Source organism: Micromonospora sp. NPDC005203, assembly GCF_042872705.1.
Taxonomy (GTDB): domain Bacteria; phylum Actinomycetota; class Actinomycetes; order Mycobacteriales; family Micromonosporaceae; genus Micromonospora.
In genome coordinates, this window is record NZ_JBIAKV010000004.1 from 171,620 (window position 1) to 225,752 (window position 54,133).

61 protein-coding genes (2 of these 61 cut by a window edge) are annotated in these 54,133 nt (G+C 72.9%); 30 read left to right on the forward strand and 31 right to left on the reverse strand.

What is annotated here, in order from left to right:
* A protein-coding gene (locus ACFYPM_RS12490) for an ADP-ribosylglycohydrolase family protein (protein ID WP_387194803.1) crosses the window boundary here: on the reverse strand, positions 1–610 show its 5' portion. Its footprint begins 311 nt before the window's first position; the window shows 610 of its 921 coding nt (coding positions 1–610); it begins with the start codon at positions 608–610; its stop codon lies beyond the left edge, outside the window.
* Between the two features lie 73 nt (positions 611–683).
* Here ACFYPM_RS12490 and ACFYPM_RS12495 point away from each other — a divergent pair, with 73 nt between their 5' ends.
* Together ACFYPM_RS12495 and ACFYPM_RS12500 are read left to right on the forward strand one after the other, a co-directional pair.
* Positions 684–1,373: a response regulator transcription factor gene (locus ACFYPM_RS12495; protein ID WP_030489108.1), complete on the forward strand. Its 690-nt coding sequence runs from the start codon at positions 684–686 to the stop codon at positions 1,371–1,373.
* Between the two features lie 29 nt (positions 1,374–1,402).
* On the forward strand, positions 1,403–2,806 hold the full coding sequence (locus ACFYPM_RS12500; RefSeq protein WP_387194806.1) for an ATP-binding protein: 1,404 nt from the start codon (positions 1,403–1,405) through the stop codon (positions 2,804–2,806).
* 223 nt (positions 2,807–3,029) lie between these two features.
* On the opposite strand, the gene ACFYPM_RS12505 is transcribed toward ACFYPM_RS12500, so the two are convergent.
* Complete coding sequence (locus ACFYPM_RS12505; protein WP_387194809.1) at positions 3,030–4,052, reverse strand: adenosine deaminase; 1,023 nt, start codon at positions 4,050–4,052, stop codon at positions 3,030–3,032.
* Positions 4,049–4,843: a trans-aconitate 2-methyltransferase gene (locus tag ACFYPM_RS12510; protein WP_387194812.1), complete on the reverse strand. Its 795-nt coding sequence runs from the start codon at positions 4,841–4,843 to the stop codon at positions 4,049–4,051. The genes ACFYPM_RS12505 and ACFYPM_RS12510 overlap by 4 nt, the downstream gene beginning before the upstream one ends.
* 82 nt (positions 4,844–4,925) lie before the next feature.
* Between ACFYPM_RS12510 and ACFYPM_RS12515 the strand changes: the two genes are divergently transcribed.
* Positions 4,926–5,909 carry an aldo/keto reductase gene (locus ACFYPM_RS12515; RefSeq protein WP_387194815.1) on the forward strand — a complete coding sequence of 328 codons (984 nt, stop codon included), beginning with the start codon at positions 4,926–4,928 and terminating at the stop codon, positions 5,907–5,909.
* 85 nt (positions 5,910–5,994) lie between these two features.
* On the forward strand, positions 5,995–6,189 hold the full coding sequence (locus ACFYPM_RS12520) for a hypothetical protein (protein ID WP_387194818.1): 195 nt from the start codon (positions 5,995–5,997) through the stop codon (positions 6,187–6,189).
* A 125-nt stretch (positions 6,190–6,314) separates the two neighbouring features.
* Here ACFYPM_RS12520 and ACFYPM_RS12525 read toward each other — a convergent pair whose 3' ends face one another.
* From ACFYPM_RS12525 to ACFYPM_RS12555, 7 genes are all read right to left on the reverse strand, one after another.
* A complete protein-coding gene (locus tag ACFYPM_RS12525) occupies positions 6,315–6,518 on the reverse strand; it encodes a cold-shock protein (RefSeq protein ID WP_088962828.1) in 204 nt (67 codons plus the stop codon).
* Positions 6,519–6,805: 287 nt separating this feature from the next.
* A complete protein-coding gene (locus ACFYPM_RS12530) occupies positions 6,806–7,078 on the reverse strand; it encodes a DUF4235 domain-containing protein (protein WP_387194821.1) in 273 nt (90 codons plus the stop codon).
* Positions 7,075–7,449 (reverse strand): DUF3618 domain-containing protein, encoded by a 375-nt coding sequence (locus ACFYPM_RS12535; RefSeq protein WP_357375224.1) that lies wholly within the window; start codon positions 7,447–7,449, stop codon positions 7,075–7,077. Before ACFYPM_RS12535 ends, ACFYPM_RS12530 begins: the two co-directional genes overlap by 4 nt.
* On the reverse strand, positions 7,446–7,880 hold the full coding sequence (locus ACFYPM_RS12540; protein ID WP_387194825.1) for a phage holin family protein: 435 nt from the start codon (positions 7,878–7,880) through the stop codon (positions 7,446–7,448). Before ACFYPM_RS12540 ends, ACFYPM_RS12535 begins: the two co-directional genes overlap by 4 nt.
* A gap of 213 nt (positions 7,881–8,093) precedes the next feature.
* Positions 8,094–9,281 carry a mechanosensitive ion channel family protein gene (locus tag ACFYPM_RS12545; protein ID WP_387194828.1) on the reverse strand — a complete coding sequence of 396 codons (1,188 nt, stop codon included), beginning with the start codon at positions 9,279–9,281 and terminating at the stop codon, positions 8,094–8,096.
* An 81-nt stretch (positions 9,282–9,362) separates the two neighbouring features.
* Positions 9,363–10,184, reverse strand: coding sequence for a DUF1206 domain-containing protein (locus tag ACFYPM_RS12550; RefSeq protein WP_387194831.1), 822 nt, complete (start codon positions 10,182–10,184; stop codon positions 9,363–9,365).
* A gap of 59 nt (positions 10,185–10,243) precedes the next feature.
* The gene (locus ACFYPM_RS12555; protein WP_387194834.1) at positions 10,244–10,609 is read right to left on the reverse strand and encodes a hypothetical protein; all 366 of its coding nucleotides are present in this window, start codon (positions 10,607–10,609) and stop codon (positions 10,244–10,246) included.
* A 96-nt stretch (positions 10,610–10,705) separates the two neighbouring features.
* Between ACFYPM_RS12555 and ACFYPM_RS12560 the strand changes: the two genes are divergently transcribed.
* Both ACFYPM_RS12560 and ACFYPM_RS12565 read left to right on the forward strand, forming a co-directional pair.
* The gene (locus ACFYPM_RS12560; protein WP_387194836.1) at positions 10,706–11,932 is read left to right on the forward strand and encodes a cysteine desulfurase-like protein; all 1,227 of its coding nucleotides are present in this window, start codon (positions 10,706–10,708) and stop codon (positions 11,930–11,932) included.
* The gene (locus ACFYPM_RS12565; protein WP_387194839.1) at positions 11,929–12,216 is read left to right on the forward strand and encodes a GNAT family N-acetyltransferase; all 288 of its coding nucleotides are present in this window, start codon (positions 11,929–11,931) and stop codon (positions 12,214–12,216) included. Before ACFYPM_RS12560 ends, ACFYPM_RS12565 begins: the two co-directional genes overlap by 4 nt.
* A 14-nt stretch (positions 12,217–12,230) precedes the next feature.
* On the opposite strand, the gene ACFYPM_RS12570 is transcribed toward ACFYPM_RS12565, so the two are convergent.
* Positions 12,231–13,721, reverse strand: coding sequence for a glycoside hydrolase family 3 protein (locus ACFYPM_RS12570; protein WP_387194841.1), 1,491 nt, complete (start codon positions 13,719–13,721; stop codon positions 12,231–12,233).
* Positions 13,722–13,938: 217 nt separating this feature from the next.
* Between ACFYPM_RS12570 and ACFYPM_RS12575 the strand changes: the two genes are divergently transcribed.
* The 4 genes from ACFYPM_RS12575 (at position 13,939) to ACFYPM_RS12590 (ending at position 17,411) form a co-directional block, all read left to right on the forward strand.
* Entirely contained in the window at positions 13,939–14,064 is a 126-nt protein-coding gene (locus tag ACFYPM_RS12575; protein WP_255421242.1) for a hypothetical protein, read from the forward strand.
* Positions 14,065–14,163: 99 nt separating this feature from the next.
* Positions 14,164–15,114 carry a TIGR03557 family F420-dependent LLM class oxidoreductase gene (locus ACFYPM_RS12580; RefSeq protein WP_387194844.1) on the forward strand — a complete coding sequence of 317 codons (951 nt, stop codon included), beginning with the start codon at positions 14,164–14,166 and terminating at the stop codon, positions 15,112–15,114.
* A 74-nt stretch (positions 15,115–15,188) separates the two neighbouring features.
* Entirely contained in the window at positions 15,189–16,820 is a 1,632-nt protein-coding gene (locus tag ACFYPM_RS12585) for a RecQ family ATP-dependent DNA helicase (RefSeq protein ID WP_387194847.1), read from the forward strand.
* A gap of 87 nt (positions 16,821–16,907) precedes the next feature.
* Entirely contained in the window at positions 16,908–17,411 is a 504-nt protein-coding gene (locus ACFYPM_RS12590) for a hypothetical protein (RefSeq protein WP_387194850.1), read from the forward strand.
* Here ACFYPM_RS12590 and ACFYPM_RS12595 read toward each other — a convergent pair.
* The gene (locus ACFYPM_RS12595) at positions 17,401–18,993 is read right to left on the reverse strand and encodes an MFS transporter (protein WP_387194853.1); all 1,593 of its coding nucleotides are present in this window, start codon (positions 18,991–18,993) and stop codon (positions 17,401–17,403) included. The two genes, ACFYPM_RS12590 and ACFYPM_RS12595, sit on opposite strands and share 11 nt — an antisense overlap.
* An 83-nt stretch (positions 18,994–19,076) precedes the next feature.
* On the opposite strand from ACFYPM_RS12595, the gene ACFYPM_RS12600 reads away from it, so the two are divergent.
* Positions 19,077–19,838 carry a TetR/AcrR family transcriptional regulator gene (locus ACFYPM_RS12600; protein ID WP_387194856.1) on the forward strand — a complete coding sequence of 254 codons (762 nt, stop codon included), beginning with the start codon at positions 19,077–19,079 and terminating at the stop codon, positions 19,836–19,838.
* 9 nt (positions 19,839–19,847) lie between these two features.
* Positions 19,848–20,882, forward strand: coding sequence for a helix-turn-helix domain-containing protein (locus ACFYPM_RS12605; RefSeq protein WP_387194859.1), 1,035 nt, complete (start codon positions 19,848–19,850; stop codon positions 20,880–20,882).
* Positions 20,883–21,036: 154 nt separating this feature from the next.
* Here ACFYPM_RS12605 and ACFYPM_RS12610 read toward each other — a convergent pair whose 3' ends face one another.
* Genes ACFYPM_RS12610 through ACFYPM_RS12645 form a run of 8 tightly spaced genes read right to left on the reverse strand, consistent with a single transcriptional unit; the run spans position 21,037 to position 29,629 of the window.
* Complete coding sequence (locus ACFYPM_RS12610) at positions 21,037–22,020, reverse strand: DNA topoisomerase IB (protein WP_387194862.1); 984 nt, start codon at positions 22,018–22,020, stop codon at positions 21,037–21,039.
* Complete coding sequence (locus ACFYPM_RS12615; RefSeq protein WP_387194865.1) at positions 22,004–22,957, reverse strand: glycosyltransferase family 9 protein; 954 nt, start codon at positions 22,955–22,957, stop codon at positions 22,004–22,006. The genes ACFYPM_RS12610 and ACFYPM_RS12615 overlap by 17 nt, the downstream gene beginning before the upstream one ends.
* Positions 22,954–23,655 carry an SDR family oxidoreductase gene (locus tag ACFYPM_RS12620; RefSeq protein ID WP_387194868.1) on the reverse strand — a complete coding sequence of 234 codons (702 nt, stop codon included), beginning with the start codon at positions 23,653–23,655 and terminating at the stop codon, positions 22,954–22,956. The genes ACFYPM_RS12615 and ACFYPM_RS12620 overlap by 4 nt, the downstream gene beginning before the upstream one ends.
* Positions 23,652–25,076: a PfkB family carbohydrate kinase gene (locus ACFYPM_RS12625; RefSeq protein ID WP_387194871.1), complete on the reverse strand. Its 1,425-nt coding sequence runs from the start codon at positions 25,074–25,076 to the stop codon at positions 23,652–23,654. Before ACFYPM_RS12625 ends, ACFYPM_RS12620 begins: the two co-directional genes overlap by 4 nt.
* A gap of 17 nt (positions 25,077–25,093) precedes the next feature.
* Positions 25,094–25,765 (reverse strand): SIS domain-containing protein, encoded by a 672-nt coding sequence (locus ACFYPM_RS12630; protein ID WP_387195436.1) that lies wholly within the window; start codon positions 25,763–25,765, stop codon positions 25,094–25,096.
* Complete coding sequence (locus ACFYPM_RS12635) at positions 25,762–26,979, reverse strand: glycosyltransferase (RefSeq protein ID WP_387194874.1); 1,218 nt, start codon at positions 26,977–26,979, stop codon at positions 25,762–25,764. The genes ACFYPM_RS12630 and ACFYPM_RS12635 overlap by 4 nt, the downstream gene beginning before the upstream one ends.
* A complete protein-coding gene (locus tag ACFYPM_RS12640; RefSeq protein WP_387194877.1) occupies positions 26,964–27,938 on the reverse strand; it encodes a glycosyltransferase in 975 nt (324 codons plus the stop codon). The genes ACFYPM_RS12635 and ACFYPM_RS12640 overlap by 16 nt, the downstream gene beginning before the upstream one ends.
* Positions 27,935–29,629 carry an HAD-IIIA family hydrolase gene (locus ACFYPM_RS12645; protein WP_387194879.1) on the reverse strand — a complete coding sequence of 565 codons (1,695 nt, stop codon included), beginning with the start codon at positions 29,627–29,629 and terminating at the stop codon, positions 27,935–27,937. The genes ACFYPM_RS12640 and ACFYPM_RS12645 overlap by 4 nt, the downstream gene beginning before the upstream one ends.
* Positions 29,630–29,791: 162 nt before the next feature.
* Between ACFYPM_RS12645 and ACFYPM_RS12650 the strand changes: the two genes are divergently transcribed.
* The gene (locus tag ACFYPM_RS12650) at positions 29,792–30,229 is read left to right on the forward strand and encodes an SRPBCC family protein (RefSeq protein WP_387194882.1); all 438 of its coding nucleotides are present in this window, start codon (positions 29,792–29,794) and stop codon (positions 30,227–30,229) included.
* Between the two features lie 311 nt (positions 30,230–30,540).
* Positions 30,541–31,308 (forward strand): polyprenol monophosphomannose synthase, encoded by a 768-nt coding sequence (locus ACFYPM_RS12655; RefSeq protein ID WP_387194885.1) that lies wholly within the window; start codon positions 30,541–30,543, stop codon positions 31,306–31,308.
* 75 nt (positions 31,309–31,383) lie between these two features.
* Here the strand turns inward: ACFYPM_RS12655 and ACFYPM_RS12660 are convergent, their stop codons facing one another.
* Entirely contained in the window at positions 31,384–32,991 is a 1,608-nt protein-coding gene (locus ACFYPM_RS12660) for a phytoene desaturase family protein (protein ID WP_387194888.1), read from the reverse strand.
* 72 nt (positions 32,992–33,063) lie between these two features.
* Here ACFYPM_RS12660 and ACFYPM_RS12665 point away from each other — a divergent pair, with 72 nt between their 5' ends.
* Positions 33,064–34,497 (forward strand): aldehyde dehydrogenase family protein, encoded by a 1,434-nt coding sequence (locus ACFYPM_RS12665; RefSeq protein ID WP_387194892.1) that lies wholly within the window; start codon positions 33,064–33,066, stop codon positions 34,495–34,497.
* Between the two features lie 69 nt (positions 34,498–34,566).
* Here ACFYPM_RS12665 and ACFYPM_RS12670 read toward each other — a convergent pair whose 3' ends face one another.
* The gene (locus ACFYPM_RS12670) at positions 34,567–34,968 is read right to left on the reverse strand and encodes a ChaB family protein (protein ID WP_387194895.1); all 402 of its coding nucleotides are present in this window, start codon (positions 34,966–34,968) and stop codon (positions 34,567–34,569) included.
* 175 nt (positions 34,969–35,143) lie between these two features.
* Between ACFYPM_RS12670 and ACFYPM_RS12675 the strand changes: the two genes are divergently transcribed.
* The 4 genes from ACFYPM_RS12675 (at position 35,144) to ACFYPM_RS12690 (ending at position 37,512) form a co-directional block, all read left to right on the forward strand.
* Complete coding sequence (locus ACFYPM_RS12675; RefSeq protein ID WP_387194897.1) at positions 35,144–36,130, forward strand: YihY/virulence factor BrkB family protein; 987 nt, start codon at positions 35,144–35,146, stop codon at positions 36,128–36,130.
* Between the two features lie 90 nt (positions 36,131–36,220).
* Positions 36,221–36,637, forward strand: coding sequence for a DUF2795 domain-containing protein (locus tag ACFYPM_RS12680; RefSeq protein WP_110564927.1), 417 nt, complete (start codon positions 36,221–36,223; stop codon positions 36,635–36,637).
* A 49-nt stretch (positions 36,638–36,686) separates the two neighbouring features.
* A complete protein-coding gene (locus ACFYPM_RS12685) occupies positions 36,687–37,148 on the forward strand; it encodes an SRPBCC family protein (RefSeq protein ID WP_387194900.1) in 462 nt (153 codons plus the stop codon).
* A gap of 103 nt (positions 37,149–37,251) precedes the next feature.
* Positions 37,252–37,512, forward strand: coding sequence for a hypothetical protein (locus ACFYPM_RS12690; protein ID WP_387194903.1), 261 nt, complete (start codon positions 37,252–37,254; stop codon positions 37,510–37,512).
* Here the strand turns inward: ACFYPM_RS12690 and ACFYPM_RS12695 are convergent.
* On the reverse strand, positions 37,470–38,744 hold the full coding sequence (locus ACFYPM_RS12695) for an MFS transporter (protein WP_387194906.1): 1,275 nt from the start codon (positions 38,742–38,744) through the stop codon (positions 37,470–37,472). The two genes, ACFYPM_RS12690 and ACFYPM_RS12695, sit on opposite strands and share 43 nt — an antisense overlap.
* 157 nt (positions 38,745–38,901) lie before the next feature.
* Between ACFYPM_RS12695 and ACFYPM_RS12700 the strand changes: the two genes are divergently transcribed.
* Together ACFYPM_RS12700 and ACFYPM_RS12705 are read left to right on the forward strand one after the other, a co-directional pair.
* Positions 38,902–39,111 (forward strand): hypothetical protein, encoded by a 210-nt coding sequence (locus ACFYPM_RS12700; RefSeq protein WP_387194909.1) that lies wholly within the window; start codon positions 38,902–38,904, stop codon positions 39,109–39,111.
* Positions 39,112–39,304: 193 nt separating this feature from the next.
* A complete protein-coding gene (locus ACFYPM_RS12705; RefSeq protein ID WP_387194912.1) occupies positions 39,305–39,658 on the forward strand; it encodes a DUF6401 family natural product biosynthesis protein in 354 nt (117 codons plus the stop codon).
* Between the two features lie 73 nt (positions 39,659–39,731).
* On the opposite strand, the gene ACFYPM_RS12710 is transcribed toward ACFYPM_RS12705, so the two are convergent.
* Positions 39,732–40,544, reverse strand: a complete 813-nt coding sequence (locus ACFYPM_RS12710) for a hypothetical protein (RefSeq protein ID WP_387194915.1) — start codon at positions 40,542–40,544, stop codon at positions 39,732–39,734.
* A gap of 198 nt (positions 40,545–40,742) precedes the next feature.
* Between ACFYPM_RS12710 and ACFYPM_RS12715 the strand changes: the two genes are divergently transcribed.
* The 3 genes from ACFYPM_RS12715 (at position 40,743) to ACFYPM_RS12725 (ending at position 44,987) form a co-directional block, all read left to right on the forward strand.
* Complete coding sequence (locus tag ACFYPM_RS12715; protein ID WP_387194917.1) at positions 40,743–42,881, forward strand: SpoIIE family protein phosphatase; 2,139 nt, start codon at positions 40,743–40,745, stop codon at positions 42,879–42,881.
* A 25-nt stretch (positions 42,882–42,906) separates the two neighbouring features.
* Entirely contained in the window at positions 42,907–43,584 is a 678-nt protein-coding gene (locus ACFYPM_RS12720; RefSeq protein ID WP_387194920.1) for an HAD family hydrolase, read from the forward strand.
* Positions 43,585–43,691: 107 nt separating this feature from the next.
* Positions 43,692–44,987 (forward strand): cation:proton antiporter, encoded by a 1,296-nt coding sequence (locus ACFYPM_RS12725; RefSeq protein WP_387194923.1) that lies wholly within the window; start codon positions 43,692–43,694, stop codon positions 44,985–44,987.
* Between the two features lie 40 nt (positions 44,988–45,027).
* Here the strand turns inward: ACFYPM_RS12725 and ACFYPM_RS12730 are convergent, their stop codons facing one another.
* Positions 45,028–45,966 (reverse strand): NAD(P)/FAD-dependent oxidoreductase, encoded by a 939-nt coding sequence (locus tag ACFYPM_RS12730; RefSeq protein WP_387195439.1) that lies wholly within the window; start codon positions 45,964–45,966, stop codon positions 45,028–45,030.
* A gap of 103 nt (positions 45,967–46,069) precedes the next feature.
* Between ACFYPM_RS12730 and ACFYPM_RS12735 the strand changes: the two genes are divergently transcribed.
* Positions 46,070–46,288, forward strand: coding sequence for a DUF3072 domain-containing protein (locus ACFYPM_RS12735; protein ID WP_387194926.1), 219 nt, complete (start codon positions 46,070–46,072; stop codon positions 46,286–46,288).
* 19 nt (positions 46,289–46,307) lie between these two features.
* Here ACFYPM_RS12735 and ACFYPM_RS12740 read toward each other — a convergent pair whose 3' ends face one another.
* Positions 46,308–46,808 (reverse strand): metallophosphoesterase family protein, encoded by a 501-nt coding sequence (locus tag ACFYPM_RS12740; RefSeq protein ID WP_387194929.1) that lies wholly within the window; start codon positions 46,806–46,808, stop codon positions 46,308–46,310.
* 95 nt (positions 46,809–46,903) lie between these two features.
* Positions 46,904–48,736 (reverse strand): glycoside hydrolase family 15 protein, encoded by a 1,833-nt coding sequence (locus ACFYPM_RS12745; RefSeq protein ID WP_387194932.1) that lies wholly within the window; start codon positions 48,734–48,736, stop codon positions 46,904–46,906.
* Between the two features lie 122 nt (positions 48,737–48,858).
* On the opposite strand from ACFYPM_RS12745, the gene ACFYPM_RS12750 reads away from it, so the two are divergent.
* Complete coding sequence (locus ACFYPM_RS12750) at positions 48,859–49,443, forward strand: general stress protein (RefSeq protein ID WP_387194935.1); 585 nt, start codon at positions 48,859–48,861, stop codon at positions 49,441–49,443.
* A gap of 51 nt (positions 49,444–49,494) precedes the next feature.
* Here the strand turns inward: ACFYPM_RS12750 and ACFYPM_RS12755 are convergent, their stop codons facing one another.
* Together ACFYPM_RS12755 and ACFYPM_RS12760 are read right to left on the reverse strand one after the other, a co-directional pair.
* Positions 49,495–50,082: a DUF1684 domain-containing protein gene (locus ACFYPM_RS12755; protein WP_387195442.1), complete on the reverse strand. Its 588-nt coding sequence runs from the start codon at positions 50,080–50,082 to the stop codon at positions 49,495–49,497.
* Entirely contained in the window at positions 50,079–50,516 is a 438-nt protein-coding gene (locus tag ACFYPM_RS12760; protein ID WP_387194938.1) for a winged helix-turn-helix transcriptional regulator, read from the reverse strand. The genes ACFYPM_RS12755 and ACFYPM_RS12760 overlap by 4 nt, the downstream gene beginning before the upstream one ends.
* 61 nt (positions 50,517–50,577) lie before the next feature.
* Here ACFYPM_RS12760 and ACFYPM_RS12765 point away from each other — a divergent pair, with 61 nt between their 5' ends.
* Complete coding sequence (locus ACFYPM_RS12765; protein WP_387194941.1) at positions 50,578–51,585, forward strand: hypothetical protein; 1,008 nt, start codon at positions 50,578–50,580, stop codon at positions 51,583–51,585.
* A gap of 87 nt (positions 51,586–51,672) precedes the next feature.
* Here the strand turns inward: ACFYPM_RS12765 and ACFYPM_RS12770 are convergent, their stop codons facing one another.
* Complete coding sequence (locus tag ACFYPM_RS12770) at positions 51,673–52,245, reverse strand: TetR/AcrR family transcriptional regulator (protein WP_387194944.1); 573 nt, start codon at positions 52,243–52,245, stop codon at positions 51,673–51,675.
* A 60-nt stretch (positions 52,246–52,305) separates the two neighbouring features.
* On the opposite strand from ACFYPM_RS12770, the gene ACFYPM_RS12775 reads away from it, so the two are divergent.
* On the forward strand, positions 52,306–52,794 hold the full coding sequence (locus tag ACFYPM_RS12775; protein WP_387194947.1) for an FBP domain-containing protein: 489 nt from the start codon (positions 52,306–52,308) through the stop codon (positions 52,792–52,794).
* 40 nt (positions 52,795–52,834) lie between these two features.
* Here ACFYPM_RS12775 and ACFYPM_RS12780 read toward each other — a convergent pair whose 3' ends face one another.
* Positions 52,835–53,368: a GNAT family N-acetyltransferase gene (locus ACFYPM_RS12780; RefSeq protein ID WP_387194950.1), complete on the reverse strand. Its 534-nt coding sequence runs from the start codon at positions 53,366–53,368 to the stop codon at positions 52,835–52,837.
* Between the two features lie 157 nt (positions 53,369–53,525).
* Here ACFYPM_RS12780 and ACFYPM_RS12785 point away from each other — a divergent pair, with 157 nt between their 5' ends.
* Positions 53,526–54,008, forward strand: coding sequence for a MarR family winged helix-turn-helix transcriptional regulator (locus tag ACFYPM_RS12785; protein WP_387194953.1), 483 nt, complete (start codon positions 53,526–53,528; stop codon positions 54,006–54,008).
* Between the two features lie 10 nt (positions 54,009–54,018).
* Positions 54,019–54,133: the beginning of a pirin family protein gene (locus ACFYPM_RS12790; protein ID WP_387194956.1), read on the forward strand. It continues 872 nt past the right edge of the window; only the first 115 of its 987 coding nucleotides appear in the window; the start codon lies at positions 54,019–54,021; its stop codon lies beyond the right edge, outside the window.

The window sequence follows — 54,133 nt, forward strand, 5'->3', positions numbered from 1 at the left end:
CGGTGCCCGGGTCCAGCGCGGCGGCGATCCCGGCGAGCAGGCGGTCCGGTGCCGGCCGGTGCCCGTCGAGGCGGCTCCGGGCGGCCAGCGCGGCGGCCACGGCCACCGCGACGGCGCCGGCGATGCCTTCGTGGTGCGCGTGGGTCACCTCGGCCGAGGCGCGGGCCTGCGCCGCGGCACGGGCGGTGGAGTCGGCGAAGTACGCGCCCAGCGGACCGACGCGCATCGCCGCGCCATTGCCGCAGGAGCCCTGGCCGTCGAAGGCGGACGCGGCGGCCAGCGGCCAGGGGGTGCCGGTGCGGATCAGCTCCAGGATCGCCATCGCGCCAGCCCCGTAGCCTCGACGTGGAGCACACCGCTCGGCGAAGGAAAGGGCCAGTCGGTCGCGGTCGACGCCACCGGAGTGGTTCAGCTCGGCGAGGACCGAGCAGGCCATCTCGGTGTCGTCGGTCCATTCCCAGGGGGCCGGCGGCAGCGCGTCCGCGGTGATGTCCGAGGGCGCCGCCCCCGGCGCGAAGTACTGCGCGCCGAGCGCGTCGCCGGTCGAGAGACCGGCGAGGCTGTCCCGGGCGAGCGCCAGACGGGCATCGACGAACAGGGTGAACGACATCGTCGTACCAGCTTGCCCGCTCGCCAGGCACGCCGCAATGCGATCAACTTGCCAGGCCAAGTACGGTCTTGTCGTGGCCTCCGTGCTCCTGGTCGAAGACGATCACGTCGTCCGTGGCGCGATGCTGCGGTCCCTCACCGACCGGGGGCATGCCGTGCACGCCGTGGGTACGGCGTTGGACGCCCTGCGTCGGGTCGCCGCGGAGACACCCGACCTGGTGGTGCTCGACCTCGGCCTGCCCGACCTGGACGGCTCGGACGCGCTGCGGATGCTGCGCGGCATCACCGACGTCCCGATCATCATCGCCACCGCCCGCGACGACGAGCAGTCGGTGGTCAAGCTGCTGCGCGCCGGCGCCGACGACTACATGGTCAAGCCGTTCACCGGGGCGCACCTGGACGCGCGGATCACCACCGTGCTGCGCCGGGCCGGCCGGGCCAGCCGCACGGTCCAGCCCGCGGTGCACAGCGTCGGCGGGCTGCGGGTGGACGTGGGCGAGCGCAGCGCCCAGCTCGACGGGGAGCCGCTGGCGCTGACCCGCAAGGAATTCGACCTGTTGGCGTATCTCGCCGCACGACCTGGGCGGGTAGTGTCCCGCCGGGAACTCTTGGAGGAGGTATGGCGGCAGCCATCGGTCGGCGAGGACCAGACCATCGACGTTCACCTGTACTGGCTTCGCCGAAAGATGGGCGAGTCCGCGGCGAAGCCGCGCTACCTGCGCACCGTGCGGGGGGTGGGGTTCCGGCTGGTAGCACCGGACTGAGGACGGCGCTGGCCCTGCTCACGGCCGGCATGTGCAGTCTCGTCGCGCTCGCGTTCCTGATCCCCCTCGGGCTCAGCCTGCGGGAGCAGAGCCGGGACGAGGCCATCGCAGACGCGGCCCGGCGCAGCGCGCTGGTGACCGGCGCGCTGGCGGTGAGCACCGACCCGGCGGTCGTCGAGCGTGCCGTGGTGGCGAGCGCCGAGGGTGCGCCGACCCGGCCCGTGGTGCACGGTCTGGGACTGGACGAGTCCGCCAGTCGGGCCAGCGGCGGCGACCTGGACCGGGCCCGCACCGAACGGCGGTCCTTGGTCGTCGACGTCGACGGGGGGGTGGTCCGGCTCGACCCGGTCGTCCTCGGTGACCGGGCGGCCGTGGTCGAGGTGTTCCTCCCGGAGTCGACGCTGGGCGAGGGTGCCGGCGGCACCTGGCTGTTGCTGTTCGCGGTCGGCGCGGCGATGGCCGGCGCGGCGGTGCTGGTGGTCGACCGGGTCGCCGCCCGCGCGGTGGACGCGACCCGAGGTCTGGTCAAGGCCGCGCTCTCCATCGGCGACGGCGACGTGGGCGTACGCGTCGAGCCGACCGGTCCGCGCGAGCTGGCCGAGGCCGGGTACGCCTTCAACCGGATGGCTGACCGGCTGGACGCGGCCCGCACCGACGAGCGGGAGCTGGTGGCCGACCTGTCGCATCGGCTGCGTACCCCGTTGACCGTGCTGCGGTTGGACGCGGAGGCGTTGGAGTCCGATGACACCAGCGTGGGGTCGTTCAGCCCGGCGGAGCTGGACCGGTTACGCGGCATCCGGCGGATCCGGCAGGCGATCGTCACCCTGGAGGGTGAGATCGACGTGCTGATCAAGACGACCCGCAAGTCGGTGGCGCACGAGGCCGGCCCGGCGATGTGTGACGTCAGCGAGGTGGTCCGGGACCGGATGGTGTTCTGGGCGGCGCTGGCCGGCGACCAGAACCGGCCACACCGGGTGAACGGCGCGCAGCTGCGCATCCCCGCGCCGGTGCCACGGGCCGAGTTTGCCGCCGCGCTGGACGCGGTGATCGGCAACGTCTTCCGGTACACCCCGCAGGGCACGGCGTTCGAGGTGGCCGTGTCCCGGCGCGACGGTTATGTGGCGATCCGGATCGACGACGCCGGCCCCGGCATCGCCAACCCGGACCGGGCGCTGCGGCGGGGCACCAGCGACCAGGGCTCGACCGGGCTCGGCCTGGACATCGCCAAGCGGGTGGCGTTGCAGGCCAACGGGTCGGTGAGCATCGACCGGGCCCGGCTGGGCGGGGCCAGCGTGGTGATGCTCCTCGCCGATCCGGAGGCGACGCCGCGGCAGGTCAGCCGCTTCGGTCTGGTCGGACGGATGGCCCGCGACGCCCGGGACACCAAGGGTGCGGGACGGCGCTGGACGCGTCAGCGTCCCACCGACGACTGAGGTGGGTTGTGGGCCGTCGCAAGTCTTCCTTAGATCGCGGTTAACGACCGGGCTGGACCGGCCGCGAGCTGACAGGATCAGAACACGAACCCACCAGTTTCACCGGTCGTAGCGTGCCTGGGTGCACCCACGAACGGTGAAGCCGCGCGCGCGGCGGGAGTCTCAGGTCCCCCCACACCCACGCTCCCGCCGCGCGCCCCGCTCCTCCCGACCCGCCCCTCGCTCAACCGGCGGCGGCGAGGTACGCGTCGATCTCGGCCGTGATCCGCTGCTTGCCGTCGGGGTCGAGGAAGGACGCGGTCACCGCGTTGCGGGCCAGTCCGGCCAGCCCCTCGGGGCCGACCCCGAGCAGGCGGGCCGCCACCGCGTACTCGTCGTTGAGGGTGGTGCCGAACATCGGCGGGTCGTCGGAGTTGATGGTGACCAGCAGCCCCGCCTCCACCAGCTTGGGCAGTGGGTGCTCGTCGAGGGTGGCCACCGCGCGGGTCCGGACGTTCGACGTCGGACAGATCTCCATGCCGATCTGCCGCTCGGCCAGGTACGCGAGCAGCTCCGGGTCCTGCGCGGCGGAGATGCCGTGCCCGATCCGCTCGGCGCCCAGCTCGTGCAGCGCGTCCCAGACGGTCTGCGGGCCGGTGGTCTCCCCCGCGTGCGGCACCGAACGCAGCCCGGCGGAGCGCGCCTGGTCGAAGTAGGGCCGGAACTGCGGCCGGGGTACCCCGATCTCCGGGCCACCCAGACCGAAGCTGACCAGGCCGTCCGGGCGCTCCGCAAGGGCGATGCGCAGCGTCTCCTCGGCCGCGGGCAGGCCCGCCTCGCCCGGGATGTCGAAGCACCAGCGCAGCTCGATGCCGAAGTCGGCCGTCGCGCGCTTGCGGGCGTCCTCGATCGCCTCGCAGAACGCCGGCGCGGGGATGCCCCGCCGCACGTGCGAGTACGGGGTGATCGTCAGCTCCGCGTAGCGGACCTGTTGGCGGGCCAGCTCCCGGGCCACCTCGTGGGTGAGGATCCAGACGTCCTCCGGGTCGCGGATGAGGTCCACGACGCTCAGGTAGACCTCGATGAAGTGCGCGAAGTCGCGGAACTCGAAGTAGTCGGCGAGCGCCTCCGGGTCGGCCGGCACGGGGGTGCGTCCCTCGTGGCGGGCGGCCAGTTCGGCGACGATCCGGGGCGAGGCGGAGCCGACGTGGTGCACGTGCAGCTCCACCTTGGGCAGGCCGGCGATGAAGGCGGACGGGTCGGTCACGGACTCTCCTCTGCACGGTCGCCGGTGCGGGCGACGACGAAGACGCGGCGGAACGGGAAGTACACCTGACCCTGCCGGACCGGGTAGGCGGCGGCGAGGCGTACCCCCAGCTCGGCCCGGAAGGCCGACCAGCCGGCGGCGTCCAGCGCGGCCCGGACCGGACGCAGCGCGGTGCCTTCCATCCAGGCCAGCACCGGGTGGTCGGCGGCGGGCCGGGCGGGCAGCAGGTGCACGTAGGTAGTCTCCCAGGCGTCCACCGCGCACCCGGCGGCGGTCAGCAGTGCCGCGTAGTCGGCCGGGTCGTCGACCGGGTCGGCGCGCAGCAGCGGGGCGACCTCGGCCCGCCCGGCCGGCCCGTCGGCGACCTGGCGCAACGCCCGGTGGGAGGCGGCGGCGAAGTTGCCGGGGACCTGCATGGCGAGCCACGCGCCGGCGGGCAGCTCGGCGGCCCAGCGACGCAGCAGCTCCTGGTGGCCGGGCACCCACTGGAGCGCCGCGTTGCTGACCACCACGTCCTCGTCACCGGTGGGCCGCCAGTCGCGCAGGTCGGCGACGGCGAAGTCGACTCCGGCGCCGAGGGCGGTGGCTCGCTCGATCATCTCGGGCGAGGAGTCCAGGCCGCGTACCCGGCTCGCCGGCCAGCGTTCGGCGAGGGTGGCGGTGAGCTGGCCGGGGCCGCAGCCGAGGTCGACGATCGTCCGGGGCCGGTCGGCGGGGATCCGCGCGACCAGGTCGTGGAACGGCCGGGATCGCTCGTCGCCGTAGCGCAGATAGGTCGTCGGGTCCCACATCACTGCCTCCCAAACCGTACGTCCGTCTTGTTAGCGTACGGCTCCCGTGGCAGGCCGGCAACCCGATCACTAGGCTCGGGGTATGGAACAGCGCAGCTTCAACCGGCTCGGCCGGACCGTCGGGGCGGTCGGCCTGGGCGCCTGGCAACTCGGCGCAGACTGGGGCACCGTCAGCGAGGCCGACGCGATGGCGGTGCTCGCCGCCGCCGTGGACGACGGGGTCACCTTCCTCGACACCGCCGACGTGTACGGCGACGGCCGCAGCGAGCAGCTGATCGGCCGCTTCCTGCGCACCCGACCCGACGCCGGGCTGACCGTCGCCACCAAGATGGGCCGTCGCGTCGAGCAGCGGCCGGAGGCGTACACCCTGGACAACTTCCGGCAGTGGACCGACCGGTCCCGGGCCAACCTGGGCGTGGACACCCTGGACCTGGTCCAGCTGCACTGCCCACCCACGGCCGTCTTCTCCTCCGACGAGGTCTTCGACGGCCTGGACACCCTCGTCGCCGAGAAGGTCATCGCCGGGTACGGCGTCAGCGTCGAGACCTGCGACCAGGCGCTCACCGCGATCGCCCGGCCGGGGGTGGCGAGCGTGCAGATCATCCTCAACGCGGTGCGCCACAAGCCCCTGGAGGGTGTCCTTCCGGCGGCCGCCGCGGCCGGCGTGGGCATCATCGCCCGGGTGCCGCTGGCCAGTGGTCTGCTCTCCGGCCGCTACGACGAGCACACCGAGTTCCCCGCCGACGACCACCGCAACTACAACCGGCACGGCGCGGCCTTCGACGTCGGGGAGACGTTCTCCGGGGTCGACTACGAGCGGGGCCTGGCCGCCGTACGCCGGCTGGCGCCGCTCGTCGACTCGGACCGCACGATGGCGCAGTTCGCCCTGCGCTGGGTGCTGGACCAGCCGGGCGTCACCGTCGTCATCCCCGGCGCCCGCGACCCGGAGCAGGCCCGGCGCAACGCCCAGACGGCGGCCCTGTCGCCGCTCACCGACGGCCAACTGGCCGCCGTACGCGAGATCTACGACGAGCTGATCCGCCCGCAGGTGCACGACCGCTGGTGACTGGCGCGCCCCGGCTCGCGCCACGCCGTCCGAGCGGCGATGCTGGAGGACGGCGTGCCGCTCCGGGCGGCGGAGAGGGGATGCGATGAGGGGTTGGCTTTCGCTCACGCTCGGCCTGTTGGCCGTGGTGATCGGTGCGGTGTGGACGGTGCAGGGCCTCGGCTACGTCAGCGGCAGCGTCATGACCGACGAGAAGATCTGGGCGGTGATCGGCCCGCTGGTGGCGTTGGCCGGGCTGGTGGTGCTCTGGCTCGGCCTGCGCTCACGCCGCCGGAACTGACCCGCCGGTCCACACTGGCGTCCGGCCGCAGCAAGGACGAAGCCCCGTATCCCGAATGGGATACGGGGCTTCGCAAACGACCCGGACCGAATCGTCCCCTGGCCGGCCGGAGCCGACCAGCTCACTCAGATGGGACGGACCTGCTCGGCCTGCGGGCCCTTCTGACCCTGAGCGATCTCGAACTCCACCCGCTGGTTCTCCTCCAGCGAGCGGTAGCCGCTGGACTGGATGGCCGAGAAGTGGACGAACACGTCAGCACCCCCACCATCGACGGTGATGAAGCCGAAGCCCTTGTCAGCGTTGAACCACTTCACGGTTCCCTGAGCCATGTGAATCTCCCTCTAAAAACTGGTGGCCGTGCACGCCGTGCGGCCGATTGGCCGTTTCGAGCAGCGGCGCCTGAGGCGGCCCCACGAAGGAGACTTCTCTCAACCCACGCCATCTCGCAACAGCGGGGACCAGCAAATCACGGAGGTAAAAAGTCTGTCACGACCTCTCCGACGAATTTCTCCGACATGTGACCTGACGGATGCCTCAGTTTCGCTGGGCGGCGTCCGAAGCCATGCGAAAGCCCTCTTCCCATCGATGCGGGAAGAGGGCTGACATCGCCGGGCGGTCAGTCCGGCCAACTGCCGGTCATCCGGCGGACACCGACCGCGCCGCCCCGGTCCACAGCGGCCCGGACGACCGCGAAGATGGCCCCCTGCAACGCCGCGGCGGCCAGGACCTCGCCCCAGCCGCGATCCTCGTCGGTGGCGTTGGGCGCCTCACCGTCGCCCGCGGTGACCTTCCAGACCTGCCGGAAGATCGCCCCGGCCACCGTGCCGGCGGCGATACCCAACAGCACGCCGACCGGCCGGTACGCGACCCTGCCGATTTTCTTGCTCACCGACGCCTCCCCCGCACGATCATCAACACCACCACGGTGGCCACCGCACCCGCGGCGACGACCGCCCACGGCATCGGGTTGCGGCGTACCAACTCGCCCTTGTCGTGCGCCTGCGCGCGCACCAACCCGCCCTTCTCGTAGGCCTGTGCCCGCGCCATCCCGGCGCCCCGCACGGCCTGCCCGCGAACCCGGGCGACGGTCTGCGCCGCCTGCTCGCGCATCCGCTCCTTCGCCTGCTCGGCGGACTCCTTCAGGCGGGCCTTGACGTCGGCCTTGGCGGCCAACGCCTCCATCGTCTCGCCCAACTCGACCCGGGTACGACGGATCTCCTCGCGGAGGGCCTCCGTGTCCCCGGTTCCGTTGCCCGTCATTGCCGCCCCCTGTCCTTCACCGCGGCGGTGACGGTGTCCACGTCGGCCCGGAGGCTGCGGACCGTGGCCGCCGGCATCGGCGGAACGGCCCGACTGACCTGCTTCTTGCCCACCAGGGCGAGAATGCCGGCCACCAGGAAGCACGCCACCGCCACGATCAGCGCGGCGGCCCAGGCGGGCAGCACCAGGTCGAGCAGCAGGATCGCCGTGGCGACAAGCGCGCCCAGGCCGAAGAACGCCAGCGCGCCACCGCCGCCGAACAGGCCGATCCCGATGCCCGCGTGTTTGCCCTTCTGGGTCAACTCCGCCCGGGCCAGCGTCAGCTCGTCCCGTACCAGACGGGAGATCTGCTCGGTGGCCCGCTGCACCAACTCGGCGGTGGAGGGCTCGCTCCCGTTCTGGGATGTGCGGGCGTTCGCCACGTCAGCCATGCTGTCCTCCTTTCCCTATCACCGCGCTGTATGCCCGGAGTTGCCGCCCGTCAATCCTAAAACGTGACGAGCGGCCCACCGTTCCCGTTGTCCGAACGCCGCGCCGACAAGCCGGCGACAAACCACTGCGCTGGCGTCAGAGATGTCCGGCAGCACATCCCCCACCCAAGCCCGACCAAACCTCGCAACCCGCGACACGGCGTCGACACGCTCCTAGGTGCGGGCTTCCTCGGGACCCACGAAGGCCTCGCTGCGGGCGTCGCCGTCGTCGCTGCCGCCGAAGACGCGGGCGTCGTCGGGCGCCTCGGTATCGGACGGGCGGCGTGCCGGGCGTCTGGGCTGCACCCACTGCCAGGGCAGGTTGCTGGTGGCGTCGCCCAGCTCGGTGCGTACGCGGGGCATGGCCGTCGGGCGGTTGTCCCGGATCCAGCCGACCAGGTGCTCCCGGACGAGGCAGCGCAGGTCCCACAGGCTGCCCGCGTCGGCGGCGCTGACCAGAGCCCGCATCCGGACCATCCCGCCGGTGGCGTCGGTGACCTGCAGGACGCAGACCCGCCCGTCCCACAGGTCGGTGCCCTCGACCAACCGACGCAGCTCCTCGCGCATGGTCTGCACCGGCACCGCCCAGTCGACGTCGAACTCGGCGGTGCCGAGCACCGCCGCCTCGGTGCGGGTCCAGTTCTGGAAGGGCTTGCTGGTGAAGTAGGAGGTGGGCAGGATCAACCGGCGGTCGTCCCAGATCTGCACCACGACGTAGCTGAGGGTCAACTCCTCGATCCGACCCCACTCCCCCTCGACGACGACCACGTCGTCGAGCCGGACGGCGTCGCTGAAGGCGAGTTGGAGGCCGGCGAAGACGTTGCCGAGCAGGCTCTGCGCCGCCAGCGCGGCCACCACACCGAACACCCCGGCGGAGGTCAGCACACCGGCGCCGATGCCCCGCACGGCGGGGAAGGTCATCAGCATCACGCCGATGGTCAGGATGACGATCACCGCGATGGTCAGCCGGCGCAGCATCACCACCTGGGTCCGGACCCGCCGGGCGTGCCGATTGTCCGGTACGTCGACCCGGAACCGGGCCAGCGCGGTGTCCTCCACGACGACCAGCAGGGAGGCGACCAGCCAGGCCGTGGTGGCGATGACGCCGAGGATGAGCAGGTGCAGCAGTAGCCGCCGCCAGCTCTCGCCGACCGCGTACCCGGTGCTGAAGCGGACGGCGAACTGCACGGCGACGACCACGCCGGCGACCTGGAACGGGCGGTGCGAGTGATCGGTCAACTCGGTCAACAGCAGGGACCGGCGGCCGAACCGCCGGGTGAGTCGGTGGACGACCTCCACCAGGAACAGGGCGACCGCCGCCGCGACGAGCGCGGCGACGACCGTTTCGAGATAGTTCTGCACGGCCTGATGCTTCCCTTCGACGGGCGTCGGGCACTCCGGGCAAAAGCCCAAGAGTGCCCGAAAACCCGGATATCGACCAGCTCAGACCTTGCGGTACCGGGACTGGAGGAAGCAGTAGACGCCGAAGGCGGCGATGCCCAGGGCGACGAGGGCCAGCAGGAACACACCGTACGACTGCTCGCGCAGCGCGTGCAGCGCGGCGTCCAGACCACGGGCCTTCTCCGGGTCGTAGTTCACCGCCGCCACGATGACCAGCAGACCGGAGATGCCGTACGCGACGCCCTTGGCGATGTAGCCGGCCATGCCCAGCCGGCGGGCCAGCGTACGGGTCTTGGCGCTCATCTCGCCGGTCTTCAGGTGCTTCTCGAACTTCTTGCGGGCACCGTAGATCACCAGGCCGATGCCGATCGCGGCGACCACCAGCCCGGCCAGGCCGACCAGCCAGCGGCCACCGCTGGAGGTCATCAGCTTGCCGGTCAACGCCTCCTGCTGGTCGGCGCTGTTGGAACCGGCGTCCTTGAAGACCTTGAAGGCGGTCCAGGCGAAGTAGAGGTAGACGATGGTCCGGCCGGCCGAGGCGAGTCGCTCGGTGACCCGCTCCTTGCCGCGCTCGGCGCGGTGCCCGACCGCCGCCTCCAGCGCCTGCCAGATAGCCATGGCGAGCAGGCCGACCGCGACGGCGATGACCAGGAACTTACCCAGGGGCTGTGCGGAGAGGGTACGCAGCGCGCCGGACTGGTCGCCGTCGTCGGACGACGTGCCGAACGCGATCTGCAACGCCAACCAGGCGAAGAGGAGGTGGACGATGCCGTAGCCGATGAAGCCGGCCCGGGCGAGAACTTCCAGCCACCGGCTGTCCGCCGTACGGGAGGCGGTGGCTTCGGCGCTACGGGTGAGTGACATGGCGTCACAATCTCCGATTTCGAAGATTCCCAAACGTCGGCCACCGCCACCCGCCCAGGTCAGCTACCCGGGTTACGCGATACGCGGATCTTGACCTGCTGGTCGGTCACGCTGTCCAGGGTGACCGCGAAGCCGCCGGCCTCGGCGGCCTGCTGCCCCATGGTGAGGCTGAGCTGTTCACCGGCGACCTCGACGGTCACCTGGTCACCCTCGGCGCCGACCAGTTTGGCCTCGACACCCAGGATGGTGGCGCTCGCGTCGACACCCCGCTCGAAGGTGACAGTGCAGGCGTCCAGCCCGCAGTCGGTGGAGGCGCCCTGGGAACTGCACCCGGCGAGCACGGCGAGGCCGAGCACCAGACCGGCGAAGAGACCGGCGGCGCGGCGAACGGGGGAAGGGGGAATGGTGGCGGGTCGGTTCGTCACCTCACCAACAGTACGAGACATCCGCGACGCCCCGACCCTTGGTGATCCACCCGCCGGCCGCGGGAGGCAGCGGGAGCACCGGCTAGGGTCCGGGACATGCCGTTCGACATCGCCCGCACCCGGGCCGCCTACCCCGCCCTGACCGAGGGTTTCGTCCACTTCGACGGTGCCGGGGGCACCCAGACCGCCAGCGGTGTGATCGACGCGGTCACCGACGCCATGCGGGCGGCGGTCGGCAACCGCAGCGCCGCCAACGTGGCGGGTCGCCGGTCGTTGGAGCTGGTGGCCGAGGCCCGCTCGGCGGTGGCCGACCTGCTCGGCGCCGACCCGGCCGGGGTGGTGCTCGGCCCGAGTGCCACCGCGCTGACGTACACGCTGGCCCGCACGCTCGGCGCGACCTGGCACCCCGGTGACGAGGTGGTCGTCTCCCGGCTCGACCACGACGCGAACGTCCGACCGTGGGTGCAGGCCGCCGAGGCGGCCGGCGCGACGGTGCGCTGGGCCGAGGTCGACCGGCACATCGGCGAGCTACCCGCCGCCCAGTACACCGATCTGGTCGGCGAGCGGACCCGGCTGGTCGCGGTGACCGCCGGCAGCAACGCCATCGGCACCGTGCCGGACGTGCCGGCGATCGCCAAGATCGCGCACGCGGTCGGCGCGCTGGTCTGCGTCGACGGGGTGCACTCCGTTCCGCACGGGCCGACCGACCTGACCTCACTCGGCGCCGACGTGCTGGTGACCAGCGCGTACAAGTGGTCCGGTCCGCACCTGGCGGCGATGGTGGCCGACCCGGCCCGGTGGGCGGCGCTGCGCCCGACGAAGCTGATCCCGTCGTCCGACGCGGTGCCGGACCGCTTCGAGTACGGCACCCCCAGCTTCCCGCTGCTGGCCGGCGTGACCGCCGCGGTGGACCACCTGGCCGGGCTGGACCCGGACGCGGCCGGCGACCGGCGGGCGCGGCTGCGCGCCGGGCTGGCCGCCGCCCAGGCACACGAGGAGGCATTGCTGGACCGGCTGCTCGCCGGGCTGGCGCAACGCCCGGCGATCACCGTCTACGGCTCGCCGGCCCGGCGCTGCCCGACGGTGTCGTTCCGCGTCGCCGGGGTGTCACCGGCGGCGACCCAGGAGGCGCTGGGCGCCGCCGGGTTCTGCCTCTCCGTCGGCGACTACTACGCCTACGAGTACTTCCAGCTGATGGGCCTGCGCGACAGCGGCGGCGCGGTGCGGGCCAGCATCTACCACTACAACACGGCCGACGAGGTGGACCTGTTGCTCGGCGAACTGGACGCGGTGGCCGCGGGCGCGGGGAGAATGGCCGGATGAGCACCCTGGTCGAGGACAACCCGGCGAAGCACCGCTTCGAGATCCTGGTCGACGACGCGATGGCCGGCTTCACCGCGTACCTGATGCGCGGGGAGGTCCTGGTCTTCACGCACACCGAGGTGGACCGGGGCTTCCAGGGCAGGGGCGTGGGCGGCGCGTTGATCCGGGGCACCCTGGACCAGGTCCGCGCCCGGGGCGGCACGGTGGTGCCGCAGTGCCCGTTCATGGCCGCGTTCATCGACAAGCACCCCGAGTACGCCGACCTGGTCGCCGGCCTGCCCTAGGCGGGCCGGTCGGCTCAGCGGGCGCCGGTCAACACCTCGGCGGCGGCCCGACCACTGGCCCGGGTGGCACCGTGGGTGGCCAGGTGCACCGCCCCGGTGACCACCTCGGGCACGCCCAGCTCGACCACGACCGCGTCCGGCCGGGCGGCGAGGGCGCGTTGCACGGCGGCGCGCATCCAGTCGTGCCGGTGCAGATCGCGGACCACCAGGACCAGAGGGCGGGTCCCCGCCCCGGCAGCCGGGTCGGCCGGCACGTCGGGTTCGGCGTAGCGGACCGTGCTCGTACCGGGCAGCAGTTCGCCCAGCGGTGCGCCGATGCCCCACGGGGTTTCCGCGCCGATGGCGATGTTGCGCAGCGGCTCGAACTCGACGACGTGCGCCGCGCGGGTCAACGGCAGCGCGTCCGGCGCGGTCCCGGTGGCAGTGATGCGGACGGCCCGACGGGCGGCGACGAGCCCGACGTCGGCGGCGGCGCGTGCTCCGGCCAGGCCGGTGGTGCGGGCGGCCATCGTCCAGGCGGCGAGTTGGCCGACGCGCTTGGCCGCCTCGGCGAGGCGTTCCTCGGGCAGCTCACCGGAGACGACCGCGGCCACGATGGCGTCGCGCAGTTCGCGGGCCGCCTGCTCGTCGGACCGTTCGCCGCCGACGCAGATCGCGTCGGCCCCGGCGGCGAGGGCGCGGACCGTCGCCCCGGCGAAGCCGTACCGGTCGGCGACCGCGCGCATCTCCACCGCGTCGGTCACCACCACCCCGGAGAAGCCCATCTCGTCGCGGAGCAGCCCGCCCAGGATGCGCTGACTCAGGGTGGCCGGCAGCCGCGGGTCGAGCGCGGGCACCAGCAGATGGCCGGTCATCACCGCCTGCACCCCGGCCGCGACGGCGGCCCGGAACGGGACCAACTCGCAGGTGTCCAGCCGCTCCCGGTCTGCGGTGATCCGGGGCAGGTCGTGGTGGGAGTCGACGCGGGTGTCGCCGTGCCCGGGGAAGTGCTTGGCGCAGGCCGCCACCCCGCCGGCCTGGAGCCCGCGAACCCAGGCGGCGGTGTGCCGCGCGACCAACGCCGGGTCGGCGCCGAACGAGCGGACGCCGATCACCGGGTTCGCCGGGTTGGAGTTGACGTCGGCGTCCGGGGCGTAGTTGAGGGTGACCCCCGCCGCGGCCAGCTCGACGCCGAGGTCCCGGGCGACCGCCTCGGTCAACTCGGGGTCGTCGACCACTCCGAGGGCGAAGTTGCCGGGCCGGGAGCTGCCCTGGACCGACTCGAGTCGGGTGACGTCGCCGGCCTCCTCGTCGATCGCCACGATGACGTCCGGACGCTCGGCGCGCAGCGTCGCGGTGAGCGTCGCCACCTGTTCGGAGTCGACGACGTTGCGGGCGAAGAGCACCACCGAGCCGAGGCCCTCGCCGAGCCAGCGGCACACCCAGGGTGGCGGGGTGGTGCCCACGAACCCGGGCTGGAGGACGGCGGCGGCAAGGGCCGGGAGGTGCCCGGTGGGAGTGGTCACGCCACCCCCTCCTGGCGCTCGGCGTCGATCACCGGCGTCGGTACGCCCCCGTCGGCCCACTGGTTGCGCTCGCTCATGCGGCCCCCGTACCCCATCTCTCGCGCGCCCTCGGCGCACCGCCACCGGCAGGCGGTTCTGCCATGGTCACACTGAGCGATTCAATAGTCAATAAACCTTACAGTTGCCCCGGCGGCCCGCTCCCGGGGAGAGTGCGGGGATGGACCCCGCCCTGCTGGCCGACGCGACGAGCCCGGCCGACATCCCCGGCGTACGCCTGCTCGGCCTGGTGGTCGGCGCCCTGCTGCTGCTCGCCGCGATCCGGGCGATGTTCGGCCGGCGTTGAGCGCCCCGCACCGCGCGCCCGGCCCGGCGCCTCGGGTGTGGCCGACCACGACCGGGGTACGGCTTCCCCATCAGCAGGTACGCGCCGAAGGGGAGAGCTATGAAGATCGGATATTTCCTGTCCAGTGAGGAGTTCACGCCGGCCGAGCTGCTGGAGCAGGCGCGCGGCGCCGAACGGGCCGGCTTCGAGGCGCTGTGGATCTCCGACCACTACCACCCCTGGGTGGACGCGCAGGGCCAGAGCCCGTTCGTCTGGTCGATGATCGGCGCGCTCAGCCAGGCCTGTTCCCTGCCGGTGACCACCGCCGTGACCTGCCCGACGGTACGGATCCACCCGGCCGTGATCGCCCAGGCGGCGGCGACCAGCGCGGTGCTGCACGGCGGGCGTTTCGTGCTCGGCGTCGGCACCGGCGAGGCCCTCAACGAGCACATCTTCGGCGACGCCTGGCCGCCGGCCGACGTCCGGCTGGAGATGCTGGAGGAGGCCGTCGAGGTGCTGCGCAAGCTGTGGGACGGCGGCTTCGTCAACCACCGCGGCACGCACTACACCGTGGAGAACGCCCGGATCTACACGCTGCCCGACACCCCACCGTCGATCTACGTCTCCGGCTTCGGACCGAAGGCCATCGACCTGGCCGCCCGGATCGGCGACGGCTACGTGAGCACCATGCCCGACGGCGACATGGTCCGGCGCTTCCGCGAGAACGGCGGCGGCGACAAGCCGTGCCAGGCCGGCTTCAAGGCGGCGTACGCCGACAGCGAGGACGAGGGCGTCCGCATCGCGTACGAGCGCTGGCCCAACGCCGGGGTGCCGGGCGAGCTGTCCCAGGTGCTGCCCTCGCCGCGGCACTTCGAGCAGGCCGCCGAGCTGGTCAAGCCGGAGATGGTCAAGGAGGCGTTCGTCTGCGGCAACAGCGTCGACGCACACCTGGAGATGATCGACAAGTACGCCAAGGCCGGCTTCGACGAGGTCTACGTCGCCAACACCGGCCCGCACTACCAGGGCCTGTTCGACCTCTACCAGCGCGAGGTGCTGCCCCGGCTGCGCTGAGCCACCGATCACCGAGCCCATGATCGTCCGGGATACGTTTCGGCGGTCATGGGCTCGGGTACCTCCGGCCCTCGATGAAACTGTCCACGCACTCGATGTCGTTGCGCCGCGCGGCCCGCAGCCTTTTCGGCTGGCAGGCGCTGCGGCCCAACCAACTGGCCGCCATGCGCGCGGTCATGAAGCGACGCGACGCCCTGGTGGTGTTGCCCACCGGTGCCGGCAAGTCGGCCATCTACCAGATCCCGGCCAGCCTGATCCCCGGCCCCACCGTGGTGATCTCCCCGCTGCTGGCCCTCCAGCAGGACCAGATCGCCTCGCTCAACGAGCGGCAACGTCCGGAGCTGCGGGCGGTGCGGATCAGCTCGAACGAGTCGCCCAGCCAACAGGCCCAGGCGATCACCGAGGTCCGCGAGGGTCGGGCGGAGTTCCTGTTCATCACGCCGGAGCAGCTGAGCAACCCGGACCGGATGGCGGAGGTCGCCGCGCTGAAACCGGCGCTGGTGGCGATCGACGAGGCGCACTGCATCTCGGCCTGGGGGCACGACTTCCGGCCCGACTACCTGGCGCTCGGGCACCTGATCGATGGCATCGGTCGGCCGCCGGTGGTCGCGCTGACCGCCACCGCGTCCCCGCCGGTACGCGACGACATCATCGCCCGGCTGCGGCTGCGCGACCCGGAGGTGGTGGTCTCCGGGCTGGACCGGCCCAACCTGTTCATCGAGGTGGCGCACTGCCCCGCCGAGGACTATCGGTGGCGGCGCCTGATGACGCTGCTGCGCGACGAGGGGCGGCCGGGAATCATCTACGTGCCGACCCGCCGGGCCGCCGAGGAGCTGGCCACCCGGTTGACCGACGCCGACTTCCCGGCGCAGTTCTACCACGGTGGGATGCCGGCCGGCGCGCGCACCGAGCTGCACGAGGCGTTCCTCGCCGACCAGGTCCCCATCATGGTGGCGACCTCGGCGTTCGGCATGGGCATCGACAAGCCGAACATCGCCTGGGTGGCGCACATGGCACTGCCCGACTCGCCGGACAGCTACTTCCAGGAGATCGGCCGGGCCGGCCGCGACGGGCAGCCGGCCCGGGTGCTGCTGCTCTGGCGGGCCGAGGACGTCGGCCTGCAACGCTTCTTCAGTGGCGGCCTGCCGGACGCGGACGAGCTGCGGGACCTGGCCGCACTGCTGCGGCGCAAGCCGGCCACCAAGACCGAGCTGCGCGAGACCACCGGCCTCGGGCCGCGCAAGCTGGGCCAGTACCTTTCCCTGCTGGAGCAGGTCGGCGCGGCCGAGCCGCGGGCCCGGCAGCGCATCGGCGCTCCGCGCTACTCCCCCGCCGCCACCGAGGCCGCCGCGGCGGCGGTGGCCGAGGCGGAGCGCCAGCAGACGGTGACCCGGTCCCGTACCGACATGATGCGGGCCTTCGCCGAGACCAACGCGTGCCGGATGCAGACCCTGCTCGCCTACTTCGGTGAGCAGATGACCGAGGTCTGCGGGCACTGCGACAACTGCCACGCCGGCACCAGCGTCGCCGACCAGGGTGCGGTCGGGCCGTTCCCGGTGCACAGCCACGTGCGTCACCCGGAGTGGGGCAGCGGCATGGTGCTCTCCTACGAGGAGGACAAGATGACTGTTCTCTTCGACGAGGTCGGTTACAAGACGTTGTCCGTGCGCGTGGTGTCCGAACAGGGCCTGCTGACCCTGGACTAGCCTGACCCGGGCGCCGCCGCGCGCCCGGTGGATCCACCAGACAGAGCACCGATTGATCAAGCAGAGCAGGGCGGAAGGGGCGTGGCCGTGATCGAGCAGCCGGCGTACACCGGGTTCGGTTTCTCCGACGGGGAGTGGGGGCTGCTGGTCGGCCTTCCCCAGTCGGTGCTGACCGCGGCGAGCGCCGCCGAGTCCGACGGCACCCGCCGGACCATGGCGGAGAACGCGGCCGGGCTGGAGACCGTCGCCGCCGGCCGGGAGTCGGCCAGCCCGCTGGTCGCCGCCGTGGCCGGCGAGATCGTCACCCGGGTCGGTGACCCGGACACCGGTGAGGAGTTGCCGGTCATCGCGCCCGCCGACCCGGGGGCGTACATCGACGACGTGCTGGTGCGCGCCGGCCAGGCCGCCGCTCTGCTGGCCGGCCGAGTCGACGAGGGTGAGGCCGGCGCGTACAAGCACTGGCTCGTGAAGATCGCCGAGCAGGTGGTCGGTGCCGCGTCCAGCGGTGGGCTGCTGGGCATCGGCGGCGAGTCGGTCAGCGACTCCGAGCGGCGTTTTCGCGACCGGCTCGCGCACGTGCTCACCGACTGACCGACGACAACGAGGCATCGGCCGGACCGGCCGGCTCGGCGGCGAGCGCCGTGGGGTCGGCCGGTCGGACGCCGCGCAGCGTGGTCAGCGCGGCCGCCGCGCCCAGCAGCATCGCCACCATCGCGGCGATCGCGGCCAGGTGCATCCCGTCGGTGAACGCGACCCCGGCGGCGTGCCGAACCGCGTCGGCCAGGTCCGCCGGCAGTCCCTGGGCGACCGCGAGCGCACCGGCCAGGGTCTCCTGGGCCGCGACGCCAGCCTCGGCGGGCAGCCCGGCCGGCAGGCCGCCGACGATCTCGCGGTGGTAGACCGCCGCTCCGACGCTGCCGAGGATCGCCATGCCCAGCGCCCCGCCCAGTTCGCTGCTGGACTCGGTGAGCGCCGACGCGACACCCGCCTGCTCGGGCGGTGCCGCGCCGAGGACCACCTCGGTGACGAGTGACATGACCATCACCAGGCCGCCCGCGTAGATGCTCGCGCCGACCAACAGCAGCCACAGCGCCGAGTCCGGTGTGACCCGGGTCAGCACCACGAAGCCGAGCACGGCGATGGCGAACCCCGCGCCGATCAGGTAGGCGCGCTCGACGCGCTGGGCGAGCGCGGCGGCGGCCGGCGCGACCCCACCCACGGCGAGGGACGGCACCAGGCTCCACAGTGCCGCCCGCAGCGGGCTCAGGCCGAGCACCAGTTGGAGGTGCTGGGTGGTGAAGATGGCGAAGCCGACGATGGCGAACATCGCCAGCAGGTTGACCGCGAGCGATCCGGCGAAGCCGCGACGGCGGAACAACGCGAGGTCGACCATCGGGTACGCCCGGGTCCGCTGCCGGTGCAGGAACAGCGCGCCCACCAGCAGGCCGCCGACGATGGCAAGCACCCGAACCGGGCTCACGCCGTCGCGGGCCATCTCCTTGATGCCGTAGATCACCGGCAGCAGGGCACCGAGCGACAGGGCCGCGCTGATCAGGTCGAACCGCCCGGTCGCGGGGTTGCGGAACTCGGGCACCAACGGCGGGGCGAGCAGGAGCAGCAGCACCATCGCCGGGATGTTGATCAGGAAGATCGAGCCCCACCAGAAGTGCTCCAGCAGGATGCCGCTGAGCACCGGGCCGATCGCGATGCCGCCGGTGAGGGTGGCGGTCCAGATGCCGATGGCGGTGCCGCGCTGCTTGGCGTCGGGAAACATGTTGCGCACCAGGGCGAGCGTCGAGGGCATCAGGGTGGCCCCACCGACGCCGAGCACGGCGCGCGCGGCGATCAGCGTCGCGGTGCTGTCGGCGTACGCGGCCAGCAGCGACGCCGCTCCGAACGCGGTGGCCCCGATGAGCAGGAGCCGGCGTCGGCCGATCCGGTCACCGAGGGCGCCCATGGTGATGAGCAGCCCGGCCAGCACGAAGCCGTAGATGTCGAAGATCCAGAGCTGCTGGGTGGCGGTCGGACGCAACTCCGCGCTGATGAACGGGACGGCGAAGTAGAGCACCGACACGTCCATCGAGACCAGCAGCAGCGGCAACATCAACACCGTGAGCCCGATCCACTCGCGTCGGCCCGCCCGGGGTGCGGGTGTGGTGGTCGTCGTCGTCATGATCGATTTCCTCTCTGCGTATGGCGTACGCTGTTATGCGTAGACCATACGCAGAACTAGGATGGCCGGGCAAGGAGGAAAATGTGGCGGCGACGACAGGCGACAACGAGCCGGTGCTCCCACCGGCCATCGAGAACGCGTGGGGGCTGCGGGACCGCCCACCCAAGGGCCCGCGGCCGGGCATGAGCGTGCCCGGCATCGTGGACGCCGCCGTCCGGGTGGCCGACGCCGACGGGCTGGCCGCCGTCTCGATGAGCCGGGTGGCCAAGGAACTGGGCGCCGCCACCATGGCCCTCTACCGCTACGTCGGCTCGAAGGACGAGCTGCTGATGCTCATGGTGGACGTCGGGTACGGCCCGTCGCCCGGCCCACCCCCACCGGGCACCGACTGGCGCGCCGGGCTGACCCGCTGGGCCTGGGCCGAACACGACGCCCTGCGGCAACGGTCCTGGCTGCTGCACGTGCCCATCACCGGCCCGCCGATCACCCCCCAGCAGCTCGGCTGGATGGAGGACGGGCTGCGCTGCCTGGACGGCTCCACGCTCGCCGAGAGCGAGAAGATGTCGGTGCTCCTGTTGCTCACCGGGTACGTCCGCAACGAGGCCACCCTCACCTCGCAGGTCGCCGAGGGCAGCCGGGCGACAGGCGTCGAACCGAACGAGATGATGCCGGCGTACGGCCGACTGGTGGCCCGGCTCATCGACCCGGCCCGCTTCCCGGCCCTGCACCGCGTGCTGGCTGCCGGCGTGCTCAACCAGGACGACGATCCCGACGACGAGTTCACCTTCGGCCTGGACCGGATCCTCGACGGCGTCGAGGCGCTGATCCAGCGTCGAGCGGGCTGAGGGAGTCCGATGCTACCGAGAGGCACCATCGACACCACCGTCCTGCCACCGGGCGAACGGTTCGGCATGTGGCTGGACCTGGTGGCGCGCACCTCGGCACCGCTGCGCATCCGGTCCGCGCACAGCGGCGACTTCGCCGCTCGCGCCGACTTCATCGCGCTCGGCCCGATCGAGCTGGTGCAGTACGAGTACCCGTCCCTGGACGCCACCCGGACCCGGAAGCTGGTCCAGCGGTCCGACCCGGAGCTGTACATCCTCGCCCTCACCACCGGGGGCGTCGGCGCGTCCAGCCAGGACGGGCGCAGCAGCGAGATCCTGGCCGGCGAGTTCACCTTCTACGACGCGTCCCGGCCGCACGACGTGCGCCACCACGCGACCGAGCCGGAGCGGGACCAGGCCACCTCGATCATCACGATGATCCCGCACGCCGCCTTGCCGCTGCCACCACAGCGGATGGCCGCCCTCTACGGCGGCCGGATGTCCGGCAGCGAGGGCATCGGGGCGCTGCTGGCACAGTTTCTGCTCCAGGTGACCGGGCACCCCGAGCAGTACCACGCCGCCGACGCCAGCCGTCTCGGCGCGGTGGGGCTCGACCTGGCCACCACGATGCTCGGCCGGCACCTCGTCGCCGAGGACGCCGTGCCCACCGAGGTCCGCCGCCGGGCGCTGCTCACCCAGGTGCAGTCGTACATCCACCGCCACCTCGGCGACGCGACGCTCGGCCCACAGGTCGTCGCCGACGCCCACCACATCTCGGTGCGGTCCCTGCACCGGTTGTTCGAGGCCGAGGACACCACGGTGGCGTCGTACATCCGGGAACTGCGGCTGACCCGCTGTCGGCGCGACCTGACCGACCCGGCCCTGCGCGGCCTGCCCGTGCAGGCCGTCGCGGCGCGGTGGGGTTTTCCCGACAAGGCCCACTTCAGCCGGGCGTTCCGCGCCGCGTACGGCACCACCGCACAGGAGCACCGCGACGGTGGCTCGGATCTGGCGCGGATCCTCAACCGCCAGGCATCCACGGTCAACTCGCTGCCGGCAGACTGACACCAGGGCGGCCGGCCATCGCAAGGTGGGCCGCCAACGGGGGCCGTGGCGAGGCGCCCGCCGCGCGAGCGGCGGGCGGCCGCCCGGTGGCACCCGGTGATGCCGAGGCTCCGGCCCCGTCGTGCGCATCCCCCAGAGTCGCCGACGGGGCCGGTCAGGACTTCTCCAGCAACTCCAGGACCACCCGCTCGGCCTCCGCCCGGGGTGCCCGTGGGTCCACTGACGCCACCACCCCGTCGTGGTACAGGTCGAGCACCCGCGGGTCCACGTACGACGCGCGAGCCACCGTCGGGGTGTTGCCCAGCAGCTCGGCCACCTCGCGCATCACGGCGACCACCGCCTTGCGCCGGGCCGTCACCGAGCGGGCCGGGCCGGCGGTGGCCAACTCGGTGGCGGCGAGCACGGTGGCGTGCCAGGTGCGGAAGTCCTTGGCGGTCATCTCCCCGCCGCTGGCGTCCCGCAGGTAGCCGTTGACCTCGTCGCTGCGCACGTCGCGCCACTCCCGGCCGTCCCAGTAGCCGAACAACCGATCCGCCCGGCGCCGGCGGCGGCGCAGATTGGCCAACACCTGACACAGCTCCGGGTCCTCGATCCGGCGTACCTGTTCGATGCCGCCCTTCGCGGGAAACACCAGGACCACGCAGCCGCGCCGGGACCGGGCGTGCTCGGGGCGCAGCGTGGACACCCCGTACGTCGGGTCGTCGCCGGCCGCGTACTGGTCGCTGCCGACCCGGAACATGCCCATGTCCAACAGTCGGGCGACAGTGGCCAGCACCCGGTCCCGGCCCAGCCCACGGCCGTCCAGGTCACGGCCCACCCGCTCCCGCAACACCGGCAGGCGCCGGGCCACCTCCAGCATGCGGTCGAACTTCGCCTCGTCCTGCTGCTCCCGCCACCGCGGGTGGTAGACGTACTGCTTGCGCCCGGCCGCGTCGATCCCGATCGCCTGGATGTGGCCGTTCGCGTGCGGCGCGATCCAGACGCTCTCCCAGGCCGGGGGGATGACCAACTCCCGCAGCCGGGCCAGCACCTCCGGATCCCGGACCGGATCACCGGTCGGGTCCACGAAGAGCCAGCCCCGACCGCGCCGACGCCGCCCGTACCCCGGTCGACCCGGGTCGCTACGCCGCAACCGCACCGGAGACCCGCACCACCTTCGCCACCTCAGCCACGGCGGCCAGCACCTCGTCGAGGCGCAGGGCCGCCATCGTCGGGTGGCTTCCTGCCCCGTCCCACCTCGGCCAATCTCTCGCGCCGGCCCAGAGCACGCGGTGCCGGGGTCGGTCCACCGGCGGCCCCCAGTGCGCCGGCGGCACCGGCCCGAAGAGGACGACCGACGGGGTGCCGAACCCGGTCGCCAGGTGGGCCACCCCGGTGTCCCCGCTGACCACCACCCGGGCGTTGGCCACCAACGCGGCGAGCGCGCCGAGGTCGGTCCGCCCGGCCAGCACGGCGTCGGACGACAGGCCGGCCGCGTCGGCCACCTGTGCGACCAGCGCCCGCTCGTCGGCCGAGCCGGTGAGCAGGACCCGGTGCCCCTGGTCGGTGAGCGCCCGGGCCAGCGCGGCGAACCGCTCGGCGGGCCACCGTTTGGCGGGGACCTTGCTGCCGGGATGCAGCACGGTGACACCGGTGGGCAACCCGGCCGCACCGGGCCGGCGCAGACCGAGGTCGGTGCCGTCGGCCGGAATGTCGTACCAGGACAGCAGCCGGCACCACCTGTCCACCTCGTGCTCGTCGACGGACCACGGCGGGCCGTCGCCGCAGCCGGCCTCGGCGTTGGCGAAGGCCAGCAGCCGGTCCGGTCGGGTGGCCGCCAGCAACCGGTGCGACCCCGGACCCCGGCCGTGCAGGTTCACCGCGACCGACACCGCCGAGCCGGTCCGCAGGGGCCGCTCCAGCCCGGTGGTGTCCACCAGCCGGTCGACGCCGCCGACCAGGTCGACGAGCGGGGACAGCCAGGCGGGCGCGGCGAGCGCCAACTCCGGACCGGGGTACGCGGCCCGCAGCGCCCGCAGCGCGGGCACCGCGGTGAGCAGGTCGCCGACGCCCAGCGCGCGCAGCACGAGGATCACGGGTACGAGGTCTCCTGCTCGGCGCAGACCACGAGCTCCCGCACCGCGCAGCCGGGCGGCTGGTTGAGCGCGAACATGATCGCCGCGGCCGTGTCGGCGGGGTCGTTGAGGATCGCGTCCGGCCCCGGCTTGTACTGCGGGTCGCGCTCGTCGAAGAACGACGTGTGCATCCCGCCCGGAATGAGCAGCGTGACACCGACCTGACCGGCCAGCTCGGCGGCGAGGGCGCGGGTGAACCCCACCACCCCGAACTTCGCCGCGCAGTACGCGGTGGCGTCGCTGACCGCCTTGACGCCCAGCGTGGAGGCGACCGTGACGATGCGGCCCCGCGACGTCAGCAGGAACGGCAGGGCGGCCCGGATCACCGCCGCGGTGGCGAGCAGATCCACGGCCACGATCCGGTCCCAGGTCTCCCCCGGCACGTCGGCGAGCCGACCGGGCACGTCCGTGCCGGCGGCGGTGACCACCGCGTCCAGGCCGCCGGCCTGCTCGGCGAGGTGTTGGGTGGCCACCTCGGCGGCCCGGGTGTCGGCCAGGTCGCACTCGGTCCAGGACACCCCGTCGGCCGGCGGTTGCCGGTCCAGCACGATGGGCCGACCACCGGAGGCGGCCACCGCGGCGACCACCGCCGCGCCGAGCCCGCTCGCGCCGCCGGTGACCAGGACTGTCGGTCCGGCGCCGGGCCGCGTGGCGGTCATCGGGTGCGCTCCCCGCCGGAGCGAACGATCAGGTCGGTGGTGGAGCGGCCGTCGAGGTAGGGCACCACCACCGTGTTCCCACCCCATCGGCGCAAAACCTCCGCCTCCGGCAGGGCGGCGGCAGCGTCGCCGCCGCCGGTGGCGTAGTCGCCACCCTTGACCCAGATGTCCGGTCGGACCCAGGACAGCGCCGCGTCCGGGGTCGGCTCGTCGAAGATGAGGACCGCGTCGACACAGCTCAGCGCGGCCAGCAGCCGACTGCGGTCACCCTCGGACATCACCGGCCGGTCCGGTCCCTTCAACCCGGCCACGCTGTCGTCCGAGTTCACGCACACGATCAGGCAGTCACCGAGTTGCCGGGCCGCCTGCAGAGTGGCCACGTGCCCGGCGTGCAGCAGGTCGAAGCAACCGCCGGTGGCCACCACCGTGCCTCCCGCGGCGCGTACCTCACCGAGCAGCGTGGCGACCGCCGCGACGCCCACCCGGTCGCCGCCCGGACCGGCGACGCTCGTCGGCGTGGGACGCACCGGCGGTGGCAGGGCCGCCGCCACTCCCCCACCGGCCACGTACGCGGACGCCTCCGCGACCGCCGCCTGCACCGCCTCGGAGACCAGCGCGCCCTGGGCCAACGCGAGGCTGGCGGCGGCCGCGAACCGGTCGCCCGCCCCGCAGGTGTCCCCCTCGGCGCTGCCCGGGGTCGGCACCACCAACGGTGTCGACCCGGCGTGGCAGAGCAGCGCGCCGTCCCCACCCAGCGTCACCGCGACCGCACCGGCCCGCCAGCGTCGCCGCAGGCCCTGCGCGCCCCGCGACGCGGTGGCCAGCCGGGAGGCGCCGGGCAGCGCGGGGACCAGCTCGCGCACCTCCGACTCGTTCGGGGTGGCCAGATGGACGCCGGGGACAGCCGCCGGACCGCGCGGATGCGGGTCCCACACCACCGGCGCGCGGGTGGCGGACAACGCGGCACGCAGCGCCGGCTGCCGGGCCACCCCCCGGCCGTAGTCGCTGACCAGCACCGCCGACGCTCCGGCGATCACCCGAAGCACCTCGTCGGAGGGCTGCCCCGGCTCCCCGGACGCCCCGCCCCGGTCGTGGCGCAGCAGCACCCGACCCCGAGCCCGCAGCCGGATCTTCTCCGGCGTCGCACCGGACAGGGCCAGCGGGTACACCTGCACGCCGGCGGCGGCGAGCAGCGCGCTCAGTCGGGCGCCGCCGGCGTCGTCGGCGAGCGCGGTCACCAGCACCACCTCGGCGCCCTGCGCGGCGGCGAACACCGCCGCCAGACCGGCGCCACCGGGTCGGTCGCTGGCGGCGGTCTCGTCCAGGACCGGCACCGGGGAGTCCGGGCAGAGCCGGTTCACCACCCCCTCCACGTCCCGGTCGAGCAGGGTGTCCCCGAGCACCACCACCGGTCCCCTCACGCCTACCTCCCCATCCCTCACGCGTCGACCTGCTGTCCGGATTCACCGTCGAGCACCACTTCGACCCCGGCCCGCACCGGCGCCGGCACGTCGTGGCCGAACGCCGAGTCGGTGGTCGCGGCCAACTCCTGTTCGAGGTACTCGCAGAGCAGATGACTGGTCACGAGGTGCAACTCCTGCACGACCTGGGTGTCCGGCGACGCGACGGCCAGCACTTCGTCGCACGCGTCGGCGAGGGGATTCGGGGTGGCGCCGGTGAGGGCCCAGGTGGTCAGGCCGGCGTCGCGGGCGGCCTGGGCGGCGCTGACCAGATTGGGGCTGCTGCCGCTGGTGCTGAGCAGCAGCAGGACGTCGCCGCGACGGCCGTGGGCGCGCACCTGACGGGCGTACACGTCGGTGTAGCCGTAGTCGTTGGCGATGGCGGTGAGCGCGCTCGTCTCGGCGTGCAGCGCGATCGCCGACAGCGGCTGGCGGTCGTCGTGCAGCTTGCCGACCAGCTCGGCCGTGAGGTGCTGGGCCTCGGCGGCGCTGCCACCGTTACCGGCCACCAGCAGGCGTCCCCCGGCGGCCAGCCGGTGGGCCAGGTCCGCACCCCAGCGGGCCAGTTGCGACTCACAGCGCCGGTACGGCACCAGCGCCGCGGCGAGGTTCGTCAGGTGGGTGTCGAGCAGGCTGCCGGCCGGCATCAGGCCACCACCCGGGCCGGTCGACGGACGGCGGCAACCTCGCTGTAGACCTCGACCAGCCGCTCGGCGGTGACCGCCCAGGAGTACCGCGTGCGGGCCCGCTCGCGGGCCGCCGTGGCGTACGCGAAGCGCCTGATCCGGTCGTCGAGCAGGCCCTGGATCGCGCCGGCCAGCGCCTGCGGGTCCCGGGCCGGCACGAGGTCGCCCGTCGTCCCGTCGACCACGGTGTCCCGGATGCCGCCGACGGCGGTGCCGACGACCGGCACCCCACAGGCCATCGCCTCCAGCGGGGTCAACCCGAACGGCTCGTACCAGGGTGCGGCGACCAGCAGGTCCGCCGAGCGGTACCAGCGGCCCATCTCCTCGCGGGGTACCGCGCCGACCAGGTGCACCCGGTCGGCCACCCCGCAGGTCTCGGCCAGTGCCCGCAGCCGCCGGGCGTACGGGTCGGTCTCCAGCAGCCCTTCGGGCGGACCGCCGACCACCAGGCACTCGGCGTCACCGACCAGGGCCATCGCGCGGATCACGGTCTGGAAGCCCTTGCGTTCGACAAGCCGGCCCACGGTGAGGATCCGGGCCCGTCCCGGCTCCCGGTCGGCGGCCGGCCCGAGCGGGGCGAACGTGGCGAGGTTGACCCCGGAGGGCACCACTGTCATCCGGGACCGGGGCACGCCCATCCGGACCAACTCGCCGACCTCGTCGCGGCACTGCGCGACGATCCGGTCCACCGAGCGGCCCAACTCGCGCTCGTAGGAGACCCGTCGGGCCGGGCTGGTGTCCTGCACGCCCTGGTAGCGGCGCTTCACGGTGCCCAGCGCGTGGTACGTCTGCACCACCGGCACCCCGGTCTGCCGGCCTGCGGTCAGCGCCGCCAGGCCGCTCATCCAGAAGTGCGCGTGGATCACCTCGGGCACCCAGTCCCCGCCCCGCCAGCGTTCGATCAGCCAGCTACTGAAGTCGCGCATGTGTGGCAGCAGCGCGTCCTTGGCCACCGGCTCGGCCGGGCCGGCCGGCACGTGCACCACGTCGTACCCGTCCGGGCTGCGTACGGTCACCGGCAGGTCGGGCGCGTCCCGGCGGGTGTAGACCCGCACCTCGTGCCCAGCGGCGGCGAGCGCGGCGGACAGCTCCGCGACGTGCGTGTTCTGGCCGCCGGCGTCCTCCCCTCCGAGGACGGCGAGCGGGCTGGCGTGCTCCGAGATCATCGCGATCCGCATACTTCCTCCTCCAGCAGCCGGTCCCAGTCAGCGAGGAAACGGTCGAGGCCGTACCTGTCCCGCGCGGCGGTGCGCGCCGCCGCGCCGGCCCGGCGCGCGGTTGCCGGTTCGGCGATGAACCGGCGGGCGGCGTCGAGCAGGACGTCGGTCCGGGTGGCCAGGGCGCCCGCCTCCGGAGGCACCGCCGTCACCGCCTCGGTGGTGGCGAGCGCGACGACCGGCATGCCGATCGCCATCGCCTCGATGAGGCTGAGCCCGAGCGAGGTCCACCGGCACAGGTGCAGGTACGCGCGCCGCCGGGCCAGCTCGGCGTGCATCCGGTCCTGGGGCACGTCGTCGTGGCTGACGAGCCGGTCGGCGGGCAGCCCGAGGTGGTCGGCCAGACCGGCGACGCCCATCCCGAACACGTCCAGCGGCGCGATCTCGGCGAACCGGGGCAGCAGGTCGGTGCCGGTGACCCGCCCCCGCCGCACCGGCTCGTTGATCACCACGGCGAGCCGGTCGAGTTCGCCGGTGTAGGTGACGGCGGGGGCGACGATGCCGTGGTCGACCACCGTGGTGCGGGTGGCCCCGGTGTCCCAGAAGATCTGGTTGAACCCGGTGACGTGGGCGATGAGCAGGTCGTCGCGGTCGGCCATGGGGTGCCGGGTGTTCGGCACGTCGCCCTTCGGTGTGTTGTGTTCGACGTAGACGGCCGGGATGTCGCGACCCGGGCGGCGACGCAGCCACGCCTCGGCCCGGTCGATCTCTTCGGGACGTTGCAGGATGACCAGGTCGACATCGGCGCCCGGCAGGTCCTCCGGGAAGACCTCGACCGCACCGTCCGGCCAGGGGTAGGTGCGGGCCCGGCCGAGGCCGTAGGGGCCGCGGTCGGGTGTGGTCGGGATCAGGTAGCGATGGCCGCCGTGCACGAACGACGTGGTCCAGGATCCGTGCACGTGCCAGAGCAGGATGTTCATCGCGGGCCACCACCACCGCTGACGGTGAGCGTCCGCAGCGCGTCGACCACCTCGTCCGGGTCGATGCCGCTCAGGCAGGGGTGCCCGGGGACCGGGCAGTTGGTCGCGCGGGTGTCCCGACAGGGTGCGGCGGCGTCACCGAGCCGGACGGTGGGCACCCGGTAGGGCCCCCACTGGCCGAACGGGACGGTCGGCGCGAAGAGGCTCACCACGGGCACGCCGGCCGCGGCGGCCAGGTGTGCGGGACCCGTGTTGCCGACCACGACCGCGCTGGCGTCCGCCATGATCCCGGCCAGGCCGGCCAGGTCGGTTCGACCACCCAGGTCGGTGCCGCCGGCCGCCGCCACCCGGGCGGTGACCGCGCGCTCGTCCGGGCCGCCGGTGACCAGCACCCGGTGCCCGGCAGCGGTAAGCGCCCCGGCGATCCGGGTCGCCACCTCCGGCGGGCAGGCCCGGCTCGACGCGGCCGACCCTGGGTGCAGCACCACGTACCCCGGGTCGCCGAGAGCGGCCGGACGCGGCGGCACGGCGTCGCGGCGCAGCCGGAGCACGGGGTCGTCGCCGGCGGGCAACCGGTGGCCGGCGGCGGCGGCGAGGGAGAGGGCACGTTCGGGTTCGGGAACACCCACCGGCACCCGGTGCCGGACGTCCAGCAGCGAACCCGGGTAGTCGTCGCTGATCGCCGCGATCCGGCCGACCCCCGCCATCCGCAGCAGCAACGCCAGCGGCAGCGCGGACTGATGGAACGAGGTGAACACCACCGCCTGGTCCGCACCGACCGCGCCCAGCCGCGCGGTCAGGCTCCGCACCGCCTCCGCGTCGACCGGTCCCGGCATCGGGTCGATCCACGGCAGCGGGTGCTCGATGATCTCGTCGACGCCGGGCAGCAGGTCGGCGGCGGCCCGGCCGCGTGGCCCACACAGCAGCACCACCCGCTGCGCTCCGGCCGCGACGGCGCGGATCGCCGGCCCGGTGACCAGCACGTCCCCCGCCGAATCCGAGCGGACCACCAACGCCGTCCGCACCTGGTCGTGCGGCGAGGCCGCGGGGCGCACGGCCTGTTGGCGGCGCAGGATCTCGTCCACCGCCGCCGGCAGGTCGGTGGCCACCCAGCCGGCCGCGGCGATCTCCTCCGGTCGGGTCACCGGGGTGGGCACCAGCACTCCCGCCGCCCCCGCGGCCAGCGCGGCGGCGACGTCCCGGCCGATGTCGCCCACCAGCACACAGCGGGACGCGGTCGTGCCCAGCTCCCGTGCGGCGGAGTACACCAGGCCGGGCGCCGGCTTGCGACAGTCACAGCCGTCGGCGTCGTCGTGCGGGCAGACCAGCCACGCGTCGAACCGGCCCAGCAACTCCTCGACCCGGGCGTGCACGGCCCGCATCTGCTCGCCGCTGAAATATCCCCGGGCCAGGCCCGACTGGTTGGTCACGACCGCCAGGCGTAGCCCGGCCGCCCGCAACCGGTCCAGCGCCGCCCGCGCCCCCGGCACCGGCCGCACCTTCTCCGGGTCGCCGTTGTACGGCACGTCCTCGATCAGGGTGCCGTCGCGGTCCAGCAGCACCGCGTCGTAGAGGACGGGTCGAGCGCTCCCGCCGGGGGTGCGCCCGGACCCGGCGGAACCGGCGCGGTCAGCAGCGGCGTAAACCGGGGCTGACCTGCGCTGATACGGATCCTCCTGGTCCTGTCGCACAGGCGGCGGGTTCCCTGCGCCCGAAGGAGTAAACGTCGTCGGTCCGGGGGTGGGCAGCCCGGAAAGGGGTGCCCAGATCGGCCTTACCCGCCGTCCGGGAGAAGCTAACCCGCCGGTCGTTAGCCCTCGCCCCACCGGGGGTATGGGAGCCCAGTGGCGATTGTGGAGAAAGTGATCGACGCGCCCCCGCAGCAGGTGTTCGACGTGCTCGCCGACGGGTGGACGTACAGCGACTGGGTGGTGGGCACGGCACACGTGCGTGCCGTGGACGACGCCTGGCCCCGGGTGGGCACCCAACTGCACCACCGGGCCGGGCCGTGGCCGTTCTCCTTGCAGGACGCGTCGACGGTGCTGGTCTGCGAGCCGCCGCACCGGCTCGTGTTGAAGGCGGGTCTCTGGCCGGCCGGCGAGGCGATCGTGGCCTTCACGCTGCAACCCGTCGACGGCGGCGCCACCCGGGTCCGCCTCGGGGAGGACTTCGCCGCCGGGCCGCTGCGCTGGGTCCGCAACAAGGTCAACGACCTGGTGCTGCACCTGCGCAACCGGGAGACGCTGGACCGGCTCGCCGACATCGCCACCCGACAGAAGGGGCCGCAGTGACACCGACGGTGGTGGTGACCGGGGCGTCCGCGCCTACCGGGCGGCTGCCGCGGCATCCGCAGCCGGTTCCGCTCGGCCGCAGCGCGGTGACCCCGCCGACGGTGACCGCCCCGCAGCGGCATCGACGCCGTCGCAGGCGCTGACCGCTCGTCGCGGCCAGCGGCACGCACCAGCCACGACCAGCGGGATCGATGCCCGCACCCGCCGTGGCACCGCCGTCCGCGACGCCCGGAAGGGGTGCCTCTTCAACCCGAATGTGACAACTGGATACCCTTTCCGGGAGCCCCTCTCCGCAAACCGAGGATGTCCACATGATCGAGCCTGTGCAGCTGCCGTCGCCGTGGCGGGACGCACGCCTGACCGTTGTCGTGCCCACCTACAACGAGGCGGGCAACCTGCCCACGCTCGTGGAGCGGGTCCTCGCCCTGCCGCTGCCCGGCCTGCGCATCCTCGTCGCCGACGACAACTCCCCCGACGGCACCGGCGACGTGGCCGACAAGCTGGCCATCGAGCATCCGGACCGGGTGGAGGTCGTGCACCGGGCCGGCAAGGAGGGCCTCGGCCGGGCGTACGTCGACGGGATGACCCGGGCGGTCGAGGGCGGCGCCGAGTACGTGGCGCAGATGGACGCGGACCTGTCGCACCCGCCGGAGGCGCTGCCGGGGATGCTGGGCGCGCTGCTGTCCACCCAGGCGAGCGTGGTGATCGGTTCCCGCTACGTGCCCGGTGGGGAGCTGGACGAGAACTGGCCGCTCTACCGTCGGGCGCTCAGCGGCTGGGCGAACCTCTACGTGCACACCCTGTTGCGGGTGCGCATCCGGGACCTGACCGCCGGTTTCAAGATCTGGCGCGCGGACGCCTTGCGTGACATCGATCTGGGCCGGGTGCAGTCCAACGGCTACAGCTTCCAGGTGGAGATGCACTACCTCGCCACCAAGTTGGGCCACACCATCCTGGAGGTGCCGATCCGCTTCGAGGAGCGGCGCGACGGCGACTCCAAGATGACCACGGCGACCAAGGTGGAGAGCGCCCTGATGCCCTTCCGCCTCCGCAACAAACACCGCAACATCACCCGCTAACCCCCACCCCCACCCCCTGCCCCACCCACCCGGCCTCACCCAACCCGCAGGGGCGGGGGGCCGGCGGGCAGGGGGTTAGTTGGGGTAGATGGAGCGGTGGGCGGTGGCGATGGCTGCGGCGTAGGCGCGGCCGGTGAGGGCGCGGTCTCGGGCCAACGCCGCGCGGGCCGCGTTCGCGCCCGGCGCCCCGTGGACACCGCCGCCGGGATGCGCCGACGCGCTGGCCAGGAAGAGCCGGTCCACCGGGGTGTCCGCCCGGCCCAGGCCGGGGATCGGGCGCAGGAACAGCTGCTGGTACGCGGCGGCGGTGCCCCCGCCGAGCGCACCTCCGACCAGGCTCGGGTTGTCCCGTTCCAGCTCGGCCGGCCCGGCCACGTGCCGGCCGACGACGAGCTGCCGGAAACCCGGCGCCGCCGCCTCCAGCACGTCCTCCATGCGCTGCACGTGCCCGGCGACGTCCTCGGCCCGCCAGTCCCGCCGGAACGGCAGGTGTGTGTACGCCCAGAGCGACTCGGTGCCCGGCGGGGAGTGGCTGGGTTCGGCCACCGACATCTGCCCGACCAGCAGGAACGGGTCACGGGGCAGCTCGCCACGGGCCAACTCCCCCGCGTACCGGGTCAACCCGTCGAGGTCCGCGCCGAGGTGCACGGTGCCGGCGCCGGCCAGCTCCCGGTTGGTCCAGGGCACCGGCGCGCAGAGAGCCCAGTCCACCTTCAGCGTCGACCCGTCCCACCGGAAGTGCGCCAGGTCCTCCACCAGCCGCGACGGCAGGGCCGCCGCGCCGACCAGGTCGAGGAACAACGCGGGGGCGGGCACGTCGGCGAGCACGGCCCGGCGGGCGCGCCACAGCGTGCCGCCCTCGGTGCGGACCCCCATCGCCCGGCCGCGGGCGGTGAGCACCCGGTCGACGCGGGCGCCGTAGAGGATCGTCCCCCCGCGCTCCTGGAGCCGGGCCACCAGCGCGTTGGTGATCTGCTGCGCGCCGCCCTCGGGCACCGGCCAGCCGATCTGTTGGCCGAGCATGGCCAGCAGCCAGCCGTACACCCCGGAGCCGGCCTCCTCCGGCGCGAGGTCGGTGTGCAGGGCGCAGCCGGCCAGCAGGGCCGGCCCGCCGGCGCCGTCGAAGAGTTCGTCGCCGAGTTTACGGACCGGCACCACCAGGCGTCGCGCCAGTCGCAGCGCACCGGCGACACGCAGCTGACGCAGCAGGCCGAGCCCACCGCGTACCGGTGGGAACGGCGTGGTGATCGCCGTCAGCATCGGCTCGGCCACCTCGCACCAGTCGGTGTAGGCGTTGAGCCAGCGCTTGCCGTCGCCGGGGGCGAACCGCTCAAGGGAGGCGGCCGTGACGTCCGGGTCCCGGTTGATCACCGCGGCCCGACCGTCCGGCAGCAGGTGCGCCAGTACGTCCGGCGCATGCCGCCAGGACAGGCCGTGCCGACCCAGGTCGAGGCCGCGCAGCACCGGTGAGGCGTACCCCAGGGGGTAGAAGGAGCTGTAGAGGTCGCTCAGGTAGCCGGGCGCGGTCACCTCGGCGGAGCGGATCGCGCCGCCGGGCACCGCGGTCGCCTCCAGGACCACCACCTCCCAGCCGGCGTCCGCCAGCAGGTTGGCCGCCACCAGGCCGTTGTGACCGGCCCCGACGACGACGGCGTCCACGCGCTGCGCGGCGGTGCTTGTCATCCGATCCGCCTACCCGGCGCGCAACCGGGCGAAACGCGTTTGCCCGGCCGGGGCCGGGGCATGCAGCGCCGCATGTACACGGTTGCGCAGTTGGTGGGTGGCGTGTGGGGCGCGGGCGGGGACGGCGGTGAACTGGTGGTGCGCGACCCGGCGGACGACTCGCCGGTCAGCACGGTGCCGGTGGCCACCGCCGACGAGGTCGGCAAGGCGACGCAGGCGGCTCGCAACGGGGCCGCCCAGTGGGCGGCGACCGCGCCGGCCGAGCGGGCCGCCGCACTGCACCGGGCCGCGGACGCCGTAGCGGAGGTCGTCGAGGAGCTGTCGGCGGCGGTCACCTCCGAGATGGGCAAGCCGTTGGCGGACGCCCGCGGCGGCGTCGAGGCGGGTATCGGCACCCTGCGACAGTACGCGGAGCTGGCTCCGCTGCGCGGCGGGCGGACGCTGAACGGCGCACCGGACGCGCTGGACTTCATGGCCCCGCAGCCGCGCGGTGTGGTGGCCGTGCTGACGCCCTGGAACGACCCGGTGGCGGTCTCCTGCGGGCTGCTGGGTGCCGCCCTGGTGACCGGCAACGTGGTGCTCTACAAACCGAGCGAGCGGGCTCCCGCGACCGGTTGGCTGCTGGCCCGGGCCCTGGACGGGGCGTTGCCGGCCGGCGTGTTGTCGCTGCTCACCGGCGGCCCCGAGGTCGGTGCGGCGCTGGCCGCCCAGGAGGTCGACGTGGTGGCGCACGTGGGATCCACGGCGACCGGGCGGGCGATCGCCGCCGCCGCGGCCCGCACCGGCGCGAAGGTGGTGCTGGAGAACGGGGGCAGTGATCCGTTGATCGTGGACGCGGGCGTGGACCCGGAGTGGGCGGCGGAGCAGGCCGCGCTGGGCGCGTTCGCCAACGCGGGGCAACTCTGTGTGGCGGTGGAGCGGATCTACGTACACCGCGAGGTGGCCGAGGACTTCGTGGCCGCGCTGGTGCGGCGTGCCACCGCCCTGCGGGTCGGGCCGGGCACGGACCCGGACACCGAGTTGGGTCCACTCGTCGACCGGCGGCACCGCGATCAGGTCCACGGGCAGGTCGCGGCGGCGGTGGCGGCCGGCGCCCGGGTGCGGGTGGGCGGCGAGGTGCCCGGCGGGCCGGGGGCGTTCTATCCGGCCACCGTGGTCACCGACTGCCGGCACGACATGCCGTTGGTACGGGAGGAGACGTTCGGGCCGGTCGCCCCGGTCGTGGTCGTCGACTCGTTCGACGAGGCGCTGCGCTGCGCCGCGGACTCCCCGTACGGGCTGGCCGCCAGCGTCCTGACCACGTCGATGAGTCACGCGCAGCGGGCCTGGCGGGAGCTGCCGGTGGGCACCGTGAAGGTCAACGCGGTGTTCGGTGGCGCGCCGGGAGGGGCCGCGCACCCACGACGGGGCAGTGGGCAGGGCTTCGGCTACGGCCCGGAACTGCTGGACGAGTTCACCGCCACGAAGGCGGTGCACATCGAGGCGCCCGGCGGCGGGCAATGGTGAACGGTACGGGCGGACGCAGGGGTGGCGCGTCCGCCCGTACCGTGTCGGTGTTGTCGGCCGCGGCGGTGGTCAGTCGCCGCGAGCCTTGCGGGTGGCCCGGTCGTTGGCCTTCTGGATCGCCGTGACCAGATCCGGTTTGGTCATGCTGGACCGGCCGGGTACGTCGAGTTTTCGGGCCACCGCCATGAGGTGGTCCTTGCTGGCGTTGGCGTCGACTCCACCGGCGGTGGGGGCTCGCCGTTCCGGCCCGCCGCCGGCGGCCTGCTGGTCACTAGGACCCTTGCGGCCCTTCGGCTCCCAGTGGTCGCCCACCTTCTCGAACTGGTGCTTCACCGCGGCGAAGGCGGTGCGGTGCGACCGTTCCCCCTCGCCGTAGGTCTCCACCGCCGAGTCGTGCGTCTTCTCCCAGGTGCGCTGCGCCTTCTCCGGGGAGCGTCGCAGCGTGCTGGGCAGGTCCTCGCGCCCGGGCATCTCGTCCTCCTCCGTAGCGACAGGGTCACCCTGACCGTTCCCCGTTGACGCGGCGGCAAACCATACGCGCGGCGAGCGCGACGCCGCCGAGTTTCTCGATTTCCCGATCCGGGTATCGGGGGCCAGGCCCGACCGGACGACCGGTCATACCGGTGGCCGGGGCGCAGGGAGCGGCATGACGACCACGGAGCCCGGTACGACGCGCGACGACGCGCGCGGCACGCCTGTTCCCCACCGGATGCGGCAGTTGAGCTGGCGGACCTGGCGTGGGGTGCTGGTCCGCAGCGTGCAGAACTTCGTCAACGACAACTGCTCCGACTGGGCCGCCGCGCTCACCTACTACGGGGTGCTGGCGCTCTTTCCGTCCGCCATCGTGGTGGTGGCCCTGGTCGGTCTGGTCTCCGATGGCGAGCGGACCCTGGACACCGTGGTCGACCTGGCCAACCAGGTGGGCGCCGGGTCGGTGCTGACCAACGACGACGGCGGCGTGGTCGGCGTGCTCCGGTCCGTGGTGGTCCAGGAACACAACGCCAAGGTGCTGCTGAGCTTCGGTCTGCTCGGCGCGCTGTGGTCCGCGTCGGGGTTCATCGGCGCGTTTACCCGGGCTTCCAACTCCATCTACGGGGTGACCGAGGGCCGGCCGGTGTGGAAGTTGCGGCCGATACAGATCGGCCTGGCCGCGGTGACGCTCGTGCTGCTCGCCGTGGTCGCCCTCGCGCTGATCGTCAGCGGCCCGGTCACCGACGCGGTCGGTGATCTGATCAACGCCGGTGGCCTGGCCCGGACGGTGTGGAGTGTGGCGAAGTGGCCGGTGCTCGCCATGGTCATGATGGTGCTGCTGTCGCTGCTGTTCTGGATCGCGCCGAACGTACGCCAACCGCGCTTCCGCTGGCTCACCCCCGGCGGCGCGGTGGCCCTGGTCTCCTGGACGGCGGTCTCCTTCGGCTTCGGCCTCTACGTGGCCACCTTCGCCTCGTACCGGACGACCTACGGCAGCCTGGGCGCGGCCATCGCGTTCCTGGTCTGGCTCTACCTGTCCAACTCGGCACTGATGCTGGGGGTGCAGATCAACGCCGAGGTGCAGCGCGGGCGGCAGTTGCAGGCCGGCGACCCCGACCCGGACGAGCCGGTGCTGCCGCCCCGCAAGCCCGCCGACGACTGAGCGCCGGTTGTCGCCCGGATGTCCGGCCTCCGGGCCGGTTCGTCGCCCGGTGCCGGTTTACCGGGCAGGGCGCCGGGTAGCGCAGAAGGCATGGAGCGTGGCAACAGCAAGCACGGACCGAGGATCGACGAACAGATGAGTCAGGAGGTCAGCGGCCTGGTACAGGGGCCGGGGACCGGTGGCTCTCGGGTCGACGAGTCGCGGGTGCCGGAACCGGCTGGCGAGGACCAGCCGGAGACGACCACCGCCCCGGCCGGCGACCTGCGCACCGGGACCCCACAGGGGATGAGTTCCACGGACGTCGAGCAGCGCAGCCGGCTGGGCCGGTTCATCTCGATGAGCGCGCTGCCGGGCGACCGCCTGGTGCTCATCGCCAGCGCCCGCGAGAACGAGGCGCCGGACGACATCGTGGCGGCGTTGGAGCGACTGCCCGAGGGCACCCTCTACCAGACGGTCTCCGAGGTGTGGGCCGCGCTCGGCAACAAGAACGAGACAACCCGCTGGTGACCGGATCCCCCCGATTCGACGACCACCAGCGACTGAAGGAGGTTCTCTGATGAGTGGCGTGACCGAACATGTGGACGTTTCCGTGCCCGTACGCACCGCGTACGACCAGTGGACGCAGTTCGAGCAGTTCCCCGAGTTCATGGAGGGCGTGTCGGAGATCCGGCAGATCTCCGAAACGATGACCCACTGGACCGTGGAGATCGCCGGGGTGAAGCGCGAGTTCGACGCCGAGATCACCGAACAGCTTCCCGACGAGCGGGTCGCCTGGCGCTCGACCGACGGCACCCAGCAGGCCGGCGTGGTGACCTTCCACCGGCTCGACGCGGACAAGACGCGGGTCACCCTCCAGCTCGAGTTCGAGCCGCACGGCGTGGTCGAGCAGGCCGGCGACAAGCTCGGCATCGTCGACCGGCGTGCCAAGGGCGACCTGGAGCGGTTCAAGACCTACATCGAGCGGCGCGGTCAGGAGACCGGCGCCTGGCGCGGTTCGGTGGACCGTCCGCAGCCGTGACCCTGAGCAGTGACACCGATGGCCGCCAGCGTCCTGGCGGCCATCGCCGTGTCCGAGCCCTGTCGCCCGTTTGCGATCATCGCGCCCGGGTACGGCTCAAGACATGACCGACGACAACATCAGGGTGTGGCGCGACGAGGAACGGCTTCCGCTGGAGGAGCTGGAGAAGGCGGTGTCGGGCTCCAGCCTCGACGGGCAGGCCGACGACGTGACCGGCAACGACGCCGGCGAGGAAGCCACGTTCGGGCACGGGCCGGCCGCCTCGGACCGCGACGGGCAGGCCCGGGGCAACAGCCGCGAGGCGACCGACCCGGAGCGCCCCTACCGTCCCTCCACCACCGGCCGAACCGGGCCGGACGTCTGACCCTCCCCGTCGGGCTGAGCCGGCACGGGCCGGCCGCTCGGGCGCCGGGCACCCCACTCGTAGAGCGCGATCAACGCCAGCGCGAGCACCACCAGGGCCGAGCCCAGCACCTGCACCGACGTGTTGCCGATCAACACACCCAGTCCGGCCGGGGCGAGCGCCGCGCCGATGCCGGAGGCACCGATCTGCAGGCCGATGGCCCGGTCGGCGTGGGCCGCGCCGACCCGGTCGGCGGTGGTGAGGGTGAGCAGGGGAAACACCGGCGCGGCGGCGAACCCCACCACGACCAGGCCGAGCACCGCCAGCGCGGCCGGCCCGGGGGCGGCGATCAACCCCGCGCCCACGGCCATTCCGACGAGACTGACGCGCAACACGAGCGTCGCCCCCAGTCGCTCGGCCACCACGCCCTGCACGACCCGGCCCACGAAGAGGCTCCCCCAGTACGCGGAGACGCAGCCGCCGGCCACCGCCGCGCCCAGACCCCGGCCCTCGGTCAGCAGCAGGAACGCCCACAGGCCGGCGGACACCTCGAGGGCGACGTACAGCGCGAAGGCGAGCGTGCCGGACCACACCGCCGGCAGCCGCAGGGTCGCCCCGATCGGAACCCGGACGGCCGCGGCGGGCGCGGCCCCGGCGGCCCCGGCGGCCCCGGCGGTGGCCGGGCTGTCGCGTCGCCAGGCCCGCACGGTGAGCGCGAACGCGATGGCGAGGGCGAACTGGGCGGCGGCCACGGTGCCGTACCCCCAGCGCCAGGACAGTCCGGCGCTCAGCGCCCCCGTCATGATCAGCGGACCGATCGCCACGCCCAGGCCGAAGAAGGCGTGCAACCAGTTCATGTGGCGCGGCCCGAAGACCCCGGCGGCGTACGCGTTGAGCCCGGAGTCGACCGCGCCGGACCCGAGCCCGAGCAGCAGCGCACAGCCCACCAGCACGGCCAGCACCGGGCTCAGGACGTAGCCACTCAGGGCCAGGCTGGCCAGCAGGGTGCTGGCGGCGAGCAGCGCGCCCACGCCAATCCGGGCGAGCGTGAACCCGGCCAGCACGCTGGACGTCAGGTAGCCGACGGTGCCCGCGGTGAGCACCAGACCGACGGCCTCGGTCGGTACGTGGAAGTCGTCCCGGATCGAGGGCCAGGCGACACCGAGCAGGCCGTCGGGCAGGCCGAGGCTGACGAACGCGAGGTAGGCCAGCAGGAGCAGGGCGGCGCGGGGGCGGGCGGGCGCGGTGGACACGGGACACCATCCTGCCGCAGGGCACTTTAGTGCCGTCGGCGCCCGATCGCCCGCTGCGCAAAGAAGTCGTGTCCGGAAGGTCGAGAAAACGGACAGCTCATCCAGAATCGGCCGATCGGAGGACGGCAAACGGACTGACTCGCGTAAGAATTTCGGAATGCATCAAGGCTCCGGAATCCTCTCGTCGCGTCAGCGCCGGCTCGCCTGGCTCGGCTTCCTGCTCGCCGCCCTGCAGGCACCCGTGTCCGCCCGGCTGGTCGCCGACGACTCGTGGCTGTTCAGCCTCTGCGTCGCGCTGATGGTGGCGACCGTGATCATCGTCGACGACGCGGCGCGGCGGCGTCCGGCCAACGCGACAAGCGACTGATCCACGCTGCCCGGCCGGTCGTCCGGCCGCTGTCCCGCTGCCTGCCTTCCTGCCCTGCAACGCCTGTGGTTCTCCCGTTGGCCCTTCTGCGCGGATCGACCCCTGCGGTCAGCGCCGATCGGCCAGTGGCGCAGCCGACATCCGCCGACTGGCCGACGGCGACACCGTCACCCGTCGGTTAGCCTCGGTCACCATGCGTGTGCCGTTCAACCGGGTCGCCACCCGTACCGCCGTCGACTCGACGCGGTCCACCCTGGCCGCCCTCACCGTGTCCCTCGGCACCGTCGGGCTCGCGGCCGCCGCCGCGCGACCGGGGCTGCTGGCCCTCGTCGACCAGCACGCGGCTGCCGTGCGGGACAGCCTCGACGGTGACCGCCAGCCGCTGACCGCCGCAGCCCTCGCCGGCTACGCCGAGGGCGTCCGCGCCGCCGCGCTGGAGCACGGGTGGGTCCCGCCGGACGGGCCGGTGGACTGGAGTCACCCGGAGTGGCTCCTCACCCGGCTGCTCGCGGTCTGCGCGCTGGCCCGCCCGCTCGACGGCGCCTGACGGGCGCGGGGAGGGCACCCCGCGCATCGCTGCGCGGAGCACCCTCCCCACCTGCCGTGCCGTTTCCGCCTCGCTACGAGCGGTACTGCGGAGCTTCCTCGTCCACCCGAGGCATCGCCTGGGTACGATCGCCCCCGCGGTCGGCCATCTGCCGCTCCACGTCGCTGCGCCCGGCCGCATTGGCCTGACGCTGCTGCTGCACCGCCCGAGCTTCCCGGGCGGCCCGGTCCAGCCAGCCGTCCCAGCGGTTCTGCATCGGCTTCACGAGACCACCACCGACACCGACGATCAGGATGCCGGCCACCGTGGCGAGCACCGCGATCAGCACCGGGGTCGTCACCGTGGTGGCGATACCCACCTGGTTCAGTGCGGCGATCACGCCGAGCGCGATGATGAAGATCGCCGTGAGGTCGGCCAGGACCTTGCCGTACGACAGACCGCCAAGCGCCCCGGTGACCAGATCCCGGACGGCGTTGGCGATCGCAGCCGCCACCACCACGATGACGATCGCGATGAACGCCCGCGGCAGCCAGGACACCACGCCACTGATCAGGTCACTGATCGCGTTCGGCCCCCAGACCCCGAACGCGAACTGCAGCGTGAACAGCAGTACGGCGTAGTACGCCAGTCTGGCCAGAATGTCGGAGGCGTCGTACTTCGTTCTCTCCAGGGCCCGTTTGATACCGCCACGTTCGACCGCTTGGTCGAAGTGCACCCGTTCCAGCACCGTATCCACGATCTTGAGGACGGCTCTGGCGATGAGCCAGCCGACCACCAGGATGACGATGAAGGCCACTGCCTTCGGGATGAAGAGCAGCACCGACCTCCAGGTGTCGGCGATGGCATCGCCGATGTCGGCCTGCCGAACCGCGAGGGTTTTCAGCATGATGTCCCTCCTGTCGCATGGACTGCGCCGGGCGCTTACCCGGCTACCGGTCCGGCAGTCCGCGCAACGCGCCGTGTTTTTCCCGGCCCGCCGACGAGCAGGGGTCGTGAACTGCCCAGATAGGCAGCGCGTCGGCCACGGCGACGCCCCGCCGCCATGATCGGATGCCTTTTCCGACGGGCCGACTAGGCTGCGAACATGCCAGGAACGGTCGGGCGAGTCCCCACGCCAGCAACTCCGGTCCCGGGTACGTCCACCGGCGCCGGTACGGCCGCTGCCGTGCTCGCCCACGACTGGGCCGGCACTGCGCTGGGTCCACCGGAGGGCTGGGACGTCGCGGTGCGGGCGGTGATCGAGCTGATCCTCGCCTCGCCGATGCCGATGGCCCTGGCGTACGGAGACGACCTCGTCCTGCTCTACAACGCCGGCTACGCCGAACTGCTGGGCACCAAACACCCGAGCGCCCTCGGCCGCCCGGCCGCCGAGGTGTTCGCCGAGATCTGGGCGCTGCCCGGCGTCGGTCAGGTGTTCGAGCGCACCTACCGGCAGGGCGAGCCGTTCCTGGAGAAGGAGTCCACCCTGCCGCTGGTGCGGGGGCACTCCGCGACGGTGGAGCAGGCGGTCTTCACCCGGGGCTACTCGCCGGTGCGGGACAGCACCGGGAAGATCGTCGGCACGTTGACGGTCGCGGCCGAGACCACCCACGTCACCGAGCAGTTGCAGAGCCTCAGCGAGGTGGCCGCGGCGCTCGCCGGCACGCTCACCCTCGACGACGTGGCCCGGGTGGCGCTGCGGTACGCGATCACCACGTTCGACCCGGACCAGGCCTCGTTCGCGGTCGACGAGGGCGGCGGCGGTTGGCGCATGGTGCGCCGGGTCCGCGGCGAGTTGCTGGACGAGGCAGACGAGCGGCTTCCTCCGCTCTGGCGGCGCGCTCCGGCGGACTGGTCGGCCCCGGTGGTGCAGGCGGCCCGCTCCGCCGGCCCGTTCTTCGTCCGCGACGGGCAGCCGCTGCGGGAGATCGCGGTGGACCGCCACGACCAGAAGATCCGCTCGATGGCGGCCCTGCCCCTGGGCACCTCGGTGGTGCGCGGCGGGCTCGCGGTCGGCTACCAGGTGCCGCACACCTGGTCGCCCGCCGAGCGGGCGCTGCTGGCGGCCTCGGTCGAGCTGATCGGCCAGGCCGCGGAGCGGGCCCGCCGGTTCGAGACCCAGCACGGCACGGCCCAGTTGTTGCAACGCAGCATGTTGCCGGAGCACCTGCCGGACCTGCCCCGGTTGCGGGTGGCGGCCCGCTACGACCCGGGGGTGGACGGCAACGCCGCCGGCGGTGACTTCTACGACGCGTTCCTCCTGCCCGGCGGCGCGCTCGGCGTGGTGCTGGGCGACGTCGCGGGTCACGACGTGCAGGCCGCCGCACGGATGGGACAGGTCCGGGCCGCGCTGCGCGCGCTCGCCCTGGCCGATCCGGCGCCCGACGCGGTGCTGGCCGGACTGGACCGGCTGGTCACCAGCCTGGGCGCGGAGGCCAGCACCCACGAACTGTTCGTCACCGTGGCGTTCGGGGTCATCGACGCGGAGCGGCGGGAGCTGACCCTGGCCAGCGCCGGGCACCCCGCGCCGCTGATCCGCCGCAGCGACCCGACGGGCCGCAGCTACGCCGAGTACGTCGACGTGCCGGCCGGCCCGCCGCTGGGTCTGGGCAGCCGGCCCGGCATCACGACTGTCCCGTTCCGTCCCGGTGACACCCTGCTGCTGTTCAGCGACGGCGTGGTGGAGCGTCGTCGGCAGAGCCTCAGCGCCGGGCTGGCCACCCTCAGCGACGCCGTCGCCAAGGCCGGCAGTGGCGACCCCCGTGCCCTCTGCGCGGTGGCCACGGCGGCGGTGCCCGGCGGCACCGAGGACGACGTGGCCGTGCTCGCGGTCGAACACGCGCTCAAGCCGAGCCGCTCGGCGAGCATGGAGGTACCCGCGGAGCCGACCGCCCCCAGCCGCGTGCGGCACTGGATGACCGGTCAGCTCACCGAGTGGCAGGTGGCCGAGTCGGTGATCGGGGCGGCGGTGCTGTGCACCAGCGAACTGACCACCAACGCGTTGCTGCACGCCGGCACCGCCGCCCGGGTGGAGATCGACCTCAGCCCCGAGCGTCTCCTGGTCTCGGTCGCCGACTCCGGCACCCGGGGCACCGTGACCCGGACCCGCACCGACACGTTGAGCAGTCGCGGGCGTGGCCTGGGCCTGATCGAGGAGCTCAGCGACGCCTGGGGCACCGATCCGTCGGTCCGCGGCTCCACGGTCTGGTTCGAGATTCTGACGCCGCCGACCGCGCGTCCCTGAGCCGCCCGACGGGTAGGAGGGCGCCATGCGTAGCGAACAGCCCGCCGGAGTTCTCTTCGACGTCGACGGGACCCTGGTGGACACCACATACCTGCACACCGTGAGTTGGTGGGAGGCGTTGCGCCAGACCGACCAGCCGGTGCCGATGGCGGTGGTGCACCGCTCGATCGGGATGGGTTCGGACAGGCTCCTCGACCACCTGCTCGGCCCCGAGCGGGACCGGGACGCCGACGCGAGGCTGACGGACGCGCACGACACCCTGTACGCCGAGTACTCAGATCGCCTCACCCCGCTGCCCCGGGCCGCGGACCTGCTGCGCGCCTGCGCCGAGCGCGGCCTGCGGGTGGTGCTCGCCACCTCCGCCTCGGAGCCCGAGGTGGGCGCACTGCGCCGGGCGCTGGCCGCCGACGACGTGATCGACACGGTCACCTCCTCGGCGGACGCCCAGCAGAGCAAGCCGGCCCCGGACATCCTGGTCGCCGCGCTGGAGCAGTCCGGGTTGACCGCCGAGCAGGTGGTCTTCGTCGGCGACTCGGTGTGGGACGTCGTCGCGGCCGGCAAGCTCAACATTCCGTGCATCGGGGTGACCTGCGGCGGCACCAGCCGCGGCGAGCTCGCCGGCGCCGGCGCGGTGGCGGTGTACGACGACCCGGCCGCGCTGCTCGAGGAATTGGCGGACTCGCCGCTGACCCGACCGCGCTGAGGATCACCCGGGTTCACCGGCACGTACGCGCATAGCCGGTGCCGTTGCGGGGCAAGGTCTGTCACCACCTGCCCCGCGCCCCGCGGGTGCGGCCGAAAGGTGGTGCCGTGGAGCCGGTAGACGTGGCGTTCGCGCTTGTGGGCCTGGGCGCTCTGCTCGCGGGCATCCTGCCCCGGGTGCTGGAGCAGCGTCCGCTGTCCATGCCGATCGCCTTCCTCGCCCTCGGCATGCTGGTGTTCCTGCTGCCGGTCGGGCTGCCGACACCCGACCCGCTGGTCCACCCGGAGCTGACCACCCACCTCACCGAGATCGGCGTGATCGTCGCGCTGATGGGCGCCGGGCTCAAGATCGACCGACCGTTGAGTTGGCAGCGGTGGTCGTCCACCTGGCGGCTGCTGGCGATCGCCATGCCCCTGTGCATCGCGGCGGTGGCCCTGCTCGGCTGGTGGTGGGCGGGCCTGGTGCCGGCCGCCGCCCTGTTGTTGGGCGCCGCCCTGGCCCCGACCGATCCGGTGCTCGCCGCCGACGTGCAGGTGGGCGAGCCGACGGACGTGGAGGACTCCGAGGACGAGGTCCGCTTCGCGTTGACCTCGGAAGCCGGCCTCAACGACGGGCTGGCGTTCCCGTTCGTCTACGCCGCCATCGCCATCGCCTCGACCAGCCTCGCCCCGAGCGACTGGATGGCCGAGTGGTTCACCGTGGACGTGCTCTGGAAGGTGGGCGTCGGGGTCGGCGGCGGCGTGCTCATCGGTTGGCTGCTGGGCAAGCTGTTCTTCCGCGCGCCCAGCCAGCTGCGGCTGGCCCGACACGCCGAGGGCTTCCTGGCGCTGGCCGCCACGTTCCTGGCGTACGGGCTGGTGGAGGTGGTCGGCGGGTACGGCTTCCTGGCGGTGTTCGTGGCCGCTCGGGCGATCCGGGCGGCCGAGCGGACCAGTGAGTTCCACTCGGTGCTGCACGACTTCTCCGAGCAGGTCGAACGGCTGCTCACCCTGGTGCTGTTGCTGCTGCTCGGCGGCGCGATCGTGGGTGGCCTGCTGGCGCCGCTGACCTGGCCGGCGGCCGCCGTCGGGTTGGCGCTGGTGTTCCTGATCCGGCCGCTGTTCGGCTGGTTGTCGCTGCGGGGCGCGCCGGGGCGACCGGCCGAGCACTGGGTGATCTCGTTGTTCGGCATCCGCGGTGTCGGCTCGTTCTACTACCTCGCGTACGCCACCACCAAGGGGGACTTCCCGCAGGCCGAGCTGCTGTGGGCGACCGTCGGGCTGGTGGTGCTCGTGTCCGTGGTGGTGCACGGCATCGCGGCGACCCCGGTCATGCAGCTGCTCGACCGGGAGGGCGAACGCACCTCCGACCCGGCCGAGCGCGATGCCGACGCCCGGCCGGTCGCCGCAGCCGGCCACTCCTGAACGAACAGGTCAGACCGGCCGGCCCTGGCTCCGCGCCCGGTCAGGCCAGTCGGGCGGCGATGGCGCGGCCCAGGTCCCGACCGGAGCGCCAGGCGCTCTGCACCCGGGGCTTGCCGAACGCGTCGCCGGCCAGGCCGATCCCGTCGGCATCCAGGTGGTGGGTGTGACGGGTGGGGTCGCCGGTCGGCTTCGCGTACGTCCAGCGGTGCACCCGCACGTCGACGGCCTGCTCGGGCAACCCGAACAGGTCCCGGACGGCCTGCTCGACCGCCGGGCCAGCACCGGTCGGCTGGGCCAGGTGCCCGGCGGCGAATTCCGGCACCGTGTGCGCGACGAGCACCGGAGCGCCGTCACCGCGTCGGTCGCCGTCGTCGCAGACGAGATTGACGACCGGATGGCCGTTGACGAACGCGCCACGGAAGTCCGGCCAGCGCCGCGTCGGGAAGCGCAGCACCACGGCCAGGGACGGCGACCAGCGTTGCGCCTGCACGGCTCGGGTGGCGTCGGTCAGCGCCGGGTCGAGCAGCAGGGCGGCCTGCGGACCGGGCATGGCCAGCGCGACCGCGGCGCACGGTTCGCCGTCCACGGCCGGGCCGGGCTCCACGCCGAGCACCAGCCGATCCACGGTCACCGGCACCTCGCTGGCCAGGTGTTCGACAAGCGAACGCAGCCCACGCGGGGCGGCGAAGCGCATCGGGCCGGGCGCGTCGTGGCGCCCGTTCTCGTCGTACGCCTGGAAGGTGTCGGTCCACTCCCGGACCAGACCGGCGGCGCGCCACTGCTCGGTGACGGCGACGAAGTCCGGGTCGGTGGCGGTGAAGTACGCCGCCCCGATGTCCGCGGGTCGGCCCTCGAAGCGTTTGCTGGCCATCCGGCCACCGCAGACGTGCCCTCGCTCCCGGACCTGCACCGGCACCCCGGCCCGTGTCAACTCCACCGCACAGGCCACCCCGGCGATGCCCGCCCCGACCACCACCACACCCGACCGGTCCACGCTCATTCGATGATCGTAGGTGGCGGTGTTCGGGCATGAACCACCGATGACTGGGTACTGGCACAACTGTTCGAAGAGAGGGTGATGAATGATGACGGACCGCCGCACCGAGCAGGCCGACCAGAACGCCGCGATCAAGGACCCGGACGAGTGGGTGACCGGTGACGAGCCGCCGACCGCCGCCCAGGAGTCCTACCTGGGCACGCTGGCCCGGGAGGCCCACGCGGATCTCCCGGACGACCTGACCAAGGCCGAGGCCTCCAAGCGCATCGACGAGCTCCAGGCCAAGACCGGCCGAGGCCAGTAACCCCGGGTTGCGGGGGCGGTCAGGGACGGGGCAGGGCGTGCAGGCGCACCTCGGTCAGGCTGCCCCCGTGCACCTCGGCGGTGAGGTAGGTGGCGTGGGGTTGTGAGCGCCGGTCGGTGGGCGAGCCGGGGTTGAGCAGGCGCAGACCACCGGGCGCCTCGGTGTCCCAGGGGATGTGCGAGTGCCCGAAGACCAGCACGTCGACATCGGAAAACCGGGCCGCACACCGCTTCTCCCGACCGGTCCGTGGCCCGGTCTCGTGCACCACGGCGACGCGCAGGCCGTCGAGGTCGACCCGGGCCACCTCGGGCAGCCGGGCGCGCAAGGCCGGCCCGTCGTTGTTGCCGTACACCCCGACCAGCCGGCGCGACCGCGCGGTCATCGCGTCGAGCAGCGCCTCGTCCACCCAGTCACCGGCGTGCACCACCAGGTCCGCGGCCTCGATCGCCGCCCAGAGCGGGTCGGGCAGATCCCGGGCCCGCTTCGGTACGTGGGTGTCCGCCGTGAGCACCAACCGCATCCGGCCATTGTCCCCCGTGCCCCGACACCCCGCCCGGGCACGGCTCAGCGACGCAGCCGGCTCAGCGACGCGGCCGGCTCAGCGACGCGGCCGGCTCAGCGATCCGTCGGGGTGAAGTAGGCCGGGGGCATCCCGCACTCGCGCAACGTCGGGTTCCGCTCGACGTCGGTGAGCACTCCGGCGGCATTGATCAGGCCGATGTGCGAGAACGCCTGCGGGAAGTTGCCCAACTGCTCCCCGGTCTGCTGGTCGATCTGCTCGGCGAACAGGCCCAGGTCGTTGACCCGACCAGCCAGATCGCGAAACAACTCGTGCGCCCGGTCCCGCTCGCCGGCCAACGCCAGGCAACTCACCAGCCAGAACGAACAGATGACGAAGCCCGCCGGGTCGCCGTCCCAGCGCCGCAGCAGGCCGTCGTGCGACAGCCGCTGCTCCACCGCGCGGATCGTCGAGCGCATCCGCGGATCGTCGGCCCGCAGGAAACCCACAAGAGGCATCACCAGCGCCGACGCGTCCAACTCGTCGGAATCGAAAGTCCCGGTGTACGACTGGAGCCGGTCGCTCCACCCCCGCTCCAGCACCGCCGCGCGCACCTCGTCGCGGGCCGCCGTCCAGCGAGCCAGGTCCTCCGGCCCGCCGAGCCGGTCGCCGAAGCGGACCGCCCGGTCCAGAGCTACCCAGCACTCCACCTTCGAGGACACGTGGTGATGCTGGACGCCACGCTCCTCCCACATCCCCGCGTCCGGCAACTTCCAGCCCTGCTCGGCCTGATCGGCGAGCACCCGGAGCAGGTGGTAGACCTCGGGGTCGAACGGCTCCAGCCTGTCGCGCATCAGCCAGGCGGCGTCCATGGCCGCGCCGTAGATGTCGTTCTGGCGCTGCCGCCACGCATCGTTGCCGATCACCACCGGCGGGCTGTCGCGGTAACCGCCGAGCTGGTCCAGGCGATGCTCGGTGAGGTCCCGTTCCCCCAGCACCCCGTACATGATGGGCACCGGCTGGTCCTCGATCCGGCCCATCGCCCGACCCAACCAGGCGAACTGTCGCCGCACCTCGTCGAAGCAGGCCGAGCGCCACAGTGCCCGCAGGGTGTGGCTGAAGTCGCGCACCCAGACGTAGCGGTAGTCGTAGTTGCGGTTCCCGCCGAGCTCCTCCGGCAACGAGGTGGTCACCGAGGCCACCACCGCGCCGCTGGGCCGGTACGTCATGCCCTGCACCACCAGTCCGCTGCGCCGTACCTGCTCGGCGTAGAGCCCCTGGTACTGGTGCGAGGCGGCCCAGGACCGCCAGCCGGCAACGGTGTCGGCGATGGTCTCGTCGGCGTCCGGAACCTCCGGCAGTGGGGAGTCGTAGGTCGGGGCGTACCCGAGGGTGAAGTTGTGGGTCGTGCCGGCACGGACGGTGAACGTCGCGGTGGCCTCGCCGTCGTCGCCGCACGTCAACCGCACGTCGCTGCGGAACGTGAGCCGCGCGGCCCCGGCGATGGCCTCCAGCATGTCGTCCCGCTCGACCAGGTACGCGATGGTGCGCCCGTACTCGAAGCGCGGCCGGTAGTGCACCCGCATCGGCACCACACCGGAGAGCCCCTGCACGCTACGAACCAGTACCTGCGGCGGGTGCATCCCGATGTCATGACGTCGCGAGCCGGGCTCGAAGGCGAGCGCGTCGGTCAGTGCCACCGCACCCTGCGCGGTGCGGAAGACCGTCCGCAGCACAAGGGTGTCGTTGAGGTAGCAGCGTTCGACGGAATAGTCGCCCTCCGGTCGGATCGACCAGTGCCCGGCACCATCGTCGAGCAACCGCCCAAACACCGAGGGGGCGTCGAACCGACCCGGGCACCACCAGTTCACCGAGCCCGAGGAGTCCACCAACGCCGCGCTGCGCCCGTCGGCGAGGAAACCGTAGTCGCTGATCTGTCCGCTCTCCACCTGGGTGTCTACCCGGACAACCCGCGCACATGCCCGGCGGCGGGGGCTGGCGCGCAGCGTGCTGTCCGGCGTTACCGGTCGGCGTGGGCGGGAACCCCGGAAGCTGACGAGGGAGGATGCTCATGACGTCAGCTTCGGGGCCGACCGCCGCATGGCGGCCCGGCGCACAGGATGGCGACCTGCTTCCATCCGGGCCCGCCGGCCACCTGTCGACACCGTCCGGCAACGGCCACGGGCCGGAGACCGGCCCGCCGACCGTGACGATCGGCTCGTACCCGGACTATCCGGCCGCACAGCGGGTCGTTGACTATCTGGCCGACAATCGCTTTCCGGTGGAGCACACCGCCATCGTCGGCACCAACCTCACCCTGGTGGAGACGGTGCTCGGGCGGATGACCACCGGTCGAGCCGCACTGCTCGGCGCCGGCACCGGCGCCTGGTTCGGACTCTTCATCGGCCTACTGTTCGGCATCTTCACCGTCGGCAACTGGCTGGCGGTGATCCTGGTCGGGCTGGTCATCGGCGCGATCTGGGGTGCCGTGTTCGGCGCGGTCGCACACGCGATGACGGGCGGGCAGCGCGACTTCACCTCGGCCAGCTCACTACGCGCCGGCCAGTACGCGGTGACCGTCGACGCGCAGCTCGCCGACCAGGCCCGACAGCTGATGGGTCGGATGCAGGTGCCGGGCGCGGCCGCCAACCGCTGAGCGACGACCGACCGGCCGCCCGTTCCGGCAGCACCCGGGGCGGGCGGCCGTTCAGTCGTGGTACGTCAACTCGCCGGCGCGGATCTCGACCTCGACCCGGTTCTCCGGCGGCGCCAGGGGGCACGCCCAGCGGTCGTCGTACGCGCAGCTGGGGTTGTAGAGGTAGTTGGCGTCCAGGCGGACCCGGTCGCCGGGCAGCAGCTCGACACCTCGACCGAAGGTGCCCTTCACCGTGTCGGTGAGGTAGCGGCCGCCCCCGTAGGTCCCCCGACCGCAGGTGCCGTCGCGCAGCGGCACGAACAGCCCACCGCCGTACGCCTCGATCCACCACAGGGTCAGCGGCCCCCACGGCGTCTCGGCCACCGCCAGCCGCCGGTACGCGACCACCCCGTCCGGGCCGCCGGTGTCGATCCGCAGCTCGCCGCTCGCCGACCGCAGGGACGCCTCGACCACGGCTTGCGGGTTGGGCGGGAAGTAGCGCACCCCGGAGAAGCCCGGCCGCTCCGCCGCGGGAATCGGGCTCTGCGGGTGGGTGGCGAAGAGGTCGTCGCGGCCGGCTCGGAACCCGGTGAGGTCGACGTCGGACAGGTACAGCCGAGCCACCCGCTCCCGCCAGTCGGCCAGCTCCAGATCGTTCAACATGGCGGTGACTCCTGATCGAACGACAGTTCTCCGGACCGGATGGGTTTGCCACAGGCACGACACCGGACGTCGGCGACGAAGACCTGGCCGCAGACGTCGTGGATGAAGTCGACTCTGGGCACGTTGCCCTCGCTGTACGTGTCACCCCAGCGCTTGAGCACGAGGATGACCTGCCCGAGGTCCTTGCCCTTCTGGGTGAGTTCGTACCCCGCGACTTTGCCGTTCTCGCTGGCACGGGTCTGGAGAATGCCGGATTCGGCCAGTTTTCGCAGTCGGGCGGCGAGAACGTCCCTGGGTGCGCCGACGGCCCGGAGGATCTCGGTGTACCGCGAGGCACCGAACGCGAGTGCTCGCACGATGTGCAGCGACCACCTGTCATTGACCGCGTCGAGCGCCACAGCGAGGGCGTCCCGCTCTGGTTTGATTTTCAAACCGTCGGTGCTACGGTTCGTTTGGTTGGACATTCAAACCACACTACCCGAGGAAGCACCCATGACGTCGCCACCCGATTCCCGTACCGACAGAGCGTTGCCCGTCGTCACCCAGCGCCGCGCCTGGACAACGCTCGTGATCACCGGGCTGATCATCGGCACCGCGTTCATCGCGATCTACGTCGGACTGCAACGCAACCCTCAGCCGAGCCGGCTGCCGATCGCCGTCGTCACCGGGCAACTGTCGACCACCGCGCGGGCGGGGTTCGGCAACGCCGCAGCCATCACCGAGGTCGCGAGCGTCGCGGACGGCGAGGTTATGGTGCGGCACGGCGACGCCGTCGCCGTCCTCGGCGCGACCTCCCCCACCAGCCTGACACTCGACTACGCGGGTGCGAGCGGGTTCAGCGAGAGCGGGGCCGCGCGTCAGCTCGCGGCCGGTCTCGCGCAGAAGGCTGGGGCCACCGTCCAAGAGCACGACATCGTGCCGCTGGCGACCTACGACAGCCGAGGCCTGTCCGCCTTCTACGTGGTGTTCGGCGTCACCCTCTCGTCGTTCGTCCTCGCGCAAGGGCTCACCGCGGCCACCGCGAAGGTGCGCCTCCGTCACCGCCTCTATGCGATGGGCGGATTCGCCGTCGCGATCGGTGTGATCGCGGCGACCGTCGCGGGTCCGGTCTACGGGTCACTGACCGCCCCGTTCCCGCTGCTCGCGATCTCGCTCATCCTCCTGTCCGCCGCGAGCGCCTTCACCACGAAGGCTCTCGGGGCCTGGCTCGGCCCGGCAGGCATCGCCCTCGCCGTGCTCACCCTCACCACGATTGGCAACGCGACGAGCGGAGCGACGATCGGGATCGACCTGCTACCGGGGTGGGCGCAGGCGATCTCGGGGAAACTTCCGCCGGGCGCGGCCGTGCGGGCAGTCAACAACTTCGGCTACTTCGACGGCGCACACACGGTGGCGCCCCTCGTCATCCTCGCCGCCTGGTTCCTGTCGGGCCTCGGTCTCGTCCTGCTCCGGCAGCGGGCCGCGCAGCGACGCCCACTCGCCGCAGAGGTGCAACGATGACCGCCCGAACCAGCCCGGTGCCCCAACCTTGACCGCAGCCCTCGGTCGCCGGGTCGGGTGGGCAGGGCACGCGTGCCCGCCCGGCCGTCAGCGTGGTGACGGCCAGTTGCTCAGGACCGCGTCGAGGGCGTCCAGGGTGCGCGACCACGAGTCGTCCGTCGCTCGCGGGGTGTGCCGGAAGCCGCCGGTGCGCTCCAGGCTGACGAACCCGTGGAACGTGCTGTGCATCATCCGGACGGCGTCGGTCTGGTCGGGCTCGGCGAGCCGGTAGCCGCGCAGGATCGCCCGGGTCATCTCGGCGTGTCGGACGCCCGCGCTCGCCGCGGCGGTCTCCGGGTCCAGGTCGATCTGCATGGCGGCGTACCGGCCCGGGTGCTGTGTCGCGTAGTCCCGGTAGGCGTTGCCAAACGCCACCAGCGCGTCCTTGCCGGCGCGGCCGGCGAGCGCGGCGCCCACCCGATCGGCCAGTTCCGCCAGCGCCAGCAGGGCGATCCGGACCCGCAGGTCCTGTGCGTTCCTGAGGTGGAAGTACAGGCTCGCGTCCTTCACCCCGAAGTGGCGGGCGAGCGCGGCGACTGTCACGTTGTCCAGGCCCACCTCGTCGGCCAGCTCGGCCCCGGCCAGCGTCAGCCGTTCGACGGTCACCCCGGCACGTGGCATACAGCACTCTCCCAACCTAGCCGTAATAATCGCTTGCCTAGGAGAGCTAGGCTACTACCTATGTTGGTCCTGACCGAATCCGCCATCCGCGCGTCCTTCGTCAACTGCAGCCGGGGCGAGGCGAAGCGGCTGACCGTACCCAACGATCTTGCGATGCGCCCCTGGGACGATCTCGACTTTCTCGGCTGGCGGGACCCCTCCGCTCCGCAGCGGGCCTATCTGGTCGCCGAGACCGACGGCAAGCTGACCGGGGTGGTGCTGCGGGCCGCGAAGCACCAGATGGGGCGCGTGCGGCACAGCATGTGCTCGTTCTGCCTGACCACGCACCTCGGCGGCGGCGTCTCGCTGATGACCGCCCCCAAGGCCGGCCCGAGCGGACGCCAGGGTGACTCCGTGGGCACGTACCTGTGCTCGGACCTGGCCTGTTCGCTGTATCTGCGCGGGAAGAAGCACGCCGGGCCTCCCGCGCCCGAGCCACTGCCCCTGCCGGAGCGGATCGGGCGCGTCCAGACCGCCCTCGCGACGTTCCTCCGCAAGGTCACCGAGTGACGGCTCGGCGCGACCGGGCCGAAGCGTGTTCGGACCCCGACTACCTGTCGGTCGACAGACGGGCGTGCAGGTGCTCGTCGTAGCGGCGGCCGTCGCCGTAGCGGTGCGACTCGCGCAGCGTGCCCTCGGCTAGGTAGCCGGCGCGCTCGGCGACCCGGCAGGACGCCGGGTTGGCCACTGCGTGACACAGTTCCAACCGGTGCAACCGCAGGTCGCTGAACGCCCAGTCGGTGAGCCGGGTGACGGCCCGCACCGCCACCTGCCGCCCGCGCGCCGCCGGCGCCGTCCAGTACCCGATGGACGCGTCGTCGTGGTGGATGCTGTGCAGCGACACCGAGCCCAGCAGTTTCCCGTCGGCCGCCGAGGCCACCGCCAGGGAGACGTGGTCACCGGCAGACCAGTCGGCCCGGCGGCGGACCCAGAGCAGTGCGGCCTGATCGTCGATCGGGCCGCCACCCTGCGGGTTCCACTGGGCGATGGCGGGGTCGAGCAGGGCTTCGCGCACCGCCGGAGCGTCCTCGTCTCGCCAGGGGCGCAGCAGCAGGTCGGCGGTGGTGAGCTCCAGGTGTGCCACGAGGCCGGAGTCTGACACATCGCAGGGCCGTCGCACCGTTGATGTTGCCTCCGCTTCCTTCAAGTTTGCAGGAACCGGCCGTTCGCCGGCCGGAACGTGACCCAGGCAACGCTCAACCGCAGTATTTAAATTTTGAAGAAGTGCTATCGTCATGGTCATGACCGAGAGCCTGGACCGCACCCGAGAGGCCGCCTGGCGCGCCTACATCGAGGCCAGCCAGCGTCTCTACACCCAGTTGGAAGAGGACCTGCGCGCCGACAGCGAGCTGAGCTTCCCCGACTACCACGTGCTGGTCCTGCTCTCCGAGGCACCCGGGCAACGGCTGCGGATGGGCGAGTTGGCCAACCGGCTCATCTTCTCGCCCAGCCGACTGACATACCAGATCTCCTCCATGCAGCGCCGCGGCCTGGTCAGCAGAGAGCCCTGCCCGGACGACCGACGCGGCAGCGAGGCGGTGCTCACCGCCGCCGGGCTGCTCGCCCTGTCCGAAGCCGCACCGCACCACCTGGCGTCGGTTCGGGCCCACCTCATGGACGACCTCGACGACGCCGAGGTCGCCTGCCTCACCCGGGTCTTCGACCGGCTCGGCCGCCGCCTGCGCGCGGCCCGGACCGCCTCGTCCACCCACGCCACCCGCTAAGGAGCTCCCGATGCCCGCGATCACCGTCGACAACGTCGTTGTCCTGCCGCGCCTGCCCCAACTCGGCGAGAACACCGCTTTCCGCAAGGTCCGCACGGTGACCACCGCGCCCAGCGGCTTCGAGG

Excerpts from the sequence above, each read along its gene's own strand:
- ACFYPM_RS12550 (WP_387194831.1), bottom strand. The coding sequence starts at position 10,184 with ATGTCACTCACCCGTAGCGCCGAAGCCACCGCCTCCCGTACGGCGGAC.
- ACFYPM_RS12660 (WP_387194888.1), bottom strand. The coding sequence starts at position 32,991 with ATGACAAGCACCGCCGCGCAGCGCGTGGACGCCGTCGTCGTCGGGGCC.
- ACFYPM_RS12710 (WP_387194915.1), bottom strand. The coding sequence starts at position 40,544 with ATGCTGAAAACCCTCGCGGTTCGGCAGGCCGACATCGGCGATGCCATC.
- ACFYPM_RS12685 (WP_387194900.1), top strand. The coding sequence starts at position 36,687 with ATGAGTGGCGTGACCGAACATGTGGACGTTTCCGTGCCCGTACGCACC.
- ACFYPM_RS12665 (WP_387194892.1), top strand. The coding sequence starts at position 33,064 with ATGTACACGGTTGCGCAGTTGGTGGGTGGCGTGTGGGGCGCGGGCGGG.
- ACFYPM_RS12640 (WP_387194877.1), bottom strand. The coding sequence starts at position 27,938 with ATGAACATCCTGCTCTGGCACGTGCACGGATCCTGGACCACGTCGTTC.
- ACFYPM_RS12765 (WP_387194941.1), top strand. The coding sequence starts at position 50,578 with ATGACGTCGCCACCCGATTCCCGTACCGACAGAGCGTTGCCCGTCGTC.
- ACFYPM_RS12775 (WP_387194947.1), top strand. The coding sequence starts at position 52,306 with ATGTTGGTCCTGACCGAATCCGCCATCCGCGCGTCCTTCGTCAACTGC.
- ACFYPM_RS12500 (WP_387194806.1), top strand. The coding sequence starts at position 1,403 with ATGTGCAGTCTCGTCGCGCTCGCGTTCCTGATCCCCCTCGGGCTCAGC.
- ACFYPM_RS12785 (WP_387194953.1), top strand. The coding sequence starts at position 53,526 with ATGACCGAGAGCCTGGACCGCACCCGAGAGGCCGCCTGGCGCGCCTAC.
- ACFYPM_RS12635 (WP_387194874.1), bottom strand. The coding sequence starts at position 26,979 with ATGCGGATCGCGATGATCTCGGAGCACGCCAGCCCGCTCGCCGTCCTC.
- ACFYPM_RS12735 (WP_387194926.1), top strand. The coding sequence starts at position 46,070 with ATGATGACGGACCGCCGCACCGAGCAGGCCGACCAGAACGCCGCGATC.
- ACFYPM_RS12605 (WP_387194859.1), top strand. The coding sequence starts at position 19,848 with ATGCTACCGAGAGGCACCATCGACACCACCGTCCTGCCACCGGGCGAA.
- ACFYPM_RS12520 (WP_387194818.1), top strand. The coding sequence starts at position 5,995 with ATGAGGGGTTGGCTTTCGCTCACGCTCGGCCTGTTGGCCGTGGTGATC.
- ACFYPM_RS12715 (WP_387194917.1), top strand. The coding sequence starts at position 40,743 with ATGCCAGGAACGGTCGGGCGAGTCCCCACGCCAGCAACTCCGGTCCCG.
- ACFYPM_RS12670 (WP_387194895.1), bottom strand. The coding sequence starts at position 34,968 with ATGCCCGGGCGCGAGGACCTGCCCAGCACGCTGCGACGCTCCCCGGAG.
- ACFYPM_RS12515 (WP_387194815.1), top strand. The coding sequence starts at position 4,926 with ATGGAACAGCGCAGCTTCAACCGGCTCGGCCGGACCGTCGGGGCGGTC.
- ACFYPM_RS12740 (WP_387194929.1), bottom strand. The coding sequence starts at position 46,808 with ATGCGGTTGGTGCTCACGGCGGACACCCACGTACCGAAGCGGGCCCGG.
- ACFYPM_RS12675 (WP_387194897.1), top strand. The coding sequence starts at position 35,144 with ATGACGACCACGGAGCCCGGTACGACGCGCGACGACGCGCGCGGCACG.
- ACFYPM_RS12525 (WP_088962828.1), bottom strand. The coding sequence starts at position 6,518 with ATGGCTCAGGGAACCGTGAAGTGGTTCAACGCTGACAAGGGCTTCGGC.
- ACFYPM_RS12540 (WP_387194825.1), bottom strand. The coding sequence starts at position 7,880 with ATGGCTGACGTGGCGAACGCCCGCACATCCCAGAACGGGAGCGAGCCC.
- ACFYPM_RS12580 (WP_387194844.1), top strand. The coding sequence starts at position 14,164 with ATGAAGATCGGATATTTCCTGTCCAGTGAGGAGTTCACGCCGGCCGAG.
- ACFYPM_RS12575 (WP_255421242.1), top strand. The coding sequence starts at position 13,939 with ATGGACCCCGCCCTGCTGGCCGACGCGACGAGCCCGGCCGACATCCCC.
- ACFYPM_RS12750 (WP_387194935.1), top strand. The coding sequence starts at position 48,859 with ATGACGTCAGCTTCGGGGCCGACCGCCGCATGGCGGCCCGGCGCACAG.
- ACFYPM_RS12705 (WP_387194912.1), top strand. The coding sequence starts at position 39,305 with ATGCGTGTGCCGTTCAACCGGGTCGCCACCCGTACCGCCGTCGACTCG.
- ACFYPM_RS12585 (WP_387194847.1), top strand. The coding sequence starts at position 15,189 with ATGAAACTGTCCACGCACTCGATGTCGTTGCGCCGCGCGGCCCGCAGC.
- ACFYPM_RS12510 (WP_387194812.1), bottom strand. The coding sequence starts at position 4,843 with ATGTGGGACCCGACGACCTATCTGCGCTACGGCGACGAGCGATCCCGG.
- ACFYPM_RS12700 (WP_387194909.1), top strand. The coding sequence starts at position 38,902 with ATGCATCAAGGCTCCGGAATCCTCTCGTCGCGTCAGCGCCGGCTCGCC.
- ACFYPM_RS12770 (WP_387194944.1), bottom strand. The coding sequence starts at position 52,245 with ATGCCACGTGCCGGGGTGACCGTCGAACGGCTGACGCTGGCCGGGGCC.
- ACFYPM_RS12720 (WP_387194920.1), top strand. The coding sequence starts at position 42,907 with ATGCGTAGCGAACAGCCCGCCGGAGTTCTCTTCGACGTCGACGGGACC.
- ACFYPM_RS12690 (WP_387194903.1), top strand. The coding sequence starts at position 37,252 with ATGACCGACGACAACATCAGGGTGTGGCGCGACGAGGAACGGCTTCCG.
- ACFYPM_RS12655 (WP_387194885.1), top strand. The coding sequence starts at position 30,541 with ATGATCGAGCCTGTGCAGCTGCCGTCGCCGTGGCGGGACGCACGCCTG.
- ACFYPM_RS12560 (WP_387194836.1), top strand. The coding sequence starts at position 10,706 with ATGCCGTTCGACATCGCCCGCACCCGGGCCGCCTACCCCGCCCTGACC.
- ACFYPM_RS12680 (WP_110564927.1), top strand. The coding sequence starts at position 36,221 with ATGGAGCGTGGCAACAGCAAGCACGGACCGAGGATCGACGAACAGATG.
- ACFYPM_RS12595 (WP_387194853.1), bottom strand. The coding sequence starts at position 18,993 with ATGACGACGACGACCACCACACCCGCACCCCGGGCGGGCCGACGCGAG.
- ACFYPM_RS12565 (WP_387194839.1), top strand. The coding sequence starts at position 11,929 with ATGAGCACCCTGGTCGAGGACAACCCGGCGAAGCACCGCTTCGAGATC.
- ACFYPM_RS12620 (WP_387194868.1), bottom strand. The coding sequence starts at position 23,655 with ATGACCGCCACGCGGCCCGGCGCCGGACCGACAGTCCTGGTCACCGGC.
- ACFYPM_RS12535 (WP_357375224.1), bottom strand. The coding sequence starts at position 7,449 with ATGACGGGCAACGGAACCGGGGACACGGAGGCCCTCCGCGAGGAGATC.